Source organism: Virgifigura deserti (genome assembly GCA_003576685.1).
In the GTDB taxonomy this organism is placed as follows: domain Bacteria; phylum Pseudomonadota; class Alphaproteobacteria; order Dongiales; family Dongiaceae; genus Virgifigura; species Virgifigura deserti.
The window spans coordinates 113,252-170,922 of the sequence record QOZR01000009.1; the positions used below are offsets into that span (position 1 = coordinate 113,252).

General features: G+C 65.1%; 49 protein-coding genes, 1 tRNA gene, 2 pseudogenes and 1 riboswitch (2 of these 53 running past the window's edge). Of the genes and pseudogenes, 25 read left to right on the forward strand and 27 right to left on the reverse strand.

Annotated features, from left to right (window positions below; translation table 11 throughout):
- Positions 1-33: the start of a Crp/Fnr family transcriptional regulator gene (locus DT069_RS16330; protein WP_425450299.1), read on the reverse strand. It extends 771 nt beyond the left edge of the window; 33 of the gene's 804 nt are visible here — the first part of the coding sequence; it begins with the start codon at positions 31-33; its stop codon lies beyond the left edge, outside the window.
- Positions 34-747: 714 nt separating this feature from the next.
- Here DT069_RS16330 and DT069_RS16335 point away from each other — a divergent pair.
- On the forward strand, positions 748-1,215 hold the full coding sequence (locus DT069_RS16335) for a hypothetical protein (RefSeq protein ID WP_119461380.1): 468 nt from the start codon (positions 748-750) through the stop codon (positions 1,213-1,215).
- 81 nt (positions 1,216-1,296) lie between these two features.
- Here DT069_RS16335 and DT069_RS16340 read toward each other — a convergent pair whose 3' ends face one another.
- From DT069_RS16340 to DT069_RS16355, 4 genes are all read right to left on the reverse strand, one after another.
- Complete coding sequence (locus DT069_RS16340; RefSeq protein ID WP_119461381.1) at positions 1,297-1,923, reverse strand: response regulator transcription factor; 627 nt, start codon at positions 1,921-1,923, stop codon at positions 1,297-1,299.
- A complete protein-coding gene (locus DT069_RS16345) occupies positions 1,920-3,857 on the reverse strand; it encodes a PAS domain S-box protein (RefSeq protein ID WP_162913242.1) in 1,938 nt (645 codons plus the stop codon). Before DT069_RS16345 ends, DT069_RS16340 begins: the two co-directional genes overlap by 4 nt.
- A 175-nt stretch (positions 3,858-4,032) precedes the next feature.
- Entirely contained in the window at positions 4,033-5,667 is a 1,635-nt protein-coding gene (locus DT069_RS16350) for a bifunctional aminoglycoside phosphotransferase/ATP-binding protein (protein WP_425450300.1), read from the reverse strand.
- Positions 5,668-5,750: 83 nt separating this feature from the next.
- Positions 5,751-7,220, reverse strand: a complete 1,470-nt coding sequence (locus DT069_RS16355) for a hypothetical protein (protein ID WP_119461384.1) — start codon at positions 7,218-7,220, stop codon at positions 5,751-5,753.
- Positions 7,221-7,862: 642 nt separating this feature from the next.
- Here DT069_RS16355 and DT069_RS16360 point away from each other — a divergent pair.
- The 5 genes from DT069_RS16360 (at position 7,863) to DT069_RS16380 (ending at position 17,198) form a co-directional block, all read left to right on the forward strand.
- Complete coding sequence (locus DT069_RS16360; protein WP_119461385.1) at positions 7,863-11,291, forward strand: ankyrin repeat domain-containing protein; 3,429 nt, start codon at positions 7,863-7,865, stop codon at positions 11,289-11,291.
- A 511-nt stretch (positions 11,292-11,802) separates the two neighbouring features.
- A complete protein-coding gene (locus DT069_RS16365; RefSeq protein ID WP_425450301.1) occupies positions 11,803-12,597 on the forward strand; it encodes a PEP-CTERM/exosortase system-associated acyltransferase in 795 nt (264 codons plus the stop codon).
- Positions 12,598-12,618: 21 nt separating this feature from the next.
- Entirely contained in the window at positions 12,619-14,775 is a 2,157-nt protein-coding gene (locus DT069_RS16370) for a ThiF family adenylyltransferase (protein ID WP_119461387.1), read from the forward strand.
- 404 nt (positions 14,776-15,179) lie between these two features.
- Positions 15,180-15,980 carry a THxN family PEP-CTERM protein gene (locus tag DT069_RS16375; protein WP_162913244.1) on the forward strand — a complete coding sequence of 267 codons (801 nt, stop codon included), beginning with the start codon at positions 15,180-15,182 and terminating at the stop codon, positions 15,978-15,980.
- A 411-nt stretch (positions 15,981-16,391) separates the two neighbouring features.
- On the forward strand, positions 16,392-17,198 hold the full coding sequence (locus tag DT069_RS16380) for a THxN family PEP-CTERM protein (RefSeq protein WP_162913245.1): 807 nt from the start codon (positions 16,392-16,394) through the stop codon (positions 17,196-17,198).
- 99 nt (positions 17,199-17,297) lie between these two features.
- Here the strand turns inward: DT069_RS16380 and DT069_RS16385 are convergent, their stop codons facing one another.
- The 3 genes from DT069_RS16385 to DT069_RS16395 all read right to left on the reverse strand — a co-directional run bounded on the left by DT069_RS16385 (position 17,298) and on the right by DT069_RS16395 (position 19,964).
- Positions 17,298-19,235, reverse strand: coding sequence for an asparagine synthase-related protein (locus DT069_RS16385; RefSeq protein ID WP_119461390.1), 1,938 nt, complete (start codon positions 19,233-19,235; stop codon positions 17,298-17,300).
- 299 nt (positions 19,236-19,534) lie between these two features.
- Complete coding sequence (locus DT069_RS16390; RefSeq protein WP_119461391.1) at positions 19,535-19,741, reverse strand: dodecin family protein; 207 nt, start codon at positions 19,739-19,741, stop codon at positions 19,535-19,537.
- Between the two features lie 136 nt (positions 19,742-19,877).
- Positions 19,878-19,964 (reverse strand) — tRNA-Leu (locus DT069_RS16395).
- A 279-nt stretch (positions 19,965-20,243) separates the two neighbouring features.
- Here DT069_RS16395 and DT069_RS16400 point away from each other — a divergent pair.
- The 3 genes from DT069_RS16400 to DT069_RS16410 all read left to right on the forward strand — a co-directional run bounded on the left by DT069_RS16400 (position 20,244) and on the right by DT069_RS16410 (position 22,022).
- A complete protein-coding gene (locus DT069_RS16400) occupies positions 20,244-20,825 on the forward strand; it encodes a YqaA family protein (protein ID WP_119461392.1) in 582 nt (193 codons plus the stop codon).
- 70 nt (positions 20,826-20,895) lie between these two features.
- Positions 20,896-21,405 carry a disulfide bond formation protein B gene (locus tag DT069_RS16405; protein ID WP_425450302.1) on the forward strand — a complete coding sequence of 170 codons (510 nt, stop codon included), beginning with the start codon at positions 20,896-20,898 and terminating at the stop codon, positions 21,403-21,405.
- Positions 21,406-21,407: 2 nt separating this feature from the next.
- Positions 21,408-22,022: a demethoxyubiquinone hydroxylase family protein gene (locus DT069_RS16410; RefSeq protein ID WP_119461393.1), complete on the forward strand. Its 615-nt coding sequence runs from the start codon at positions 21,408-21,410 to the stop codon at positions 22,020-22,022.
- Between the two features lie 9 nt (positions 22,023-22,031).
- Here DT069_RS16410 and DT069_RS16415 read toward each other — a convergent pair whose 3' ends face one another.
- The 3 genes from DT069_RS16415 to DT069_RS16425 all read right to left on the reverse strand — a co-directional run bounded on the left by DT069_RS16415 (position 22,032) and on the right by DT069_RS16425 (position 24,132).
- Positions 22,032-22,595 carry an HNH endonuclease gene (locus tag DT069_RS16415; protein ID WP_119461394.1) on the reverse strand — a complete coding sequence of 188 codons (564 nt, stop codon included), beginning with the start codon at positions 22,593-22,595 and terminating at the stop codon, positions 22,032-22,034.
- 151 nt (positions 22,596-22,746) lie between these two features.
- Positions 22,747-23,418, reverse strand: a complete 672-nt coding sequence (locus DT069_RS16420; protein WP_119461503.1) for an alpha/beta hydrolase — start codon at positions 23,416-23,418, stop codon at positions 22,747-22,749.
- Positions 23,419-23,496: 78 nt separating this feature from the next.
- Positions 23,497-24,132 carry a DNA-3-methyladenine glycosylase family protein gene (locus tag DT069_RS16425; RefSeq protein WP_119461504.1) on the reverse strand — a complete coding sequence of 212 codons (636 nt, stop codon included), beginning with the start codon at positions 24,130-24,132 and terminating at the stop codon, positions 23,497-23,499.
- A gap of 80 nt (positions 24,133-24,212) precedes the next feature.
- Here DT069_RS16425 and gluQRS point away from each other — a divergent pair, with 80 nt between their 5' ends.
- Both gluQRS and DT069_RS16435 read left to right on the forward strand, forming a co-directional pair.
- Positions 24,213-25,061 (forward strand): tRNA glutamyl-Q(34) synthetase GluQRS, encoded by an 849-nt coding sequence (gene gluQRS, locus DT069_RS16430; protein WP_119461395.1) that lies wholly within the window; start codon positions 24,213-24,215, stop codon positions 25,059-25,061.
- Positions 25,062-25,077: 16 nt separating this feature from the next.
- Positions 25,078-25,728 (forward strand): YjbE family putative metal transport protein, encoded by a 651-nt coding sequence (locus tag DT069_RS16435; protein WP_119461396.1) that lies wholly within the window; start codon positions 25,078-25,080, stop codon positions 25,726-25,728.
- A gap of 119 nt (positions 25,729-25,847) precedes the next feature.
- Here DT069_RS16435 and DT069_RS16440 read toward each other — a convergent pair whose 3' ends face one another.
- The 3 genes from DT069_RS16440 to DT069_RS16450 form a co-directional block, all read right to left on the reverse strand.
- Positions 25,848-26,702, reverse strand: a complete 855-nt coding sequence (locus DT069_RS16440; RefSeq protein ID WP_119461397.1) for a DUF4743 domain-containing protein — start codon at positions 26,700-26,702, stop codon at positions 25,848-25,850.
- Positions 26,703-26,716: 14 nt separating this feature from the next.
- A complete protein-coding gene (locus tag DT069_RS16445; RefSeq protein ID WP_119461398.1) occupies positions 26,717-28,177 on the reverse strand; it encodes a helicase HerA-like domain-containing protein in 1,461 nt (486 codons plus the stop codon).
- A gap of 155 nt (positions 28,178-28,332) precedes the next feature.
- Positions 28,333-28,686: a hypothetical protein gene (locus tag DT069_RS16450; RefSeq protein ID WP_425450303.1), complete on the reverse strand. Its 354-nt coding sequence runs from the start codon at positions 28,684-28,686 to the stop codon at positions 28,333-28,335.
- 474 nt (positions 28,687-29,160) lie between these two features.
- Here DT069_RS16450 and DT069_RS25000 point away from each other — a divergent pair, with 474 nt between their 5' ends.
- Positions 29,161-29,265, forward strand: a complete 105-nt coding sequence (locus DT069_RS25000; RefSeq protein ID WP_425450327.1) for a hypothetical protein — start codon at positions 29,161-29,163, stop codon at positions 29,263-29,265.
- Here DT069_RS25000 and DT069_RS16455 read toward each other — a convergent pair.
- Positions 29,229-29,834: pseudogene (locus DT069_RS16455) on the reverse strand (Vgb family protein); the annotation flags it as partial. The gene DT069_RS25000 and the pseudogene DT069_RS16455 sit on opposite strands and share 37 nt — an antisense overlap.
- A 40-nt stretch (positions 29,835-29,874) precedes the next feature.
- Positions 29,875-31,092, reverse strand: a complete 1,218-nt coding sequence (locus tag DT069_RS16460) for a helix-turn-helix domain-containing protein (RefSeq protein WP_119461400.1) — start codon at positions 31,090-31,092, stop codon at positions 29,875-29,877.
- A gap of 129 nt (positions 31,093-31,221) precedes the next feature.
- Here DT069_RS16460 and DT069_RS16465 point away from each other — a divergent pair, with 129 nt between their 5' ends.
- Positions 31,222-31,935: a DUF899 domain-containing protein gene (locus tag DT069_RS16465; protein ID WP_119461401.1), complete on the forward strand. Its 714-nt coding sequence runs from the start codon at positions 31,222-31,224 to the stop codon at positions 31,933-31,935.
- On the forward strand, positions 31,932-32,282 hold the full coding sequence (locus tag DT069_RS16470) for a copper chaperone (RefSeq protein ID WP_425450304.1): 351 nt from the start codon (positions 31,932-31,934) through the stop codon (positions 32,280-32,282). The genes DT069_RS16465 and DT069_RS16470 overlap by 4 nt, the downstream gene beginning before the upstream one ends.
- A 172-nt stretch (positions 32,283-32,454) precedes the next feature.
- Here DT069_RS16470 and DT069_RS16475 read toward each other — a convergent pair whose 3' ends face one another.
- Entirely contained in the window at positions 32,455-33,441 is a 987-nt protein-coding gene (locus DT069_RS16475) for an alpha/beta fold hydrolase (protein ID WP_119461403.1), read from the reverse strand.
- 137 nt (positions 33,442-33,578) lie between these two features.
- Between DT069_RS16475 and DT069_RS16480 the strand changes: the two genes are divergently transcribed.
- Complete coding sequence (locus DT069_RS16480) at positions 33,579-34,184, forward strand: CGNR zinc finger domain-containing protein (protein ID WP_119461404.1); 606 nt, start codon at positions 33,579-33,581, stop codon at positions 34,182-34,184.
- Here DT069_RS16480 and DT069_RS16485 read toward each other — a convergent pair.
- The 6 genes from DT069_RS16485 to DT069_RS16510 form a co-directional block, all read right to left on the reverse strand.
- Complete coding sequence (locus tag DT069_RS16485) at positions 34,166-35,005, reverse strand: ABC transporter permease (RefSeq protein WP_425450305.1); 840 nt, start codon at positions 35,003-35,005, stop codon at positions 34,166-34,168. The genes DT069_RS16480 and DT069_RS16485 overlap by 19 nt on opposite strands.
- On the reverse strand, positions 35,002-35,982 hold the full coding sequence (locus tag DT069_RS16490; protein WP_119461405.1) for an ATP-binding cassette domain-containing protein: 981 nt from the start codon (positions 35,980-35,982) through the stop codon (positions 35,002-35,004). The genes DT069_RS16485 and DT069_RS16490 overlap by 4 nt, the downstream gene beginning before the upstream one ends.
- 140 nt (positions 35,983-36,122) lie before the next feature.
- Entirely contained in the window at positions 36,123-36,536 is a 414-nt protein-coding gene (locus tag DT069_RS16495; protein ID WP_119461406.1) for a hypothetical protein, read from the reverse strand.
- A 144-nt stretch (positions 36,537-36,680) separates the two neighbouring features.
- On the reverse strand, positions 36,681-37,415 hold the full coding sequence (locus DT069_RS16500) for a haloacid dehalogenase type II (RefSeq protein ID WP_119461407.1): 735 nt from the start codon (positions 37,413-37,415) through the stop codon (positions 36,681-36,683).
- A 73-nt stretch (positions 37,416-37,488) separates the two neighbouring features.
- Positions 37,489-37,827, reverse strand: a complete 339-nt coding sequence (locus DT069_RS16505; protein ID WP_119461408.1) for an ArsR/SmtB family transcription factor — start codon at positions 37,825-37,827, stop codon at positions 37,489-37,491.
- Positions 37,814-38,407, reverse strand: a complete 594-nt coding sequence (locus DT069_RS16510; RefSeq protein ID WP_425450306.1) for an SRPBCC family protein — start codon at positions 38,405-38,407, stop codon at positions 37,814-37,816. The genes DT069_RS16505 and DT069_RS16510 overlap by 14 nt, the downstream gene beginning before the upstream one ends.
- Positions 38,408-38,518: 111 nt before the next feature.
- Between DT069_RS16510 and DT069_RS16515 the strand changes: the two genes are divergently transcribed.
- On the forward strand, positions 38,519-39,214 hold the full coding sequence (locus DT069_RS16515) for a retropepsin-like aspartic protease family protein (protein ID WP_162913246.1): 696 nt from the start codon (positions 38,519-38,521) through the stop codon (positions 39,212-39,214).
- 233 nt (positions 39,215-39,447) lie between these two features.
- The gene (locus DT069_RS16520) at positions 39,448-40,086 is read left to right on the forward strand and encodes a PEP-CTERM sorting domain-containing protein (RefSeq protein ID WP_425450307.1); all 639 of its coding nucleotides are present in this window, start codon (positions 39,448-39,450) and stop codon (positions 40,084-40,086) included.
- Between the two features lie 166 nt (positions 40,087-40,252).
- On the opposite strand, the pseudogene DT069_RS16525 reads toward DT069_RS16520, so the two are convergent.
- A pseudogene (locus DT069_RS16525) lies at positions 40,253-42,331 on the reverse strand (methylmalonyl-CoA mutase family protein); the annotation flags it as partial.
- A gap of 359 nt (positions 42,332-42,690) precedes the next feature.
- Here DT069_RS16525 and DT069_RS16530 point away from each other — a divergent pair.
- From DT069_RS16530 to DT069_RS16545, 4 genes are all read left to right on the forward strand, one after another.
- Positions 42,691-43,773, forward strand: a complete 1,083-nt coding sequence (locus tag DT069_RS16530) for a TRAP transporter substrate-binding protein (protein ID WP_119461412.1) — start codon at positions 42,691-42,693, stop codon at positions 43,771-43,773.
- 99 nt (positions 43,774-43,872) lie between these two features.
- A complete protein-coding gene (locus DT069_RS16535) occupies positions 43,873-44,466 on the forward strand; it encodes a TRAP transporter small permease subunit (RefSeq protein WP_425450308.1) in 594 nt (197 codons plus the stop codon).
- Positions 44,459-45,781, forward strand: a complete 1,323-nt coding sequence (locus tag DT069_RS16540) for a TRAP transporter large permease (protein WP_119461413.1) — start codon at positions 44,459-44,461, stop codon at positions 45,779-45,781. The genes DT069_RS16535 and DT069_RS16540 overlap by 8 nt, the downstream gene beginning before the upstream one ends.
- Positions 45,782-45,824: 43 nt before the next feature.
- Complete coding sequence (locus DT069_RS16545) at positions 45,825-47,600, forward strand: gamma-glutamyltransferase family protein (RefSeq protein ID WP_119461414.1); 1,776 nt, start codon at positions 45,825-45,827, stop codon at positions 47,598-47,600.
- Positions 47,601-47,919: 319 nt separating this feature from the next.
- Here the strand turns inward: DT069_RS16545 and DT069_RS25005 are convergent, their stop codons facing one another.
- The 3 genes from DT069_RS25005 to metZ all read right to left on the reverse strand — a co-directional run bounded on the left by DT069_RS25005 (position 47,920) and on the right by metZ (position 51,634).
- Entirely contained in the window at positions 47,920-48,534 is a 615-nt protein-coding gene (locus tag DT069_RS25005) for a hypothetical protein (protein WP_425450309.1), read from the reverse strand.
- Between the two features lie 304 nt (positions 48,535-48,838).
- Positions 48,839-50,428, reverse strand: coding sequence for a gamma-glutamyltransferase family protein (locus tag DT069_RS16555; RefSeq protein ID WP_119461415.1), 1,590 nt, complete (start codon positions 50,426-50,428; stop codon positions 48,839-48,841).
- A gap of 9 nt (positions 50,429-50,437) precedes the next feature.
- On the reverse strand, positions 50,438-51,634 hold the full coding sequence (metZ, locus tag DT069_RS16560) for an O-succinylhomoserine sulfhydrylase (RefSeq protein WP_119461416.1): 1,197 nt from the start codon (positions 51,632-51,634) through the stop codon (positions 50,438-50,440).
- Positions 51,635-51,721: 87 nt separating this feature from the next.
- A riboswitch (SAM riboswitch) is annotated at positions 51,722-51,799 on the reverse strand.
- Between the two features lie 121 nt (positions 51,800-51,920).
- Here metZ and DT069_RS16565 point away from each other — a divergent pair.
- The 4 genes from DT069_RS16565 to ccrA all read left to right on the forward strand — a co-directional run.
- Positions 51,921-52,157 carry a hypothetical protein gene (locus tag DT069_RS16565; RefSeq protein WP_119461417.1) on the forward strand — a complete coding sequence of 79 codons (237 nt, stop codon included), beginning with the start codon at positions 51,921-51,923 and terminating at the stop codon, positions 52,155-52,157.
- Positions 52,158-52,329: 172 nt separating this feature from the next.
- On the forward strand, positions 52,330-53,565 hold the full coding sequence (locus DT069_RS16570) for a PQQ-dependent sugar dehydrogenase (protein WP_119461418.1): 1,236 nt from the start codon (positions 52,330-52,332) through the stop codon (positions 53,563-53,565).
- A gap of 214 nt (positions 53,566-53,779) precedes the next feature.
- Positions 53,780-56,239 (forward strand): spermidine synthase family protein, encoded by a 2,460-nt coding sequence (locus DT069_RS16575; RefSeq protein ID WP_119461419.1) that lies wholly within the window; start codon positions 53,780-53,782, stop codon positions 56,237-56,239.
- 296 nt (positions 56,240-56,535) lie between these two features.
- Positions 56,536-57,671, forward strand: partial view of a crotonyl-CoA carboxylase/reductase gene (ccrA, locus tag DT069_RS16580; RefSeq protein ID WP_119461420.1) — the 5' portion only. Its footprint extends 148 nt past the window's final position; 1,136 of the gene's 1,284 nt are visible here — the first part of the coding sequence; its start codon is at positions 56,536-56,538; the stop codon falls past the right edge of the window.

Genomic DNA, 57,671 nt, shown 5'->3' on the forward strand with positions numbered 1-57,671 from the left:
GAACAGATCGGTGCCTGCCCGCACCACACGCATGTTCTTATAGGAACTGGCGAAATTGATATCCTGTACGCCGAATGGCGCACATGTCTTTTCGTCATGAAGAGCGCAGATACGGCAATGGACGGATGCAGCTCCGCGGCCTCTCGGTCTATTTTCCATGCGCCACCCCTTGGATTGCACCGCAACGAGGTCGCAGGATCAATGGCGATCGTTGCGTACCTCATCGCCGGCTCGACCTGCACTGACTTTTCGCAACATCTTTGTGTGAATTGCCCGCGCGACCACCGACTCTCGTGGGAATGGTAAACAGGCGGACCGCTGCGGCGTATATACGTTTTTATACGTATTCGCTTGAAATCCCATTGTTTTGAATGGGATCTGGCATGGCTGTCAGTAGGTTAGCAATCTTTTCTCATAGAGACTGAGAAGGTCGATAAAGAAAAATTCACAGGTCGGATTCTCGTATCGCGGCAGTCCGGCGCACCCCGAGGCACCGCGAGTCACGCGACGGGACCTCTCAAAGAGGCGGCCCGCAGGAACGATAGGATGGCGGAAACATACCTGTGGGGCGTCTTGATGTCCGCCCGATTGCCGGACAGGCTGCTGGTCTGCGAGAGGAATATGATTAGACTATGAATCGAGACGATGTATCGTCGACTTATGGTTGAACAACAATACTTGAAAAAAACCCGCGACGAGACGAGAAGCGGAGGATTACCTCGGAGACAGGATGTCGAACTGCGACAGTTGCGCCAGAGATATGACGATCTATGCGCCTCGCTCTTGCAAGGCCCGGCCGGCGATCTCGTCAGGGAGACGGAGATCGTCCAGGACCTGCAGAGGCTCAGCGACCGAATCGTTGCGTTGGAAATGCAGGATGGGCCGATGAGCGATCCCGGCGACACGCCTTCCACCGAGTCGGAACACAATCCGCCGGAGGCCGTGGAGGAGATCGCGAGGAACTTCGATCGGATGATCGAGATGATCGAGCGGCAAACGATCCAGGTCGAGCATGTCCTGCGCCGGTGCAACGAGAACCGGGACCAGCTCGAGCGGGTGGAGCGCCGCCTGATCGAGACGACGCCGCTGCTCGAGCGGCAACTGCCGGAACTCCGTGACGCCGTCGACCGGCAGCGGCAGCGGGTGACGGCGCTTACCGTGGCCGTCCAGCGCCTGTCGCAGTGGCTGGTTTCTCATCGAAACGACCGCCCCTAGAGTGCGCTTCACCGATCACGTCGGTTCGATGTGATCGGATCAGGCTCTAAAGACGCCATTCGCCCCGAAGCGCCCGCCGGTTCAGTTGAGCGGGGATTTGTCCGGCTTGGCGTTGAGAGTCATCTGCACGAGTTCGGCGACGGACCGCGCCCGCATCTTCTCCATGACCCGGGCACGGTGAATCTCGACCGTCCGGGCGCTGATCCCAAGACGGGCGGCAATGACCTTGTTCGGATCGCCCGCCACCACACGCTCCAGAACCTCGCGCTCTCGGGCCGTCAGCCGGCTCTGCCGCGCCGCTGCGCCCGTTGCCGCGGCCGATTCGCGCCGCCGTTCCTCGTCGAGCGCAAGCGCGCGCTGCACGGTCGCTAGGAGGCGGTGCTCGTCGAACGGCTTTTCGATAAAGTCCACCGCTCCGGCCTGCACGGCCGCGACCGCCATCGGGATGTCGCCATGCCCGGAAATGATGATGACCGGAATGCCGACTTGGTCCGCGGCGAGCTTCGCCTGCAGTTCCATGCCGCTCATACCGGGCATCCGAACGTCGAGAACGAGGCAGCCCGGGCGAACTGGATCATAGGCGGCCAGAAACTCCGCGGCCGAAGTCTTGGCTTCAACGGTGAAGCCGTTTGATTTGAGCAGCAGCCCCACCGCCTCGCGCACGGCATCGTCATCATCGACCACGAATACCGTCGGTGCTTGCATCATGGGCGCGCCCCCTCCTCGGCCGACGGCAAGGTGAAGCGGAAGACCGCTCCCCCGCCGGGCTTCGATGCAGCCCACAGCTTGCCTCCATGGGCGTTGATGATCGACCGGCAAATCGTCAACCCCACCCCCATCCCGTTCATTTTCGAGGTGACGAACGGCTCGAACAATCGCCTCGCGACGGTAGCGGGAATGCCGGGGCCCGTATCATCGACGGCGACCTCCACGGCATTCTCGCTGTTGAGCGACGTCGAAACCCGTACTTCGCGCTCGCCGGTTGCGGCATCGACGATCGCCTGTACGCTGTTGCGCACGAGATTGAGGACGACCTGCTCGATCTGAATGCGATCGACCATGACCGCCGGCAATTTCGTGTCGAAGTCCGACCGGATCGTCACCCGGTGTCGCCTCGCCTCCACGGCTTGGAGATCGATTGCCGTCAGGACGATTCGATTGATGTCTTGTTCCCTGCGGAGCGACTCGCCCTTTCGCGTGAAATCCTTGACGTGGCGGATGATGTCGCCGGCCCGCTGGGTCTGCGCCACGATCATGCTCATGGCGTGCCGGAGGTCCGCCGGGATGTCATCCGACGACATCAGCATTCTCTGACAGGCCTGGGTATAGCTCATGATCGCGGTCAACGGCTGATTGAGCTCGTGGCCGATCGCGGACGCCATGGCAACCATCGTATTGAGCCGCATGACATGGGCGATCTCCGCCTGCTGCTGCTGAAGCTTCGCTTCCGCCGCCTTCCGACGTGAGATGTCGCGGACGAACCCGGTGAAGGTCCGCCGGTCTCCGAAGCGAACCTCGCTGACCGACAGCTCCATCGCGAAGGTCGTTCCATCTTTGTGCCGGCCGAGAACATCGTGCGAGCCGATCTTCGACCGCTTCAGGCCCCGCTCGACATAGCGTTCGATATAGTGAATGAATCGCTCGCCTTCCGAGGCAGGTAACAGGCGTTTGACGTTGCGGCCGATAATCTCGTCGGCGGCATAGCCGAAAAGATCCTCGGCGGCCGGGTTGAACGACAAGATCGTCCCCCGCTCGTCGATCCGGATGATTCCGTCGGGTGCCGTATCGACGATGCCGCGCAGACGGATCTCGCTTTCATGCAGCGCGGCATAGGCCTGCTTGCGATCCGTGACGTCGAGGCCTTCGAAGATCAGCATAGAGACTTGACTGTCTCCGGGGCCGCTCTCTTCGCGAATCGGCTTGAGCGAAAAGTCGATCGTGACCGGCCGGTGATCGGCGGCAAGAATGTCGATTTCGTCGCGAACCGGCTCACCCGCCGCTGCCACCGCGACGGCCCTGCGCAGCCGCTTGCGCCCCTCCGCCGACGCGATCCGCCACGGCACGGCCCAAATCGGGCGCCCGGACACCTCGGCCATCGTCACTCCGCCCAGCGCCAATGCGGCCTGATTGACCTTCACCACGGCGCCGCCGGCATCGAGCAGACCGACGAAACCGAGGATCTGATCGCAGACCGCCTCGGCGGTTTGCATCATGCCGCCGCCCGTCTTCTCCGCCCGCGTGGAGTCGGTGATGTCGATCCCCGTCGCAACGCAGAACGCCGAACGACCCGCGCCTTCCTCCGCCAAAACGGCGTTGGTCCACCGGATCAGTCGGCGCTCACCGCTTCTGGCGACCCAATGGCTTCTGTATGTGGTCTTCCGCGTTTCGGCCGACAGCCTGTTGAACGCGGTCTCGACGATACCGATCTCGTCGGGCGGCACCAGCACCTGCCACATCACCTTGCCGATGACATCCTTGCCGGCATAACCGGATGCGGATTCACACGCCCGGTTGAATCGCAGAATCCGACCCGCCCGATCGGTCACGATGACCAAGGCGTCGATCGTGTCGAGAAGCGCCGGCAGAAGGTCGGGACCGAGCAACCCTACGCCGTCGGTATCGATTTGCGCAGTTACCCCCATGCCCGCCCTGCAGCCGAGCTTCTTTCTCCGCCTGTCGCAGACCGCAGCGACCCATCCGACAATCAGGTTGGCGGCCCGCTTCGGCAAGGAGAAGACCCGGGGAACGCCGATCGTCTCCCTCCTCTACGCCAGACATTTTTCTGCAACTTTCTGCAACCTACATCGGCCGCCGCTTTCACTCAAGGTCCAGCCCGCTCAGCCGCCTTCGTGCTTCGGCCAGACAGGCTTGAGGATCGGCGGCGGCATCCAACCGGACCCAGTCGAGCCTGCCAAGGTCGAACGTAAGTTGTCGGCGCAGCACGTCGACCGTCGCGTCGGACGCGTCGCGTTCGTGACTGGGCGCCCGGCGAGCAACACTCCGGCGGGCGGCGATGCGCGCCGCCAGCGTTTCGTGCGGCGCCTCGAGCCAGAAGCCGACGAACGGCACGCCGGCGGCCCGCGCAACGGCGGCGATGGCATCGCGCTCCCTCTCGCGCGCCGAAACCGCATCGACGATCACGCCATGGCCGGCGGCGAGTGCCCTGCCCGCTTCGCCGCACAGCGCGGCATAGACCTTCTCCGTCATCTCCGGGCTGTAGGCGGCGTCCGGCAAGGTCGTCGCCATCGGCATCCCGATCAGCCTCTTGCGCAGGACATCGCTGCGCAGCACCCGCGCCCCAGGCGCCGGACCGAGTTCGGGTGCCAGGCCATAGGCGAGCGTCGATTTGCCGGTACCGCTCAACCCGCCGATCGCGACCAGCATCGGCGGTGCGGGTCGCAGCAGTTCCTCCGCCATCGACAGATACGACCGCGCCTCGTCGCCCAGCCTCCGCCCGGCCCCGCCGTCCAACTGTTGGCCGGCCGACTGTTGGCCGGCGGCGGTGGCGGCGATGTGCGCGCGAATGGCGGCGCGCGCCGACAGAAACAGCGGCAGCGTCGCCAATCCTTCCGGCGATTCGTCGCCGACATCGAGATAGCGGTTGAGCACGCCGTTCGCCAAGTCCCCGAGCCGGCGGTAACGGAGGTCCATGAGCAGGAAGGCCAGATCATAAAGGAGGTCGATGCAGGCGAGGGAACGGCTGAACTCGATGCAGTCGAAGAGCGTCGGCCGACCGTCGATCAGGCAGATGTTGCGCAGATGCAGATCGCCATGGCAGTGGCGCACCCGGCCGGTCCGCCGTCTGTCGTCGAGCAGCGCGGACCGATCGTGGAGCATGGCACGGGAGGCGCCGTCGACACGCGCGATGTCGGCCGGATCGAAGATCGTCTCATCGGCGAGCGCGAGGTTCTGGCCATTGCTCGCGAGCACCTCGGCCAGGCCGTCGGAGCCGCCGATGTCGAGGATGGGCGGCGAGTCCGCGTGAAAGCGCGCGATGGTTTCCGCGAGTTCGAGCATAAGGGGCGGGGTCAGGGCGCCCCGCTCCGCCAAGCGATCGAACAGATCTGCCTGATCGAAGCGTCGCATCACCACGACGAAATCGACCGCCGGCCCGTCGCCGTCGAAGGCAAGGGTGCCGCCGGCAGACCGGTTCAGTGACTTGAGCCCCAGATACAACGCGGGGGCTGTCCGCCGGTTGAGGGCCAGTTCCGCCTCGCAGAACCGTCGACGCAATGCGGCGGTCGAATAGTCGAGATAGGAAAATCGGACGGCGCGCTTGAGCTTATAGGCGCGATCCCCCACGAGAAAGACGACGGCACCGTGGGTCTCTATCCGCTCGACCGCCGTGGCATGCCCGCCATAGCTTTCCGGGCGCGACAAGAAGGCGATGGCTTCGCTCTGATCCTCGGCGATCACCCACGATACCCCGTCGTTCGGGCATGGCCGCTCCAAGCGTCGCGCTCAAGTCAACCGAATCTCAGGACGATTGCAAGCCCGCCGGCGCACACCTTGCTTGAGCGGGCCGAACGGACGGCTTAATCACCGGAGTCACCACCACCGGAGTCACTGCCGCCACCGGAATTGCTGCCACCGCCAGAGTCACTGCCGCCACCGGAATCGCTGCCGCCGCCAGAGTCGCTGCCGCCACCGGAATCGCTGCCACCGCCGGAATCGCTGCCGCCGCCGGAATCGCTGCCGCCGCCGGAGTCGCTGCCGCCACCGGAGTCGCTGCCACCGCCGGAATCGCTGCCGCCGCCCGAGTCACTGCCGCCACCGGAATCGCTGCCGCCGCCAGAGTCGCTGCCGCCACCGGAATCGCTGCCGCCGCCAGAGTCGCTGCCGCCACCGGAATCGCTGCCGCCGCCAGAGTCGCTGCCGCCACCGGAATCGCTGCCGCCGCCGGAATCGCTGCCACCGCCGGAATCGCTGCCGCCGCCCGAGTCACTGCCGCCACCGGAATCGCTGCCGCCGCCGGAGTCGCTGCCGCCACCGGAATCGCTGCCACCGCCGGAATCGCTGCCGCCGCCCGAGTCACTGCCGCCGCCGGAATCGCTGCCGCCGCCGGAGTCGCTGCCGCCACCGGAGTCGCTGCCGCCGCCGGAGTCGCTGCCGCCGCCCGAGTCACTGCCGCCACCGGAATCGCTGCCGCCACCGGAATTGCTGCCACCGCCGGAATCGCTGCCGCCGCCGGAGTCACTGCCGCCACCGGAATCGCTGCCGCCGCCAGAGTCACTGCCGCCACCGGAATCGCTGCCGCCACCGGAGTCGCTGCCACCACCGGAATCGCTGCCGCCGCCAGAGTCACTGCCGCCACCGGAATTGCTGCCACCGCCGGAGTCACTGCCACCACCGGAATCGCTGCCGCCGCCGGAGTCGCTGCCGCCGCCGGAGTCACTGCCACCGCCGGAGTCGCTGCCGCCGCCAGAGTCACTGCCACCGCCCGAGTCACTGCCGCCACCGGAGTCACTGCCACCGCCCGAGTCGCTGCCACCGCCCGAGTCACTGCCGCCGCCGGAGTCACTGCCGCCACCGGAATCGCTGCCGCCGCCAGAGTCGCTGCCACCGCCGGAATCGCTGCCGCCACCGGAATCGCTGCCACCGCCGGAGTCGGAATCGCCATCACCAGAGTCACTGCCACTATCGGCATCGCTGGTGCCACCCGTGTCGCTGTCCCCGGTATCTCCGCTTCCACTGTCCGCGGTGTCGCCGCCTTGACTTCCGTCATCACCGGACGAAGGGCCTCCGGCTTCGCCGGCCGTGCCGTCGGCGGCGGTGACGCCGCCGCCATTGGAACCGCCGTCCGAGCCCGGCTCGCCGAGAGCCGTACCGGCCGCCGGCGCCGTCTCCTCGACATAGCGTGCGAAGGCGTCGAGGCACTGCCCGTCCTCCGCGGCCGAGGCCAACTGCGCCGGCTCAAGCAGCCAGCAATCGACCAGCTCGGTCTCAGAGTCGCCGGCACAGCCGGAAAGTGCGGCAAACGCCAGCACCGTCGCCAGGGCGGTCATGCAACCCCGGCGCAGATCAATCCGGCGGAATGAGTCGCGGAATGGCTGGCGGGCTGGCTTAAGAACTGGCGCGCGATGATCTCGCTCGCCGGATGCGATGTGTGACGGAACCTTGCTCATGGGGCCTTCTTATGGGTATCGAACGGCGGGACACCCTATTGACGAGACCTCGCCGCAGTTGTGTAATTTCTGTAGCCGCCCTCCTGCGACGTCGCGGGGCATTGACGCGACGCGGCCGAGTACCGCACCATCTGGAGCAACACCGGGCGGTGTGATTTGGTTCCTTGTCATGGAAGAGGCGCCGGACATGGGCTGGCGCCATGGACGTCCCAAGTGCATCTCGGGGGCATACCGGGGGGCGCCCATATTCTCGAGGCTCTCGCGGGACTGTTCTTTACGAACCGGAGTTCCTAATATAAATGCGGGCGCTTGACCGTAGCGCCGGCTACCGGGCTCGAGACGCGTCACCGCCGAGGGCGCCGGCCAGCGACATGGGCTCCCCCGCTTTTTCGGCATTTTCGATCCGGTAGGGGCGAATATCGAGCCCCATTGGAGTCGCTGTTTGGAGTCTCAGTGCGCCCGTGAATATGGCTGTCGTAGAGTGTTGAGCAATTCCCTCGGCTGATTCTTAGGAACCGGATCATGTTCGCCGCATCGTTTGGTATTAGCGAGAATCCGTTCAAGATCACGCCGAACCTTCGGTACGTGTATCTTGGCGAAAATTTCCGCAATGTTCGCGCTGAGGCGAAGCACGCGCTTTCCAACCGGAACGGGATTGTGCTGCTGACGGCGCGGGCCGGCATCGGAAAATCGATTCTGCTGCGCCTGCTGGCCGAAGACATCGAAGCGGCCGATACGGCAAGCCGGATTCTGTCGTTTTCCTGCAGCCCGGGAGCGACCGTCGATCAGCTGTTCCGCCAAGCCCTCGACAGGTTTGAGGGGCAGTCCGGCGAAGGGCAGTCCGGCTCCGAGGCGTCGCCCGAGTCCGCTGCGGAAACCATCCCGAACTTGCCGCGGGGCGGGGACGATCATCTCCAGCAACTCGTCTCGGATTGCCTCGCGGCGGATCGCCCTTGCATCCTTCTGATCGATGAGGCCCAGAACCTGAGCGATCACGAGCTCGGCCGGTTGTTCCTTCTGGTCGACCGCGTGGATCACCACGGCGGCCGCTTGCGGATGGCGCTGGCAGGTCCGCTGGAGTTCGAGGACAGGTTGGGCCGGGCGCTCCCCGCCGGCTTCGAACGGCATATCATCCTGCGCCGCCGGCTCGAGCCGCTTCCGACCTATGAGGTCGCCACATTCATTTCGGAGCGGCTGGAAGCCGCCGGCTGTCGGCGCGACGGCCTGTTTTCGGCCGAGGCGATCGCGCGCATCGCCCACTACGCGGAGGGCGTGCCGCGCCTGGTGAATACGCTATGCGCCGCCGCCCTGTTCCTCGCCGAGTTCGAATCCCGGGATTCGGTCTCTGCCGATCTCGTGGACGAGGCGGCAAGACATGTCGAGCTGGCGCCCGCACAAGCGGAAGCGGGCGCCCGGGACCACGCGGCGGACGACGCGGACAGCAAGGCTCTTGTTCTGGCGCCGCCGCGTTCGCCCCCGGCGATTTCACCTCCGCCAGAATCCGAACTGCCTTCCTCCGGGTCCAAGCGATTGTCCTTGCCGGCGAGTTTCGATCGCGTCGATCGGCCGCGTGACCCGGACCGTATCGAGGTGCAGTCGGATTGGATGCCGCAGCCCCCATCTAGCAGTAGGTTGGCGGGCAGCAGGTTGGCCGGCGACGAGTTGGCGGCCGAGCGGTGGACGAGCGACGGGCTGGCGGGCGAAGAGCGACTTGCCGATCGGCCGTCCCGCCCCTGGCTGGGGCTGCTGTTCGGCGCATCGGCCGCGGCGGCGGTTTTCGCCACGCTCTTCGTCCTGTTGCAGGAAGCCGACCGTTTCCTGCCGTTCCTCGAGGACTCACCAGAGCTTGCCGCCACCGTGGACGGTCCTCCGACGACGGCAGAGCCGGCCGCCCCATCAGACTCGGTAGGCACGGTAGAGGAGCGCAACGACACCGCACCGGCCAGAACGGCGGCGGCGGAAACGGCGGAGACGGAATTGCCCGCGATATCGGCACAGGACGAGCCGACGCCGCCGCCGGCGCCGGCGATCGACCCGGACACCCTCGCCGAGATCGGGCAGGACGGGGTTCAGGGCCGAGAACCAGCGCAGCCGCCGTCCGACGCCGCGCCGCAACAGGAGCTGGCGGCGAAATCGGCGCCGACCTCGCCCGCAGGCGAAGCCCCTGAAGGCACTCCCTCGGAAGGCACTCCCTCCGAAGGCAAACCCTTAAAGGGCATCGTCGCGGAGGAGGCGCCGAACGGGGCATCGACGCAAGCCACAGCACAGACGGAGCCGGCTCCGGTCCAGCCCGCCGCACCCGAGGCCGACCGCCCCGCCGACCGCACGGCCGTGGCCAAGGCGGCACCGGATCCGGCTTCGGCCGCGCCGCGTGAGCCGAACGAAGGACCGGGTAGCGCCGAGGTATCGAATCCTGCACCACCAGAGGAGACGCAGGAGGAGACACAGGAGCAGAACACGGCGCCGGTGATCGCCGGGGCACCAACGGATCCGGGCACAGACGGACCCGACGATGCGGTGGCGGATGCGCCGCCTCCCGCCACGGACGCGGCAGTGGCTGAGAGCACCGAGCCTCCGTCGCCGGCAACGTCGCGGCTGGAATCCGGGACGGACGAGGCGCGAGCCGAGGCGGAGCCGGTGAGCGAGGAGCCGCCCGCGCCGCTGGCCGCCGAGACCACTGCGACGGAAGCGCCGGCGGCGGAAACGGCCGAGGCGGAAACTTCCGTGGCGGAAACTACTGTGGTGGAAACGCCCACTGTCGAGTCGCCCGACACGCCGCCGGCCGCTGAGGCGGCCGCGATCGATGACCTCCTGGGTCAGGCGCGGCGACAGATTGCCGATCTCGCGCTCACGACACCCGAGGGCGATAATGCCTACGAGACTTATCAGGAGGTTCTCGCGCTCGCCCCGGGTCATGACGCGGCCCTCCAGGGATTCCAGGACATCGCCGGAAAGTATGTCGAGCTTGCGCAAAGCGCGGAGCGCAAGGGCGAGGAGAGTCTGGCGCGCCGCTATTATGCCAAGGCGGCCAAGGTTGCACCGGACTACCCGGCACTGCCCGAGCAACGGACCGCAGCGTTGCCTGAGCCCGCGGCGCCGCCCCCCGAACCACAGCCCGAGCCGCAGCCCGAGCCTCTAGCTACGACGGAATCGCCTGTGGTTGTGGAACCGGCAGCAGGGCCGGCGCCGGATGCGGCGGCATCGGGCGGCACACCGCAGGAAACGCTGGGGCAGCTACTCGCCCAGATCCTCGGCGAGGATACGGCCGGCGCGCCCGCCGAATCATCATCGCCCGCGGCTCCCCCGGCGGAGCCGGTGGCCCCGGCCGATCAAACCGGAGCGGCGGTCGTTGCAGAACAGGCACGCGCTCCGGCGTCCTTCCCAATGCCGCTCTCGGCGCTGGAGGGGACGAAGAATCTGCGCGCGGCGATCGCCGCCGGCGCCGACGTGAACACAACGTTCAACGACAGGCGGACGCCGCTGATCGTCGCCGCGGCGCAACGGCAGACGGAGATGGTCGAACTGCTCCTGGCAAGCGGCGCCGATCCGAACGCCGCGACCAGGGCGCTCGGCACGCCTCTGATGTATGCCGTCTGGAACGGCGATGTCGCGAATGTCGAGGCGCTCCTGCAAGGGGGCGCCGACGTGAACTTGAAGAACATCGACGGCAAGACGGCGCTGATGGCGGCGGCCGCGAACGGCCACGCCCAGATCGTCGACATCCTGCTTCGGTACGGCGCCGCCGTCAATTCGCGCACGCTGAACGGATGGACTCCCCTCATGTATGCCGTTTGGGGGCGCCATGCCGCGGTCGTCGAGCAGCTGCTTGAACGGGGCGCCGACATATCGGCCGTGAACGAAGACGGCGACTCGGCCGCGCGCATCGCCGCCGACCGCGGCCATTTCGAAATCGCGGCCATGCTGCGCTCGCAACAGGCCCGCAACCAATAGCCGCCGACGCGGCAAGAATCGGCCGGTCCCGCGCCTTTCCTGCCTTTTGACCCTTGTACCCGGGGCCCTGGGCCCTACCTCCAGCGCGAACCGAGTTCTGCCCCGGTCCTGCCGGACGGGAGCTCACCCGAAACCGACGCCGTTCTGCGTCGGGCCGTGCGCTGCGGTTCCGTCGCGGGGATAGCGCATCACCCGCAAGATAATCCCGAACACAACTTTGACACTCGCAAATGACGCCCGACGCGGCACACTGCCCGCGAAGTTAGTGGCTCCACCAAAGACAATAACGTGGCTGCGCGGGGGTTCGTTCCAGCCACCCGATGCGGAGACAAGTCGACAAATCGTGACCCGACTGGGTGACGCGAAAAGGAAAACTATTGCCCGTATTTGTCAGAATGTCACGATATACTCAGGGCAGTCTGTATTAACAAATAAAAGAAAGAAAAAGGGCGATAATAAGACCAGAGGCGTCTTCGACTTAGGCAACTTCGCACCAGAGGATGTATCACGCGTGTTTATCAACCAAGGTTCGGCCTCCCTTCATCTCGAAGACACCTCGGCCTTCAGCCCTATCGCCTCGCCTTGCATCGTCAAATCCGAAGCTTTACATCGCCCCTCGCTCGTCGAGGTCTTTCGTGAAGCTTTCGAAGTAGTTCCCGTCGACAGCCCGGCCCTGAGCGAAGAGGTTCATCGCCTCCGCTATCAGATCTATTGCGTCGAGAACGGCTTCGAGGATCCGCGCCAGCATCCCGATGGCCTGGAGCGGGACCGGTTCGATGCGCATTCGGCGCTTTGTCTCCTGATGCATCGGCCGAGCGGGATCTTCATCGGCACCGTCCGCCTCATCCTGCCCTTGGCGCAGACGCCGCGCGAAAGCTTTTCGGTCCAGCAAGCCTGTCACGACCCGATCGTTTCCGACCCGCGTCGGTTTCCCTGCACCAGCACCGGCGAGATTTCCCGCATCTGCATCTCGCGGGAGCGGCGCCGGCAGTGCGACGCGCCTCCCGAGATCATGCAGCACGCCTTCGTGGGGCTGGCTCAGGCCTCGGTCCGGCTGAGCGTGGAGAACGGCATTACCCATTGGCTGGGGCTGATGGAGCCGATCTTCATCAAAAGGGTCGCGCGTCTCGGCATCTATTTTGACAAGATCGGCGATCCCGTCGAATATCACGGCAAGCGTCAGCCGATATCGGCGGATCTTACAGCCATGCTCGCGACGGTGCACAGCCTCCAGCCCGAGGTGTGGGAGGTGATGACCGACGAAGGGCGGCTGTGGCCGCTCGACAGCGCGGCGGCGGTTGCCTGACGGCTGGAAGCGGCAGTTTGAATGGCGGTTGTGCAAGCACAAGAGCAAGCAGCCCGGTCGGGACTCGATCATAAGGCGGCGCCGGAACACGCCGAGCGGAACCCGGCGCCGCGATCCCTCTCGGACCAATATCAGGAACATGAAACGGCCGCCGCCGGCGCGCCGTCCTTCAGCTATGAAGCGGCGTTCGACCGAAATCTAGGCTGGGTAACGGCGTGGGAGCAGCAGGAGCTGCGCGGCAAGAAGGTTGCGATCGCCGGCATGGGCGGCGTCGGCGGGGCGCATCTCCTGACCCTGGCCCGGCTGGGGATCGGCGCGTTTCACATCGCCGACTTCGACCGATTCGATTTCGCGAACTTCAACCGTCAGGTGGGGGCGAATGTCGAAACCGTCGGCCGGCCCAAGGTCGAGGTCATGGCCGAGATGGCGCGCGAGATCAATCCGGACCTGGAGATCGCGACCTTTCCAGCGGGCATCGATGCGAGCAATCTCGACCGCTTTCTCGACGGCGTCGATCTGTATATCGATGGGCTGGACTTTTTCGTTCTCGACGTTCGCGCGAAGGTCTTCGCGGAATGCGCAAAGCGTGGCATTCCGGCGATCACCGCGGCACCGATCGGCATGGGGACGGCGTACCTAATCTTCATGCCGGGCGGCATGAGCTTCGAGGAGTATTTTCGCCTCGAGGGCCAGCCGCAGACGCGCCAATATGTGAACTTCCTCACCGGGCTCGTGCCAAAAGGGTATCACCGAGCATATCTGATGGACCCCTGGCGCATCGATCTCGCCGGTAAACGGGGACCATCGACGGCGATGGCCTGCCAGCTCTGCGCCGGAGTCACGGGAGTTGAGGCGCTGAAGATCCTGCTCGGGCGCGGGCCCGTGCGCGCGGCACCCTACTATCATCATTTCGATGCCTTCCGCGGGAAATGGTCGATCGGCCGCCTGCCGGGGGGCAATCGCCATCCGCTGCAAGCCATCAAGCGGTATCTCGGCTATTATTTCTACGGCCGGCTGTCGCGCGAAGCCCGTCAGGCGGAAGCCGAGCTGGCCGGCTCGGAGGTGGAGCAGATTCTCGAGCTTGCGCGCTGGGCGCCAAGCGGGGACAACCAGCAACCCTGGCGCTTCCAGATTCTCGATTCCGCCCCGGAGAACGGCCAGGAAGCTGATCCGGGAGCTTCCCAGGGAGTCGACCGGGTGATGGTGCGGATTCCCGCCGCAACCGGGACGAACCCCTATGAATATAATGACGGCCAGCCGACGCTGCTGTCCGCCGGCATGCTGCTGGAGACCATGCGGATCGCCGCTTCGGGCTTCCAGCGGTCCTTCGAGTGGGTCTATCACGGCAGCACGGCGAACGGTCATCTGATCGAGGCCCGATTCACGCCGAAGCCACAGCTTCCGCGGGATCCGCTGTTCCCTTACATCAAGATCCGATCCGTCGACCGGCGCCCCTACAAATCGACGCGCCTGACCCGGCAGGCAAAGCAGGCGCTCGATGCCTGCCTCGGCGACTATTCGAGGATCCACTGGCATGAAACCCGCGCGGAGCGGTGGCGGATCGCCAGCATCGGCGCGCTGGCTACCGATATCCGGCTACGGATGCCCGAGGCCTACGACGTCCACCGGTCGATGCTCGACTGGACGCGGCCGCTCAGTCCCGACGGCATTCCAGCGGGCGCCGTGGGGCTGGACAGCCTGACCCTTCGGCTGATGCGCTGGGCGATGCGTGATTGGTCCCGGGTCGATTTCCTGAATCGATATCTCGGCGGCACCGGCATGCCACGCTTCCAGATGGATTTGGCGCCGGGCCTGCAATGCGCCGCGCATTTCACGATCACCTGGAAGTCGCCGCCGCGACCGGACGACCGGATCCCGGCGCTCCTGCGGCTCGGGCAGGATCTCCAGCGCTTCTGGCTGACGGCGACGCAACTCGGCCTGGTAATGCAGCCGAACTTGGCGCCGCTCTGTCTGGCCCATTACGCCCGCAACGGCATTCCGTTCACCCGGGACCCGTCCGTTCGGCGCAAGGCGGACGCGCTCGCGTTCCGGATGAATGCGCTGCTCGAGGAGCGTGACGAGGATCTCGTCTTTCTGGGCCGCTTGGGATGGCCAAAATCCCGCCGGGTGCCGACCCGGTCCGTGCGGCGGCCACTCGCCGAGCTGCTCGAGTCCTGACGATCCGATGCCGGCCAATCTTCCATTTGCCGGCTGACAACCGCCCACGCTCCTGACGGTCCGACGCAGCCGGATCATGGCACTCTGTCGAAATACCTTACAACCATACCGTTTAAGAATCTCCGCTTAAACAACTGATACGTCTATAATTTCCGTGCGAACTCGATGCTGAGTCGGCCTCCCGGTGGAAACGGCGCCTTTTTCGCCCTCCAAAGAGTCGGAATTCTTAACAGACAGGGACGCAAACCCCGTCCGCCACGGCCATTCACCCGACCCTTGCCCGATAAGACTTTGGTTTATAATCATTAACCATAAACGGCACGGGACTTGCGTAGAACGAGTGGGGAAGACTCGAAGGGATGGGCCTAGGAACTGGATTACGACGCGTTCGAACAGGAGACGTTATGAAAAAATGGCAGAAATTCGCCGGCGGGGCCTTGGCTTTCGCCCTGCTCGCCGGCGTAACCGGACAGGCCTCCGCGGGTCCCGTAGTGAATACCTGGAACTACGAGATCAACAACGGCTTCAGTTCGTTTGAGCCGGTCCCCGGAGTCGTCGGACTCGACCCTAATGCCACGCTGGGCACTCCGACACGGCTTGAATGGCCGCTCAGCGGCTCGGACCGGAGTTCGCTTCTCGTCGACAGCACCCAGAGCGGATTCGATCTGGTGACGAACGGCGCGAACGTGGCGGGAGCAACCCTGACCCATAACAACCTGCCCATCGCCACGCGATTCTCGAATGAGTTCCTGCGGTCGGGACGTCTGTCGGTGCAGATCGACCTCGCCTCCGCCGACCCGAATGTGAGCGAGTCGATCACGCTGGATACCTTCTTCGATTTCGCCTTTCTAGAGACGGAAAACCAAGGACCCTGCGGCTTTGGGTCCGCCAGCACCTGTGACGACATCTTCGTTCTGACAGGTAACGGAGACCTGTCGCAGGACTTCACCTATGACGGGCAGACCTACACGCTGGTCTTCGGATCGGAGCAGCTCTCCACCCTCGATCCGGCTGCCTGCCAGCAGCTTGGCCTGGGCGCGAGTTGCGTCGGTTTCCTTACGCCGGAGAATGCCTCAACCGATTTCCAGACGTTCGTTCGGATTATCGGTCCATCGACCGTCCCGGTGCCGGAACCTGGCGTCTTAGCCCTTATCGGCACCGGCCTAGTAATCCTCGGCGCGATGCGGCGTCGGCGCCCGATCTAGAAGCCTATCCTTCGTCTTTCGTCCTTCGGTGAACGGCGGCTCGTTGGAGCCGCCGTTCTTTTTTGTCTATATCCGCTGCGTCGAAAAAATTTACAATCGTTAACGGCCGAAATTAACCTCGCAGAGAACTGATATTATTGGTAAATTTTCATTGAGTTGTATGACGCCACTTTATTTACACCTCTAATGGGCGCACTGACATCGGATCTACCGTCAGTTTTTTTAACATTTATTAACGGCGCGGCGCCGCACCGCCCGGACTGTTCGGAACACGTTAACCAAATCATTGATAAGAAACGAGAAACTGGCGTGGCATGCCGCTTGCAAATCTTCCGGGCGAGGGGTCGGTCGACAGGCGCGGACATTTCTGAGTCGACCGGGGACGGCTTCTTTAGGAACGGAGAGAGTCTAATGGAAAGATGGCAGAAACTGGCTGGTGGTAGCGCCCTTGCTTTCGCGCTAGTTGCCGGCGCCGCAGGGCAAGCCACCGCGGCCCCGATTATCGATACCTGGAACTACACGCTCGACAATGCCTTCACCGAATGGAATCCGGACACGGTCATCGGCAGCGATCCGAACGCGGAGCTCGGCGGAGCGACCCGGCTCGAGTGGCCGGCAAGCTTCGACGGGGAGCGGAGCGCACTGGAAGTCGACAGCGTGGCGAGCGGCACGGTCGACACGAACGGAGCAGCCGCACCTGGCGCCACTCTGACGCACTTCAACTTCCCGATCCCGACGTCGCTGGAAAGCGAGTTCCTCACCGACGGCCGGTTGAGCGTGCAGGCAACCCTGACGCCGAACACGCCGCCTGAGAGCGGGTCGGTCGGTCCGATCACGACCTTCTTCGACTTCCTGTTCAACGAGACGCCGAACGTCGCCGATTGCGGCTTCCCCTCCAGCAGCAACTGCGACGATCTCTTCGTTCTCGCTGCCTCGGGGGATCTCTCGCAGGATTTCACGTTCCTTGACGAGATCTACACTCTGACCTTTGGGTCCGAGGAACTGGCTCCGCTCGATGCCGCGACCTGCAGCCTGGTCGGCCTCGATGCGGGCTGCATCGGCTTCCTGACGACCGAGAACGGCATCACGAACTTCGAAACCTTCATCACCGTCACGGGTCCGACGGGGCCGTCCCCCGTACCCGAGCCGGGCATGCTGATCCTGCTGGGCACCGGCCTCGTGGCTCTTGGCGCGGTTCGGCGCCGCAAGGCCGCCTAATCCAGCCTCTCTCGCTTGCCGAAGCGCGGCGGCTCCCTTTGGGGGCCGCCGTTTTTCTTAGGGCCTGATCGGATCGCGCTCTAGCGTCACGACTTTGCTTCAGATGGCGAACGAGCCCTGTTGCCGCAGCCAGGCGGCATATTCCATGACGAGGAAGAGCCCACGGGTCGCCTGGAGATCCCCCTTCAGCCGGTCGGCAAACCGCGCATCGATGTCGAGGCCCAGCACCCGCTGCGCATCCGGCCGCAGCGCCTCGATCCGCGCCAGCATATGCGCGCGCTGCCGCGTTCCTGCGAGATTGGCCAGGCTCCAGATGTACCGGTCTCGGGACAAGGCGCGGGTCAGCCGGCGCGCGCGCGCTGTGCCGAAGAGCCGATCGACCGCCTCATAGGGCGCCTTCCGCAGAAAGCCGGCGAGCTGATAACGGAGATTGGGCGTGATCGGGCCGGCCTCTTCGGAATGCGGAATACGGGCGAGCGCCGGGTAATATTTCGTCAGGAACTTGCGGAACAGAGACCGACCGTCGAGCCCGACCGGCGGGACCGACAGCCAGATAGCGAACAGGTCGCGATCGTAATAGGGCGCGATCGTGTCGAACCGATCGCCGATCATCGGAAAATGCGAGCCGACATAGCGCCGCTGCTTATGCTCGAAGTCCCAGAGCGTGTAGGCCTGGTGGGGCTGGCAGCCTTCGGGAAGAGACGCCCGAATCTCGTCCCGGACCGCATCCCTCGAAACCGGAACATTGAGCAGCGCCGCGAAATCGATCGGAGAGGCGCCGCCGTTGAATCGCATCACCCCGTCTGCGAGTGTGTCGAGCGTCCGATAATCCTTTGGCGCCAGATGCCGAAGATGGTTTCCCGCAATCGGATCCCCGGCGAAGCCATGCAGCATCGGCGTGCCCGCCGGACGGTCGATCGCGAACAGGTTGGCGATCAGGCTGGTGGCGAGGTCCGCCGTCCCTTCGACCGTCTCCAGGTGGAAGGGCAGCCGCTGGATCGACCCGTCGGCGGGGTATGGAAGAATCTCGAGCGGGAGTCCCAACGTCCGCGCCGTCGCCTTCGCGCTCTGGATCTCGGGATGATAGGACCGGCCGAAGGAATAGGCCTGAACGGGAAGTCCGATCTCGACGGCTACGGCCGCGAGCAGGCGCGAGTCGAAGCCACCGGACAGCGAGAGCGCGGTCGGCCCGGACAGGCCGGCGGTCTTCTCCCGAAGCGAGCGGACGAGCGCCTCCTTGATCCGCTCCAGCGCATCGTCGACGAACAGCGCGGCATCCACCGGCGGAGCCGACAGGCGACGCCCCTGCGTTACCTGGAGCCCCCGCTCCGGGCTCCAGCGATAACACCCGCCCGAAATCGAGCGTTTGACGCGCTGATGCAGCGTACGCTCGCCCATCGGCGCGCGGAACATCATCAGCTGGTAGACCGCCAGCGGGTCCACCGGCGCCGCCAGCTCCGGCGCCGCGCGCAGGATGTCGAGAATGCGTGATGCGATCAGCGTGCCGTGATCCAGCGCCGCGATGTAGAAGGGCTTGAGGCCGATCGGATCGCTCTCGATCCGCAACCCGCGGTCCGTTGCCCCGATCAGGTTGTAGAATTGCGCCTCACGCTCCGCCATCGCATGCCAAGCGGCCCAATCAGTCAACTCCGGGCCGGCCGTTCCCAGGTCCGCCGATCCCAGGCCAGGGCCTCCCGTATCGACCGACAGCTGCCGGCCGGAGGCGATCGTCCCGGGAAAGAGATCGAGGATCACCGAGTCGGCCGCCGCCGCATCGTCGACATCGTGCCTTTCGCGCGCGATCTTGCGGCAGGCGAACACGAACGGTCGGCGTCGGTAAAGCCTATAGCCGAACTGCTCTGCGACCGCGGCGAAGCGCCGCGCCGCATCGCCCTCTCCGGGACCAGCCGCGCCGTGCTCGATCGGGTTGGGAAGATAGAGAAAGAAGGCGTCCGTGGTTTCGACGGATCTCTGCCGTGCCGCCGCACCCATGGTGGATTCCTGCGAAGACGTCACATCGGCATCAGCGGCTTCCATCTATCGATCCAGGTCCAGTGGCCAATTTCGGCAGGCGAGAGTGCCGAACGCAAAAGCCGGCGGAAGAGTTCCCCATCCAGCGGAACCCATCGAAATCGGGCAGCAGACTCCCCAATCGGGCAACAAACTCTTAAAGCCGGCCGAGTATCGTTCTATTGGCCTCTCGCAGAAACAGGCATATCGCAACATCCCGTCTTCCGCCATGCGCGGATCTTCGCACATGGCAGAAGACGGCCAGCGGACCGTTGCCGTCTAGGGTAATGGCTCCAACAGCTGGGAAGCAAATATTGGCGATACGTTCAGGTACCCTCCACCTCGAAGGTGACCTTGGCGTTGATTCGATACTGGGTGATCCGGTCGCCCTCGACCTTCGCTTCCATTTCCTTGATGTAGATCGAGCTTACGCCACGAAGGCTCTTCTGTGCGTCCTTAAGCGCCTGTTGCGCCGCACCGTCCCAGCCATCTGGGGATTCGGCCAGGATCTCGATAACCTTCTTCGTCGACATGGATATCCTCCTTCGCCGGTGATCGGAACTTGGGCTAAACAAACGCTTCCGAAGAGCGGTTCCGGAGGAGAGACGGCTGATTCCGCCAAGCGATCGATGAGGCCGCTCGGAGAGGAGCGTGGATCAGCGCTCTCGTTGGTGCCCCTGGCCGGACTCGAACCAGCACGCTGTTGCCAGCAACAGATTTTGAGTCTGCCGCGTCTACCAATTCCGCCACAGGGGCACCGGGCGGGAGGGCGCCCAGTCCGGGCAGGGCCGGGAGGAGCGCCGCGGCCGGCACTATAGCCAAGAGATGGGGATCTGCAACCGTTGTCGGGGCTCGAAGTGACTGGATCTGCGATGGAAGCTGCCGCCCATCCTTCGACAGGCTCAGGATGAGGAAACCAGACACGCTGCTATCAAGTGCAAGCACCCTCTTCGCCGCATCATCATTCCCGATTGCCGCACGCCGCGGCGGCTGCTACACCGGCGGGCGTCATTGACGGGTCGGGGAACGCGTTTCGTGCTGCAGCGGCTCTATGACTGGACCCTGGGTCTGGCCGCCCATCGCCACGCGCTTCTCGCGCTGGCCGTCATCTCCTTCGCGGAGAGCTCGTTTTTTCCGATTCCGCCGGACATCCTGCTTATTCCGATGGTGCTGGCGGCGCGCGACCGCGCCTGGCTCGTCGCCGGAGTCTGCACCCTGGCCTCGGCGGTTGGCGGCCTCGCCGGCTATGCCATCGGGTTTTTCCTGTTCGAGACGGTCGGCCAGCCGATTCTGGAGCTTTACGGCGCCATGGATGCCTTCGCCGAATTCCAAGTGCGCTACAACGAATGGGGCGCCTGGATCGTCGCCGGCGCCGGCTTCACCCCCTTCCCCTACAAAGTGATCACGATCGCGAGCGGCGTGACCGGGCTTGACCTCGCCACCTTCACCGTCGCCTCGGCGCTGTCGCGCGGCGCGCGGTTCTTCCTCATCGCGGCGCTGCTGTGGTATTTCGGCCCCGCCATTCGTCGTTTCATCGAGGGGAACCTGGCACTGTTAACGACCACCTTCTTCGTCCTGCTCCTCGGCGGCTTCCTCGCCGTGCGCTATGTAATCTGAAACAGCCCCCTCCCGGCCGAAAACGGAAGCGCTACACAGGTCCGACCCGGAAGGCTATATATCAACCACCATGTCGCACCCAACCACGCCCGGCCCGCGCCTCGCCCCGATGCTCGTTCTCGCCGTCAGCATCGGCGCGCTCGCCGTCGCGCTTCTGGCGCAATATGTGGGCGGCCTCGCGCCCTGCGCGCTCTGCCTCTATCAGCGCTACGCTTATGGTGCGGCGATCCTGTTCGCCGTGATCGCTTTCCTGCTGCGCGACCGCCCGGCATTGCTGCGGCTCGTGGTCGGCCTTGCCGGCCTCGCGCTGCTGACCAGCGCCGGCATCGGGGTCTTCCATGTCGGCGTCGAACAGCATTGGTGGGCGGGCAGCAGCGCCTGCGGCGGCGCGCTCGATCCCAACCTCAGCCTGGACGAGCTGCGGGCGCAGATCATGAATGCTCCGGTCGTCCGCTGCGACGAGGTTGCCTGGTCGCTGTTCGGCCTGTCGATGGCGGGCTATAATGCCCTTTACGCGGGCGGTTTCGGCCTTCTGGTGCTCTGGCTGGCGCTCCGGCGCCGGCCGCGCGAGGGGCGATAGCCATGAAACAGCCGTCCCGTCCTGACGAAAGCGCATCTGTTTCTTCCACCCCACCCATCGGCGGGCTGGACCGCCGCCTGCCCGGCGACCTCACTCGCGAGGAGCTGATCGCGCGCATGATCCGCGTCGATCATGCCGGCGAGTACGGGGCCCGGCGAATCTATGAGGGACAGCTCGCGGTGCTCGGCCGCCGTCCTGATGCCGGGTGCGACGCCGCGATTATCCGCGACATGGCGGCGCAGGAGCAGCGGCATCTCGACGCGTTCGAGCGGCAGGTGACGCAGCGCCACGTCCGGCCCACGGCCCTGCAGCCGCTGTGGCATGCGGCGGGATTCGCGCTCGGCGCCGCCACCGCGGCGCTCGGCAGCCGCGCGGCCATGGCCTGCACCGTCGCCGTCGAGGAAGTGATCGATGAGCATTACGCCCGTCAGGCCCAGCGGCTGGGCACGCAAGAGCCGGAACTCAGGCAGATGATCGAGGAGTTCCGCGCCGACGAGCAGGAGCATCGCGACATCGGCCTCGAGCACGGCGCCGAGCAGACGCCGGGCTACGATCTGCTGAAGGGTGCCGTGAAGGCCGGCTCGCGCCTGGCAATCTGGCTGTCCGAGCGGCTTTAGGCCGCCGACTTAGTTCGGATCGAGCTCGGTATCCCAGTACAGGAAGTCGCGCCAGCTCTGGTGCAGGTAGTTGGGCGGAAAGGCGCGGCCGTTCTCCTGGAGCTGATAGGTGCTGGGCTGCACCGGACGCGTCCGCGGATACATCCGCGACTGGTGCGGCAGCCGGTTGCCCTTCAGCAGATTGCAGCTCTGGCAGGCGGTGACGACGTTCTCCCAAGTCGTGCGGCCGCCCTTCGAGCGCGGGATCACATGATCGAAGGTGAGCTCCGGCGCGGGATAGCCGTCGCTGCAATATTGGCAGGAGAAGCGGTCGCGCAGGAACACGTTGAACCGGGTGAAGGCCGGCCGACGCGTCAGCGGGATGAATTCCTTGAGCGAAATAACGCTCGGCAGCCGCATCTCGAAGCTGGGGCTGCGCACCACATGATCATATTGGGAGACGATATTGACGCGGTCGAGAAAGACCGCTTTGACCGCTTCCTGCCAGGGCCATACGGAGAGCGGATAATAGCTCAGCGGCCGGAAGTCGGCATTGAGAACGAGGGCGGGACAACTTTCCGGCGATACTGACAAACTCTCTTCCTGCGTTGCCGAGTCGGACGGGACGCCACCCCCTCCTCAACATATGTATAGGCGATAGCAGTGCTCTCGTCAAAACACAAGATTTGGTAGGTAATCCGGTCCAATCTTCACAGTGCTGTCATATCGGGCACTGGCACCCCTATCAGTCACCCTCCACACCGAAGGCCTTGGCCAGAAAGCGGCCGCCGGAGGTCAAGCCGGCCTCGTCGATGCCGTGCGGCAGGCCGGGACGGGTTTCCGCGGTGACCGGAACGCCTGCCGCCTCCAGAACCTGACGTGCCGCGGCCAGCGCCCGATAGGGCACCACCTGATCGGCGTCGCCGTGGATCAGCAGCACCGGCGGTCGCGCGGTGATCTCGGCGGCGAGACGCTCCGGCGCGACCAGCGCTCCGGAATAGCCGACCACCGCGGCGACCGGCTGCGGACGGCGCAGCGCCACATGCAGCGCCATCATCGCGCCTTGCGAAAACCCGACGAGCGCCAGCCGCGATGCGTCGAGCCCCAGCCGCGCGAGCTCGGCATCGATGAATCCGTCGAGAATGCCCGCCGCCGCCTGCGCGCCGGCCAGCAGCGCCGCCGGATCGCGGTTCTCGAAGCCGAACCATTGGCGGCCGTAAGGTCCCATCTCGCAAGGAAAGGGTGCATGCGGCGACACGAAGGCCGCACCGGGCAGCAAGCGCGCCCAATGCGGCGCGAGGCTGATCAGGTCGTTCCCGTCGGCGCCATAGCCATGCAGCAGAACGACGAGCTGACGCGCCGAGCCGCCATCGGCCGGCGGATGGCCGGGTCCGGAGAGTTCAAGAGGGCCGGGCATCGTCGCTCCCTGCATTCATGATGATGGTGAGACGCCCTTTTATCGAATTCCGCACTCCGGGGCCAGTGCTCTGCGGAGTTACCCGGCCTCCAACGGCGGCTGCCGATAGAGCTGCCAGAGCAGCCGCGCGGCGATGCTGCGCCATGGCCGCCAGGGCTCGGCAAGCACACGGAACTGTGCGGCGCTCGGCCGGGCAGCTAGCCCTTTCAGCCGCTGCGCCGCGATCAGCAAAGCGAGGTCGTCGGCCGGCAGCACATCGGGACGGTTGAGGCAGAACAGCAAATAGACCTCCGCCGTCCAGCGCCCGACGCCCTTTGCCTTCACCAACGCGGCGATCGCCTCCTCGTCCGTCAGGTCGGCGAGCGCGTCGAGATCGAGGCGGCCCTCGACGAGATCTGCCGCCAGAGCGCGGCCATAGGCCATCTTCTGCCGGCTGAGACCGATCGCCTTGAGTGCCGGCTCGTCGAGCGCGAGAAAGCGGTCCGGCGTCAGCGGGTCGGTCGCGGCTTCGAGCCGCGCCCAGATCGCCCGCGCCGAGGCGGTCGAAACCTGCTGTGCGACGATGATGTTGAGCAGCGAGCCGAAGCCGGCCGTTCGCGCCCGCGACGGCAAGGCGCCGACAAGCGGTATCGTGCGAGCGAAGTCGGCGTCGGCCGCCGCCAATTCGTCGAGCGCCCGCTGCAGACGCTTGCCCTTGAATTCCCCTGCCGCCATTCTCACCTGCCAGTTTCCCCCGCATTTCGTCGCGACCGCGGCGCGGTGCGGCATGCCGCCGTTGCGATGTCATCCGGAGCATGATCGCCACCCGCTTCGCCCCCAGCCCTACTGGCTATCTGCATCTCGGTCACGCCTTTTCGGCGCTGACCGGGTGGCATGCTGCGAGGCCGGCCGGCGGACGGTTCCTGCTGCGGATCGAAGACATCGACGCCGGCCGCTGCCGCCCCGAGTTCGAAGAGGCCATCTTCGAGGATCTCGCCTGGCTCGGCCTCGATTGGGAGCGGCCGGTGCGGCGTCAGTCGGATCATATGGCCGACTACGCCGCTGCCCTCGACCGGCTCGACGGCCTGGGCGTCCTCTATCCCTGCTTCTGCACCCGCAAGGCGATTCAGGATGAGGTCGCCGCCGCCGATCGGGCGCCGCACGGGCCCGACGGCCCGCTCTATCCGGGCACCTGCCGCGCCCTTTCGCCGGCCGAGCGGCGGGAGCAGATCGCGAATGGCGGCGCCTATGCCCTGCGGCTTGATGCAGCGCAGGCGGCAAGGCACGTGGGCGCGCTCGCCTGGGAAGAGGCGGAAGTCGGGACCGTGCCGGTCGACCCGCTGCTGCTCGGCGATATCGTTCTGGCGCGCAAGGATATCGCGGCAAGCTATCACTTGGCCGTGACCGTCGACGACCATCTGCAGGGCGTGACCCTGGTGACCCGGGGCCGGGACCTTTTTCACGCCACGCATGTTCAGCGCGTCCTGCAGGCGCTTCTCGACCTGCGGCCACCGGCCTACTGTCATCATCGGCTTCTCACCGCTCGGGATGGCCAGCGCCTCGCCAAGCGGGACAAGGCCGAGACATTGCGCGCGCTGCGTGCGTCCGGCAGGACGCCGGCGGAGGTACGCGCGATGGCGGGCTTCCCCGACTCTCGCCTCTAACCGATATGGCGCTGGAATGATATCCGCCTCCGAACTCTCCGCGCTGCTCCAGGTCATCATGGTCGATCTGGTGCTCGCCGGCGACAACGCGATCGTTGTCGGCATGGTGGCCGCCGGGCTGCCGCCGGCGATGCGGGCGCGCGTGATCATGATCGGCATCGTCGCCGCGACGCTGATGCGCGTCACCTTCGCCCTCATCACCGCGCAACTGCTGCAGATCATCGGGCTGCTTCTGGCCGGCGGGCTTCTGCTCCTCTGGGTCTGCTGGAAACTCTGGCGCGAGATCCAGTCACAGCGGAAGGAACGCGCGGCCGTGGCGAATCTCGACGCCGACGGAACGGCGGAGGCCGGCGGGAACGTCAAGGCGCCACCGAAAAGCTTCCGTCAGGCCGTGGTACAGATCGTCATTGCCGACGTGTCGATGTCGCTCGACAACGTGCTCGCGGTCGCGGGCGCGGCGCGCGAGCACACCTGGGTGCTGATCGTCGGCCTCGCGCTTTCGGTCGCCTTCATGGCGGTCGCAGCGACCTTCATTGCCCGGCTGCTTCAGCGCCATCACTGGATCGCCTATATCGGTCTCGCCGTCATCCTCTACATCGCGGCCTCGATGATCTGGGACGGCACGATCGAGGTGATGGAGGCTGCGGAGGTCAGCGGGCTGATGTGACCATCCGTCAGAGCCTGATCCGATCACATCGAACCGATGTGATCGGTGAATCAGTCTCTAATCATGTGAAGTAGAGGACGATTTACCGATCAGGTTGACCAACCTGATCGGATCGTACTCTAGACACCGCTCGCATGCAGCGCGGCGAGGATTTCCAGGTAGTCCGGGTCCTCGGGCGCGAGGATGCCGTGCCGCACCAGGAAATCGATGTTGACGGGCGCGACGTTGAACTTGAAGTCCTCGGTCTCGGCCATGACCCGCCGGACCTGCTCGATCGGCCAGAGGAAGAATTCGTCGATTTCGCCGTCGGTGTTGCGCGGCGTGAAGTCCGCCGGCAGCCGCAGGTCGTAGTTGAAGATCAGGTCGTCGCGGAGGCCCTCCTCCGTCTCCATCCGATAGGCGAAGACGCCGACCGACTGCGCGGTCCGCATGACGGGTTCCGGCAGGCTTGCCTCCTCGGCCCCCTCCTTGACCAGATTGTCGCGCAAGCTGATGCCGAAGGGCTGACCGCCGGCGACGAGATGGTCGAGCTTGCCCGGCGCGGTCGCCTTGTCCTTCGCCCGGCGGGCAACCCAGAGCCGCAGCCCCTCCTCGGTCTCGACATAGCCGTTCACGTGGATCCCGTAGGTCCGCACGCCGAACGCGGCGACAGCGGCCCGCTCCATCGTCATCAGGGGCTTCTCCGGAAACGCGGTCGAAATCGGGTACTCCTCGCCCCGCCAGCCGTCGAACATCCCCTCCGACCGAAGCCGGTCGAGCACGTCCTGCACCGCCCGGCTGCGTATCTCGAAACTGTCGAGATTCGCCGCCAGCCGCACGGAATCGCCGCCGACCGTGAACACGGCCGGAAAATCCGCGAGGCGCTCGGCGAAGGCATGCTTGACCCAGCCGACCCGCGCGTCATCGATCAGGAACGGGCGAAAATGCGTCATGTCGCGCCGGTTGCAGATCCGGATTCGATCGACGAGGCTCATCCCACGTTTCCTCCTCAGCCTTTCCGTAGCGTGCCCAGAATGGTCCGCGCGATCTCGCGCCCCAGGCGGCTGCCGAGGCTGCGCAGCACGCTTTTCGTCAGGGCCTCGCCGAAACCCTGCCGGCCGAACGACGCCGATCCTCGGCGGCTCTTCTGCTCTTCAGGCTCGCGCTTCGCCGCCTGCTCGGCCCGGGCCTTGAGAATCTCATAAGCCGACTCGCGGTCCGCCGGCTTGTCGTAGCGTCCGGCGAGCGGGCTTTGCGCGATCGCGGCCTGCCGCTCCGCCGGGGTGGCGGGGCCGATCCGCGAGGCCGGCGGCCGGATCAGGGTGCGGTCGACCACGCCCGGAACGCCCTTGGCGTCGAGCGTCGAGACCAGCGCCTCGCCGACGCCGAGCACCGGAATCACGTCGATCGCATCGAAGGCGGGATTGGGTCGGAATGTCTCCGCCGCCGCCCGGACCGCCTTCTGCTCGCGCGGCGTGAAGGCGCGCAACGCGTGCTGGATCCGGTTGCCGAGCTGGCCGAGCACCGTATCCGGTACATCGATCGGGTTCTGGGTGATGAAATAGACTCCGACGCCCTTGGAGCGGATTAGGCGCACCACCTGCTCCACCTTGTCCAGCATCGCCTCCGGCGCGTCGTCGAACAGGAGGTGCGCCTCGTCGAAGAAGAAGACGAGCCGCGGCTTGTCCGGATCGCCGACCTCGGGCAGCTCCTCGAACAGCTCCGACAGCAGCCACAGGAGGAAGGTGGCGTAGAGCCGGGGGCGCTGCATCAGCTCGTCCGCCGCCAACAGGTTGACGATGCCACGACCGTCCGGGGCGGTCTTGATCAGGTCGTTGAGAACGAGCGCCGGCTCGCCGAAGACATGTTCCGCGCCCTGCTGCTCGAGCACCAGAAGGTCGCGCTGGATCGCGCCGACGGACGCCTTGCTGATGTTGCCGTATTCGCTGGTGAGCTCGCCCGCATTCTCGCCGACGAAGTTGAGGATGGCCCGCAGATCCTTGAGGTCGAGCAGCAGCATGCCCTCGTCGTCGGCGAGCTTGAAGGCGATGTTGAGGACGCCCTCCTGCGTGTCGTTGAGATCGAGCAGGCGCGACAGCAGGAGCGGCCCCATCTCGGAGACTGTCGTGCGGATCGGATGGCCCTGTTTGCCGAAGAGATCCCAGAAGACGGTCGGCGGCGCCTCGAATTCGTAGTCCTGCAGGCCGATTGCCGCCGCCCGCTCGAGCAGCTTCGGATTGGCCGCCCCCGGCTGGCTGATCCCCGACAGGTCGCCCTTGATGTCGGCGAGAAAGACGGGGACGCCCTGCCGCGAGAACCCCTCGGCAAGGACCTGCAGCGACACCGTCTTGCCGGTGCCCGTCGCCCCGGCGATCAGCCCGTGCCGGTTGGCACGCTTCAGCAGCAGATGCTGCGGTGCGTCGCCCTTGCCGATGAAAATGCCCGGGGGACTGGCTGGGTCGCTGCTCATAACTGCACCCGCTGCCGGTTTCTGGGGTACCGCCCCCATGCTGCCCATGGGGGGCCGTCTTCGACAAGCGCGAAATTAACCCCATGCAAAGGCGAAAGCGACAGGGCAAATGCCGCGATCGGGGCAGTCCGGCGCCGCCGGCTCCCGTGCGGTCGCTACGCGATGCGGTCGTAGCGGCGCTCGTCGGGCTCCACGGCCTTCACCGTCGTCAGCACGCAGGCGACGGGCATGATCTGCCGCAGGCATTGGGCGATGTATTCGCCCTGCTCCGGCGCCAATCCCGTCATCTGGATGTCGATCTGCAGTTCGTCACCGGCGGCGCCGACCACGGCGCTGTGCCACTTGCTCGGCACCAGATTGCGCTTGGCGAACAGCTCCAGCACCCGGGGCATTACGCCCGGCTCGGCGGCGGCTTGGACGGAGAAGCAGTAGGTCGGCGCAGGCTGGGTGTCAGCGCCGGCGGTTCGCGACGAAAATCGGGAGGGTTGAGACCCGGAAGATTGAGACATGGCACGCAGGCTCCATCGTGAGATCGGCAGGACGAACAGCAAAATCCGGACGCCCAAAGGACGCCCGGCCGCTAATTCGCGTACCGAGGAGGTGATGGAGCCGCGTGCTCATAGAGTGAAAGCTAGCAGTTCGGAATGGCGTAGGTCAATGAAAGGGCCGGGGAAAGGACCGCAGGAAGGACCGGGCCACTAGCCCAATATGTGGAACCTGGCGATCTGTTAACGCCTAACCAGCCAGTATGTTGGGACCTCTCCCCCGACATACTGGCTGGTGCGCTCGGTCGATTTCATCAAAGGAACCGGCGCGCCGCCTTGGCGACGTCGTTCCTCACGCAGTTGACGGTTTGCAGGCGAACCACTGCCGGACGCTTACGCGGGGAACGCCGGTATCGAGTGCGATCTGCCGCCGGTTGATCCAGGCGATGGTCAACTCAGCGGCTTGCCGCCCGCGAGGGGCGCTTCGACTACTTGCTCGTGGAGTCGACGGGGGTCTCGGAGCCGCTGCCCGCCGCGGAGACTCGTTTGGGCCGGCGGACGGCTCTCACCTTCCCGCTCCTTCCGCCTCCGCAGAAGAACTGATCGCCGCCATCGGACTCGAGGCCCGACACGCCCACTCCGGGCGGCATATCGAGCCTCTCCAGGACCTCTCCCGTTCGGGGATCGACTCGCCTCAAATCGCACTCGTCACCTTCCCAGGTGCCGTGCCAGAGCCCGCCGTCGACCCAGGTGACCCCGGTGACGAAGCGGTTGGACTCGATGGTGCGAAGAATCGCCCCTGTTTGTGGATCGATTTGATGGATCTTCCGGTCCCGATACTGCCCCACCCAGAGCGTCCCTTCGGCCCATGCGAGCCCCGAGTCACCGCCGCCCGGCGCCGGGATCGTGGCCAGCACACGGCCGGTCTTCGGATCGATCTTCTGGATGCGATCCTCGGCGATCTGAAACAGGTGCTGGCCGTCGAAGGCTGTTCCTGCATGCGCGGCGACATCGATCGAGCGCAGCGTCTTCCCGCTCGCCGGATCGAGGGCGTTCAGCTTGTCTCCGGCAGCAAACCAGACTCGCTGACCGTCATAGGTGACCCCATGCACGCCGTCGACACCCGGAAAGGGGCCATACTCACGGATAATTTCGGCCGCTGATCGATTCATGCTTCCACCCTAATTGCTTCGATTCATGCTTCCATCCTAGTCACCCGGTAGGGGGAACGGGGAGTAACAAAGTCGTCGGGAATCCCGGCACGGGCGGGGTCATCCAACGACGCGCGCGCCCGCGACCAAACGACTGCACCCTGCCTGCTGCCGCAAGCGAGTCGAGTGCCCGCTGCACGGTGCGCTGGCTGGCGCCAAGCGCGAGCGCCAGGGCCGAGCTTGACCAGGACTCACCATCGGCGAGGAAGGCGAGCACCGCCGCATGCTTCTCTTCGACGGGCGGCGCCAGCACGACGACCTCGCCTGCGCGGCGCGGCACCAGCGCAAATCCTCGCTTCGTCGCGTTCACGTCGGCCAGCGTCCGAAGTTCCGTGCGAAGCCGCCCGACCTCGACCCGCAACCGTGCGCGATGCGATTCATCGGCGAGCTTCGCTCCGAATGCCCGCGCGACGAGCGTGCCCCTCGGCACGTCTCCGGGCCACGCTTCGCCCAGCGCGCTTGCGAGCGCGAACAACACCGGACGCCTTGCGAGCGAGACCACCGTGCCTGCATCACGCACGACATTACGGCACGCGTCCACGACGAGCGCTTTCGATGCCAATAATGCTTCAACCTCCTCGAGCAGGAGGAGTCGCTCCTCGCCACGCGCAATCAGGCGCGCCGCGGGCGTGTTCAGGACGAGGGATGCGCATTCGACCTCCGCCGTCAGCGCAGGGATGCCCGCCTGGCGCGCGGCGCGCTCGGCCCGAGCGAGCGCATTGCGCGCCGCCTTCGTTCGGAGGCGTCGCATCGCGATCCCCGCAACCACCAGCTCGTGGGCGGTCCTCGACGCGGGCGGAAAGGGCGCGGGGTCGAGCTCGGCGAGCATATGCTCGGCCTCGTTGAGGCGCCCGATCAGGAGGAGGCGCCGGACCTCGAGATACCGCGCATGCGCGGCGTTCACCCGATCGCCGCGCTCTTCGAGCGTCGCCCGCGCCGCGTCGAGCGCCTTCGCAGGCCAGCCCAGGTCGCGCGAGACGAGCGCGATCTCGGCCTCGGCGACGACGCAGCGCGCGCGGGCCACGGCCTCTTTCGGACCAAAGGCGCGCGCCGCACGTCGCAGGAGAGCCTTCGCCCGATCGAGATCGCCAAGCTGCGCCATCGCGATGCCTCGAAGCGCGAGCGCAGGTGCGTCGTCGCGCAAGGCGACCCGGTTCAGCGCGCCGAGGGGATCACCTGCGGCCAGCGCACGCGCCGCGGCCGTGATCAGGGAGTCCATCGGAAACGCGCCACACTTGTCACTCCCACCGTTCGATATTCGGCGCCAATCTATCTCACGACCACCAACCAGCAAGTCGTATTGAGAACGGAACGAACGACGAAGGACACCCAAAAGGAGAGAAGAACGATGTCGAGACACATGACCGGGACACGTGAAGAGTGGCTGGCGGCGCGGCTCGATCTGCTCGCGGCGGAGAAGGAGCTTACGCGGCGCAGCGACGAGCTGGCGCAGCGACGGCAGGAACTGCCATGGGTTCGGATCGATAAGGAGTATCAGTTCGAGACCGACGAGGGGAGCGCCTCGCTGACAGACCTCTTCCGAGGGCGCTCGCAGCTCCTCGTCTACCACTTCATGTTCGGCTACGGATTCCGGCTCACCGATGAGCGCCGGGGATGCACCGGATGCTCCCTTATCGCCGATCACTTCGACGGTGTGATCCCTCACTTGAACGGCCGCGACATTACCCTCGTTTGTGCGTCGATCGCCCCGTTGCAGGAGCTCCAGGACTACAAGCGGCAAATGGGCTGGAGATTCCCGTGGGTTTCGTCGCTCGGGAGCGACTTCAACTACGACTTCGGCGTTGCCTTCACCGAGGAGCAGCAGAGAAACGGCGCCGACTACAACTACCGGCATGTCGACAAGGCCGAGCCGCAGAAGGAGGGTATGAGCGTCTTCGCGCTTCAGAACGGCGCTGTCCACCACACCTACTCCACCTACGCCCGTGGCACCGAAGCCTTGATGGGGACTTACCGTTTCCTCGACCTCGCACCGTGGGGCAGGAACGAGGACGGGCTCGAAGAAATTTGGTGGCGCCGCCACGACGAGTACGACAAGCGGTGAGCCAAGTCGCGGGTGTCGTTGGCGCGCTCCAGTTCACAGCGTGGAAGGCACACCACCTTGCCTGCTGCCGGGAGGTGCCGGGCCGCGACCGTAGGTTGCCGGCGGACGCCGGCACGGCCCGGCGCCTTGGCCTGCGCCTTGGCCTCCACTGCGGCTACTGCTGTGCCGGCCTGATAGCGATCCTCCTGGTCATCGGGGTCATGGACCTTCGCGCGATGGCCGTCGTGGCAGCAGCTATCACCGTCGAGCGTCTCGCACCGGCCGGTGAGCGTGTTGCCCGAGCCACCGGGGCCGTCGCCGTCGGAGCAGGGTTGTTTCTGATCGCGCGAGCCGCCGGACTCGGATAGCGCATCCCGCACGGTATTGCGCGCCTGGGACCATCCGCGTCGACGTGCGAGGGCAAACCCTCACGCGGCGGCGACGCGCCAGCTCACCTAAGTTACCGATGACCATCTTGTCGACCGAGGAGCATCGGGCGACACCCCAGAGGTGCCGCCCGAATCGGAATCACGGAAGCGGTCACTTTGCGCGTGCGGGGAGGTGTGTCCCTAGGAAGGTCTTGATGAGAGTTGCGATCTCCGTCGAGTACTCCTCGAGCACGAAGTGGCCTCCATCGAAGACATGCAGCTCCGCTTCCGGCACGTCGCGCTTGTAGGCATTGGCGCCGGCCACCGTAAAGAACGGATCGTTCCTGCCCCAGACGACCAGTGTGGGCGGGCGTCGGTCACGCAGATACGCTTGCCAGTCTTCGTAGCGAGGCGGATTGTTCCGATAGTCATAGAGCAACGCCAGCTGGATTTCGGCGTTGCCCGGCCGGTCGAGCAGAGCCTGATCCAATGTCCAGCTGTCCGGACTCACCCGTTCCGGCCGGCTGGCGCCGTGCAGATATTGAAATTTTGTCGTCTCGATCGTGAGAAGATCGCGCATGGGCTTCTCGGTTTCGGCGTTCCGGTTCTTCCAGAACGCTCTTGCCGGTTCGAAGCCGTCGGAGAGCCCCTCGAGATGCGCGACGGCATTCTGAATTATGAGTGCCTCCACCCGGTCGGGATGTCGGGTCGCCAAGCGGAACCCCACGGGCCCACCGAAATCCTGCATGTAGAGACTGTACCGAGTGAGGCCGAGCTTCTCCGTAAATCGCTCGATCACGTCGGTCAGCCGATCGAAGCTGTAGGTGAACTGTTCGACCGGTGGCGCATCGCTGAAACCGTATCCTGGGTAGTCTGGTGCGACCACGTGATATCTGACCGCCAGTTTCGGGATGAGGTCGCGGAACATATGCGAGGAGGTCGGAAAGCCGTGCAGTAACAGCACGGTCGGTGCGTTTGGCGGCCCCGCTTCCCGGTAGAACAGTTTGAGCCCGTCTACGCCCACTGTCTTGTACGTAACGTCTTCGGAGGCAGCGGCCGAAAGAGACGCAGACGACGAAGCGGCGATCGCGCCGAGTGCGAGAAGCCCCGAGGTGAGCCAGTGCTGACGCAAGTACCGTCTGGATCCAAGTGGCGACATCGGAATCTCCCTTCTTCCTACCCGTCTCACCAACGAGCGCGAGTAACCTTTCAAACTATATATAAACGGTTACATTAGGACGCTAACTTGTCAATGGCCGTTTTAGAGGTTAGTTGAGAGGGCGAAATGGAGGCACAATGACGGTTCCGTTCCCGTTTCTGGGCAATGCCGCTTGGCTCGACTTCGTCAATACGGAGCTCAGCAACGGCGACGACAAAATCGAACTCCTGACAGGCTTCGATGCATTCATGCGATGGGGGCGTGAGGCTAAGCTCATCGACCGAGGTGAAGGTCATGTTCTTGAGAATGCCGCACCCGAGCGATTTCACCCTGACGCAGTCTTTGAGGAGGCGCTTGCCCTGCGCGCCGAACTGCGCAAGGCGGTCGGTGATCTGACGAATGGCCAGACCCCCGGATCACCGTTGCTGGACCAGATAAACAAGCTCCTAGGCGATCACCCGGCCGTGCTCTCGCTCAAGCGAACGGAGGGGACGTGGCAGATCGGATCGAAACCGGTCGTGACCGGGCCGAGAAGCGTCCTCGCGCGGGTCGCCGAGGACTTCGCGCGTTTCATGGCGACGGCCGATCCGATGCTCCTACGGCGATGCGCCAGCGAGCGCTGTCAGATCTATTTCTATGACACGAGCAAAAATCATACGCGGCGCTGGTGCAGCATGGAGTTCTGCGGTAATCGCGCCAAGGTGGCGGGCCACCGCTCTCGCCTTCAGCGCTCGCGGCCGTAGAGATACATCGCCACCGGCGCGCAGATGGCGGTGACGAGGGCGGGCGCCAGGAGCGCGAACCCAATCTCGCCCGCGGTTACCGTGCCGGACATGATGCCGCGAACGGCGGTCACCAGCAGCGCGACCGGATTGACGCCGACGATGGCCTGCAGCCAGCCCGGCATGGTCGCCGGGTCGACGAAGATGTTGGAGGCGAAGGTCAAAGGCATCAGCACCAGCCAGCTCAGGGTCATCACCGTAGAGGGCGTGCGGACCGTCAGGGCCAAGGTGGTGAAGATCCAGCCGATACCGAAAGCGAAGAGATCGAGCAGAAGGATCGACAGGACGATGCCGGAAGCGCCGGTCTCGGCGCGGAAGCCCATGATGAAGCCGACGGCGACGACGATCAGCGACGAAACCGTATAGCGGACGGTGTCGCCGACCATGGCGCCGACGATGGGCGCGGGCTTCCAGATCGGCATCGAGCGGAAGCGGTCGAAGACGCCCTTGGAGATATCGCCGTTAAGCGTGAAGCCGGTATAGATCGACGTGAAGGTCACGGTCTGCACGAGAATGCCCGGCAGCAGGAACTGCAGATATGCGTCGGTCGAGCCGGCAAGCGCACCGCCGAACAAGTAGGTGAACATCACGGTGAACATGATCGGCGTGACGATCACATCGAACAGCTGCTCCGGCATGTGCTTGATCTTGAGCAGCGCCCGCCAACCGAAGGTCAGTGCATTGGCGACGGCACCCGGGCTCGTTGGCGCATGACGCGCGGCCAGAGTCTTACGCAGGGTCTGATCGACGTCGCTCCGCCGCGGGTTGCTGGTCATGTTCATAGCGCGCTCTCCGGAGATTGGTCCGCCGATGCGGCGGCGTGGCCGGTCAGGGCGAAGAAGACTTCGTCCAGGCTCGGCTGCCCGAGCGAGAAGTCGGAAACCGCGATGCCGCTTGCCGAAAGAGCGACCAGGGCCGCCGCCACTCTGTCCGGGTCCGAGACCTGTGCCGCGAGGGCTCTTGGGTCGCCTTCGAGATGCACCAAGGCCCCGAGCCGTTCGGCCAGGAGCTGTCGGGCCGCGTCACGCTGGGCCGGGTCGCTGAGCCTGACGTGGAGAACGCCGCTGCCGATGGACGCCTTGAGCTCGGTGCTCGTGCCCTCGGCGATGACGGAGCCGCGGTCGATGACGGCGATGCGGTCGGCAAGCTGGTCGGCCTCCTCCAGATATTGCGTCGTCAACAGGACCGTCGTGCCGCCCGCGACAAGCATGCGGATGAGCTCCCACACCTGTCCCCGGCTTCGCGGATCGAGGCCGGTCGTCGGCTCGTCCAGAAACAACAGGTCCGGCGTGCTGATGATGCTCGCGGCGATGTCGAGCCGGCGCCGCATGCCGCCCGAGTAGGTCTTCGCCTGGCGACGGCTGGCATCCTCGAGGTCGAACGCATCCAAAAGCTCGCCCGCCCGCGCTTTCGACTGCGACCGCGAGAATCCGAGGAGGCGTGCCAGAAGCACCAGATTCTCATAGCCGGTCAGGTCCTCGTCTATCGACGCGAATTGCCCGGTGAGACTGATCTGGCGGCGAATCTCATCGGGCTCCCGGACCACATCGCGGCCGAGCACGATCGCCTTACCGGCGTCAGGGCGCAGAAGGGTTGCGAGCAGCCGGACCGTGGTGGTCTTACCGGCTCCATTGGGCCCGAGCAGGCCGTAGATGCTGCCCTGACGGACCTGGAGATCGATCCCGTCAACCGCGCGGTTGGTGCCAAAGCATTTGACGAGGCCGGAGGTTTCGATGGCAAGAGGATGATGCTGATGCATGTTCGATACTTTCGAGGCGCTTGCCTTCTTCAGCGAGACGCAGAGGATTTGATCGCCCGTTAGTCGATGACCTGATCGGAGCGGAATGCCGGGAACGGCTTACGGCCTATTGCGCGGCGCCGAAGCCGAAGTGATGGACGTTACGGCTGCTGGCCGTCACATGCGACCAGCCCCACCGGGTTGAACGGCCCGCCCTCGACCAGCATGGCGCGGGCCGACTCGGCATAGGACAGCTGGATGTGTTCGGGCTCGGGCGGGCCCTCGGCCCAGCAGGTGGCGGCGATATCATAGCCCTCCGGCGTCGCCGTCACTTGACTGAAGGTGCATGAGACCTCGCCCGGCGTGCTGAGACCGTCCGGAGTAAAGCTCCAGGCCGCATCGCCGCACATGGCTTCGGTCGCCGCCCACCGGCCGACGAAGAACGGTTGTGCATCGGAAGCCGGCGCGCTTTGCGCGGTCGGCGCGGAGGCACCGCCCTCGGGCCCTTCGCACCCCGCCACCAGCATCAAAGCGGCAACGAGCAGGCTCGACCTCGCCGTGATAAATCTGCACATCGTCTTTCCCTCGGTCGCCTGTCGGGTAACTTCACCCGTTATGCTAAGGCTCGGACGCGACGGTGATATGCCAATAATGTTGAAAAAGTCTTCCAGCAAGGCCCTTTCAGACTGAGCGGGAGTCGCTTTGAGAAGCCTGTCCGATCAGCCCCGCAGCGCTTCCTCATGCGCCTTCACCATCTCGGCCATGCTGGTGAAACGGAAATCGACCTTCGGCTCCGTCGCCGGCCTCATGGTGGCGCCGAAACCGCCCTGCGCGTGGCGGCGATGGATCCAGCAGGCAGCGAGACCAGCCTGCGCCGCCGGCTCATGGTCGTGGAACAGGCTCTCCGCCGTGTGCAGGATCTCGCGCTTTTCCACGCCCAAGCTCCCGAGCTTTTCCAGCATATAGTCGAAATTGCGCGGCGACGGCTTGTAGCTGCCGATGTCCTCCGCGGTATAGATCGCGTCGAACGCCACCTGCAGCTTCGCATTGCTGAAGGCGAAGCTCTCATTGTCGACATTCGAGAGGATGGCGAGCCTGTAATGCTGCTTCAGGTACTGCAGCGCCGCTGCGGAATCCGCGAAGGTCGGCCAGTCCTTGACGGACCGGCCATAGACCTGGGCCTCGTCCCAGCCGACTGTGACGCCCCATTCCTCGGCCAGGCGTTTGTAGACGACGGCCAGGAGATCACTGTAGCGCCGGGTCGGGGTCCAGCGTTGCTGCGCCGATTCGTGGCGGGCATGCGCCTCCAGAATCTCGTCGCGCGAGAGTGGGCGGCCGCGGGAGCCCTCGACCCGGCGAGTCAGCGGCACCAGCGCCTCGACCATCCCGCTCTCCCAGTCGATCAGCGTGCCGTAGCAGTCGAAGGTCAGGACCTTGAAATCGGTGAGCTTCATCGAGACGTCCTCCGTGTCGCCATGACTTGGCAGAGTATCCCACGATTCCGACGGGACGCAGGCGTTTGCTCGATCACCGCTCGACGAAGGCACGAAGTCGCGACAGGGCGTCGTCCCACTGCTCCGAAACCTCATCCAGATACGACCTGACCTCGGCAATCGGCTCGGGCCGGAAGGCGAATCGGCTTTCGCGACCGACTCGACTGCTTCGCACCAACCCCGCATTTTCCAGCACGCGAAGGTGCTTGGTGATGGCCTGCCTCGTGAGCTTCGTATCCGCCGAAAGCTTTGCGATCGATCGTGTTTGCCCATCGCTCAGCTTCGTCAGGAGCGAGAGACGGGTCCGGTCTCCAAGGGCCGCGAAGATCGGTGCGGGATCCAACTTGGAGGCTTGGGCTTTATGGCTCGACATGGGCTTGGATGTTCTTCATCTGCTCCGCCCATCCGTCTTCGTTCATGCGCAAAGCATCCGGCCGCCGATGACTCGGCAGGGCATCGAAGCCGGACTCGATGACGATCAACCGCGTGCCGTTGGGCGTCGGCTCGAGCCGGAATTCAACGAGCGTGGGCGCTTCTCGAGAGTAATCGACGTCGGGATCGACCGCATAGGGATGCCATGTGAAGGCGAAGTATCGCGGAGCCTCCATCTGTTTGATGATCGCCTCCCACTTAACGTGCTCGTAGCCAGGATAGGTGATGTGGCCGCGTGAGATCTCCCCCGGAACGAAGGGCCCGTCCAGCTTCACCCGGAACCATTCGCCGAACTCGTTGTGATCGGTCAGCGCACGCCAAACCCGTTCAATAGAGGCCTTCAATTCGATGCTCTTCTCGATACGATCCGTCATAACGCAACCTCCTGGTTGCAGGTACCATGACAGGAGGAAATGGTAATGGCAACCGGAAAGTTGCTCTTTCACATCGACATCGCATCGGCATATGTGTTCGGACATGCGGTGCAGCGACGAACGCTTCGGGTCGGAGGCGAAGTTCAAACCGAGACATTACCGAAATCGCCCTGCGGCTGCGCCGGAGCGGCATCGCTGCTATAATGCGCACACAATGATCCGCCGCCGCCACCCGATCCGATGTCCGCAGGAGCGCCGATGAGGCGGCCCGGCTGGATTTTGTTCGCCCTGGCGGGCGCGGCGTTCCTTGCCCTCGTCGTCTTTCTCGTTGACCGGTTTCCGGGCGCCCTCGACGATACAACCTCGCAGGCGCGGCTGGTTTATCTGCTGCTGTTGCTGACGGTTCTTGGGGGTAGCGTGTTGCTGCACGCCCGGGCGCGGCCCGGGACGACGCTGCGCCACGCGGCGGTCTGGATCGCGATCGGAATGGGGCTGGTGATCGTCTACAGCTATCGGGACCTGCTGCCCGAACTGCAGAGCCGGCTGATGGGCGAACTCATGCCGCAACGCGGCGTGGCGGTCGGCGACGGGGCGATCAGCTTCCGCGCGCGGGACGACGGCCATTTCCATGCCGAGGCGATGGTCGACGGCGTGGCCGTGCTGTTCCTCGTCGACACCGGAGCCAGCGAGGTCGTGCTGAGCCCCGACGACGCGCGCCGCCTGGGGTTCGACCCGGACCGCCTCGCCTATACGCAGGTCTTCCACACCGCGAACGGAACGGTGCGCGGCGCCCCGGTCCGCCTCGGCGAGATCGTCATCGGCCCGATCCGGCTGGCCAATGTCCGCGCCTCGGTCAACGAGGCGCCGATGCCCCGCTCGCTGCTCGGCATGACCTTTCTCGGACGGCTCAGCGGCTATGAGGTCAGCGGCGGCGAGCTGACGCTGCGGCGCTAGGCCCGCGCTCGGCCTCGAGTGCCGAAACGTCACAATTTCTTACAAGTCTCCCTAGCTGCTTCGGCGGCATCCTCCGATAAATCTTCACAAGTAACTGACACAAAGTCATAAATGTCTGAGCCGGAATTCTTGGCATAATCTTTGCGTGCAGTTCTGTGCGGAGGAAAAACTCTTTTAAAAGGGGAAAGCATACGATGCGATATACCGCCCTACTGGCTGGCGCATTTATAACCATGTTAACCGCGACTCCAGCGTCCGCAACGCTCATCGGCGGAGTGGAGTTCCCGGACGGCACGGCGTCTTTTGCAGACGCCGTCGTCAGTTACGACCCGGTGATCATTGGCGGCGAGCCGACCGATGCGAATCGGGGCACAAGCAATGCCTTGGGAACGCCCGACTATATTTCGGGCGGGGCCTGCGCCGTGCAGGCTGACTGCTCGTTTGTCAGCCTCGGCTCCGGCGGCAGCATCACGCTCGCGTTCATCGACAACAAGCTCACCGGCAGCGGCGACGCCGCATTAGACCTGTGGATCTTCGAGGTCGGACCGGACGTCGAGGACACCTTCGTCGAGATCAGCATGAACGGCTTGGACTGGCTCGATGTCGGCAAGGTCTTTGGCGCAACGGCCGGCATCGACATCGACGCGTTCGGCTTCGGCCCCGATGACCTGTTCGGCTTCGTGCGTCTCACCGACGACCCGAATGCGGATGGGAGGTCGGGCGCCAGCGTAGGGGCCGATATCGACGCTGTGGGCGCGATCACCACAGTTCTGACGCCTTCACAGGTTCCGGAACCGGCGACGCTTGGCCTTCTCGGCGTCGGGCTGGCTTGGCTCGGCCTTTCGTCGCGTCGACGGCGATCCGCCGCTTAGTCGGGCCAAACCTGCGCTTGGCGGGCCCACACGGTCGGTGAACTCAGTTCGCCGACCGTTGGAGTCCTCCAGCTGTCGCGACGCCCCTGGAATGCCGGTCCAACTTCAGAGCAGGCCCGGCAGTGCCAATAAAATACGGAATCCACGCAATGTTGCAGCGTCCGACTCAGGCCGCCTCCTGCGTGCCGCGATCGATCAGCTCGACGATATCCTGCATGATCGCGGTGAGGTCGTAGTCCTTCGGGGTGTAGATCCGGGCGACGCCGGCAGCGGTCAGCCGGCGCTCGTCCTCGGGCGGGATGATGCCGCCGACGACGACCAGGACATCGGCAAGGCCGAGCCCGCGCATCCGCTCCAACACCTCGGTCACCAGCGGGACATGCGAGCCGGAGAGGATCGAGAGGCCGACCACATGCACGCCCTCCTCGAGCGCGGCGTTGACGATCTGCGCCGGAGTGAGGCGAATGCCCTCATACACGACCTCGAGCCCGACGTCGCGGGCGCGCACGGCGACCTGCTCGGCGCCGTTGGAATGGCCGTCGAGGCCGGGCTTGCCGACCAGCATCTTGATCCGCCGGCCGAGGCGGGCCGAGACGCGCTCGACCTCGCTCCGAACCTCAGCGAGCCGTCCTCCCTCGCCCTCCCCGGCCGCCGCCGCGCGGCCGACTCCGGTCGGCGCCCGATACTCGCCGAAGACCTCGCGCAGGGCAGCGCCCCACTCGCCGGTGGTGGCGCCGGCATGGGCGCAGGCGATCGACGGCGTCATGATGTTGCGCCCTTCGGCCGCGGCGGCGCGCAACTCCTGGAGCGCGGCCGCGACGGCGCCCTCGTCGCGGACCGCCCGCCAGGCCTGAAGCGCGGCAACCTGCTCCTGCTCGGCCGCGTCGTCGACGGCGAGGAAGCCCGCCTCGCCGCCGGCGGTCAGCGGCGACGGCGCCGAGTCGATGAACTCGTTGACGCCGACCACGACTTGCGCGCCGGATTCGATCGCAGCCAGACGCCGGCCATTCGATTCGACCAGCTTCTGCTTCATATAGCTGGACTCGACCGCGGCGACCGCCCCGCCCATCGCCTCGATCCGGCCGAGTTCCGCCGTCGCCTCGGCCTTCAGCTCGGCAACCTTCGCGGCGATCACCGTCGAGCCATTGAAGATATCGTCATAGTCGAGAAGATCGGTCTCGTAGGCAACGATCTGCTGCAGGCGCAGACTCCATTGCTGATCCCAGGGCCGCGGCAGGCCCAGCGCCTCGTTCCAGGCCGGAAGCTGCACGGCGCGCGCGCGCGCGTCCTTCGACAGGGTCACCGCCAGCATCTCGAGCAGGATGCGATAGACATTGTTCTCCGGCTGCTGCTCGGTGAGGCCGAGGGAGTTGACCTGCACGCCATAGCGGAAGCGGCGATATTTCGCCTCTGCGATGCCGTAGCGGGTCCGGCAGATCTCGTCCCACAGCTCCGTGAAGGCCCGCATCTTGCAGATCTCGGTGATGAAGCGGAGGCCGGCATTGACGAAGAAGCTGATCCGGCCGACGACTTGCGGGAAATCGGCGGCGGGCACCTGGCCCGAGTCGCGGACCGCGTCGAGCACCGCGATCGCGGTGGCGAGTGCGAAGGCCAGCTCCTGCACCGGCGTCGCCCCGGCCTCCTGCAGGTGATAGGAGCAGACGTTGGTCGGGTTCCATTTCGGGATCTCGCGATAGGTGAAGGCGATCACGTCGGTGATCAGGCGCAGGCTCGGCCCCGGCGGGAAGATGTAGGTGCCGCGCGAGAGATACTCCTTGATGATGTCGTTCTGCACCGTGCCGCAGAGGGCCGAGCGGGCCACGCCCTGCCGCTCCGCCGCAGCGACATAGAGCGCCAGAAGCCAGGGCGCGGTTGCGTTGATCGTCATCGAAGTGTTCATGCGGTCGAGCGGCAACCCCTCGAACAGCGCTTCCATATCGCCGAGATGCGAGACCGGAACGCCGACCTTGCCGACCTCGCCCCGCGCCAGCGGATGGTCGGCGTCATAGCCCGTCTGCGTCGGCAGGTCGAAGGCGACCGAGAGACCGGTCTGCCCGCGCGCCAGATTGGTGCGATAGAGTGCGTTCGAGGCCTTCGCCGAGCTGTGCCCCGAATAGGTGCGAATCAGCCAGGGCGAATCACGGTGCATGGTTTTCGGCTCCTCGCGGGTGGAATGATCGACCATCGGCATCTCCGTAAGAGCTGACCCGGGCAGCTTACGCGCCTTTGATTGTGCAGCGCAATAGACGCGCCCTACAAACCAAGGCCAGCCTTAAATGGTGTCTAATAGCAGTGCAGCATTTATTGGTATGTGGTATGCTTTATGCCATTTCCCTCTTGGATTTCGGAACAACCTTCTGTCTACTACGCTTACGCTCCGTTGCGAACGCTCGGGGCCTGGGGGTTTGCATGCATCAGTTCTCAGGACTTTACGGAACCTAAAGCTCGCGGGACTCAGTTTCTGACGCTTGGGTGCTAGGCATTGGAACCGTCACACGAGGGAATGGCTGCGGCCCGCGCCGAAGCGATCCGGCGCACATCGACAAGAGCAGTAGATCGAGATCAGAGGCGAATCGAGTATCTCGCAAGAGGGAGGAGTTCATCATGAAGAGACGCGATTTTATGGCGGCGGGTCTTGCCGGCGCCGCGGCAACGGTTGCAGCGCCGGCCGTGGTCCGCGCGCAGGAAACCTTCGACTGGAAGATGACCACGACCTGGCCGCCGCAGCTGCCGTTCTATCAGAGCGGTCCGGGCAGCGCCGAGTACTGCGCCAAGCGGATCGAGGAGATGTCCGACGGCCGTCTCCGCATCCAGGTGTTCGCCGCCGGCGAGCTGATTCCGGCCTTCGGCGGGTTCGACGCAGTGTCGGCCGGCACCGTGGAGATGAACCACGGCTGCTCCTACTACTGGGCGGGCAAGCACTTCGCCACCCAGTACTTCACCACGGTGCCGTTCGGGCTCAATTTCCAGGGCATCAACGCCTGGTTCTATCATGGCGGCGGGCTCGAGCTGTGGAACGAGCTCTATGACTCCTTCAACCTCGTGGCGATGCCGGTCGGCAACAGCGGCGTGCAGATGACCGGCTGGTTCCGCAACCCGATCGAATCCGTTCAGGACGTGAATGGCCTGATCATGCGGATTCCCGGACTGGCCGGACAGGTTTACGCCGCGCTCGGCGTGAATGTGAAGCTGCTGCCCGGCGGCGAGATCTTCCCGGCGCTCGAACGCGGGGTGATCGACGCTGCGGAATGGGTCGGCCCCTATCAGGACCGGCGCCTGGGCCTGCACAACGCCGCCAAGTACTACTACACCACTGGCTGGCATGAGCCCTCGACGACGTCGGAGCTGATGATCAACAAGGGCGCCTGGAACAGCCTGCCGAAGGATCTGCAGACGATCATTCAGGCCGCGGCGCGCGACACGAACCTCACCGGCCACACCTGGCTGGAGGCGCACAATGCCGAGGCGCTCAAGGATCTTGTCGACAATGAGGGGGTCACGGCGCAGCCACTCCCCGACGACGTGGTCGAGCAGCTCCGCAAGGTCACGACCGAGGTGATGGCCGCCGAGGCGGACAAGGACCCCTTCACCAAGAAGGTCCACGAGTCGTTCATGAACTTCAAGAAGCAGCACGACGCGTGGGCGGCCGTCAGCGAGGCCGAGTTCCAGCAAGTCAAAACCGCCTGAGAGTGACTCGGGCTCGCCCTTCGGGGCGAGGCACGGTCGTTCCGGCCCGAGTGGCCGGAACGACCGTGACGATTCGGCCAAAGGGCAGCAGTATAGATCATGAACAATATGAACGAGGCATCCGCCAGGGATCATTCCCGTCCTGGCGGCGATGCGGCTGAGGAACGCCACGAGGGTGGGCTGGCGCGCCTGGCGAACGCGCTGGAGACGCTGATCGACTGGCTCGGCCGCGTGGCGGCATGGCTGGGATTCGCGCTGGTTCTCCTCGTCGCGTTCAACGTCATCCTGCGATACCTGTTCAGCGTCGGCCCGGTATCGTTTCAGGAAGCGGAGTGGCACCTGGTCTCGCCGATCGTGATGATCGGCATCGCCTATGCGATGCGTCACGGCGAGCATGTGCGCGTGGATCTTTTTTATGAGCGCTTTCCGCCCCGGATGCGGCATTTCATAGATCTGGTCGTGGCGCTGACGACAGCGGCCATTGCGATCATCATCATCTACATGGCGGTGCCGTGGGTCATGCAGTCCTACAATATCGGCGAGGGCTCTCCGGATCCGGGCGGGCTGCCTTACCGGTTCGCCTTGAAGGCGTTCGTCCCGTTCGGCTTTCTCCTCCTGCTCATCCAGGCGGCTGCGCAGGCGATAAAGGCCGCCATTCCCCTGTTCAGCCGAAGCGAGCGCAGCCATGGATAACGAAATCATCGCGATTCTGCTCGCAGCCGGCTTTCTCGGAATGCTGATGATCGGCTTCCCGGTCGCCATCGCCTTGGCAGCCGCGGGGCTTCTGTTCGGCTATATCGGATTCGGAATGGGCCTGTTCAGTCTGCTGCCGCTGCGTGTCTTTGGCGTGCTGACGAACTACACGCTGATGGCGATCCCGCTGTTCGTCTTCATGGGCGTGATGCTCGAGCGGTCGCGAATAACCGAAGATCTGCTGGACGTCATCGGCTATGCCGCGGGGGGCCTGCGTGGCGGCATGGGGCTGGCCATCATCCTCGTCGGCGTGCTGATGGGCGCCTCGACCGGCATCGTCGGCGCGACGGTCGTGACCCTCGGGCTTCTGACGCTGCCGACCTTCATGCGCCGCGGCTACAGCAACTCGCTCGCCTGCGGCACCATCTGCGCGTCGGGCACGCTCGGACAGATCATCCCCCCCAGCTTGGTGCTAATCCTGCTCGCCGACATCATGGGCGAGTCGGTGGGGACGCTGTTCGCCGCGGCGATGATTCCTGGCCTCGTTCTCGCCGCGATCTATGCCATCTTCATGCTGGGCGTCGGCGCCCTCAGGCCGGACATGGCGCCAGCGATTCCGCTCTCCGAGCGCGAGGGGGTTTCGACCGGGCAGCTTGTTCTCAAGCTCTTCCAAGTCGTTCTGCCGCCCTTCGCCCTGATCTTCGCCGTTCTGGGCTCTATCATCTTCGGCGTCGCCGCGCCGACGGAGGCCGCGTCCATCGGTGCGCTCGGAAGCGCCGTCATCGTCGCCCTGTCGGGCCGACTGAACCGGCAGGTGTTGACGGAGACCGTTCAGAACACCCTGAAGATCACGGCAATGGTCTATTTCATCCTGATCTGCTCGCAGGCCTTCTCGCTCGCCTTCCGCGGCCTGCGCGGCGAGGATCTGGTGCATGACCTGTTCGCCTTCGTGCCGGGCGGGCTCACGGCCGAGATCGTGTTCCTGCTGTTCATCCTGTTCATTCTCGGCTTCTTCCTGGAATGGATCGAGATCTCCTATATCGCCCTGCCGTTGTTCCTGCCGCTGTTCGTGAACTCCGGCGTCGACATGGTGTGGCTGTCGGTCCTCGTCTGTCTGGTCCTGCAGACCTCGTTCCTGACGCCGCCGGTCGGCTGGGCCCTGTTCTTCATCAAGGGCGTCGCGCCGCCGGGCGTCACGACCCGCGACATCTATGTCGGCGTCCTTCCGTTCGTGGCGCTTCAGGTCGTGGCTTTGATCACATTGTTCATGTTCCCGGGCATCGCGACATGGCTGCCGCGCGCCATCGGCTGGTAGCGGCCGGCCGACGGATCGGATCTCGGCGAATAGGGAGACAAGGATGAGCACCCGCGCCTTCCGCGCCGAGCCGAACGACGGCCGAACCTTCTACCCGCGCCTGCGCGGCACCCGCGGGGCCGTCGCCTGCGAGCATTATCTGGCCGCCGATGCCGCCGCCGACATCCTGAAAGGCGGCGGCAACGCGGTCGACGCGGCGGTCGCCGCCGTGCTCGTCGAGGGCCTCGTCAACCCGCAGATGCATACGATCGGCGGCGAATGCCCGATGCTGATCCGCATGGCCGGCGACAGCCGCGTTCACGCGGTCAATGGCAACATGGCGGCGCCTGAGCGGGCCACGGCGCAGGCCTATCGGGAGCGCGGCCTTTCGGACGTGCCGGACCGGGGAATCCTGGCGGCGGGCGTGCCGGCCGCCTTCGGCGCGCTGGTCACCGCGCTGTTGCGCTTCGGCCGTCTTCCCTTTGCCGAGGTCGCCGCGCCGGCCACCGCGCTGGCGCGTGACGGCTTTGCCGCGCATTGCGGCCTGGTCGGCCAGGCCGGCTTCGGCATCCGCGACCTGCAGGACTTGTTCCGGAGCGAGTGGCCCGGCAGTGCCGCCCTCTATCTGCCGGACGGCCGGCTGCCGCAAGAAGGCGACCTCTTCCGCAATCCCGCGCTCGCCGCCATGTTCGATCATCTCGCGACGCTCGAGCGCAAGGCCGGGAGCGGGCGGGCAGAGGGCCTGCAGGCGGTGCTCGACGGCTTCTATCGCGGCGACGTGGCGGCCGAGATCGCGGCGTTTGCGGAAGCGCGGGACGGATTCCTCGCCCGCAGCGACCTGGCCCGGTTCGAAACGCATGTCGAGGAGCCGGTCAGCCTCGATTTCGGCGACGTGACGCTGTTCAAATGCGGCTTCTGGAACCAGGGGCCGGCGCTGCTGCAGACCCTGGCCATTCTCGAGAACCACGACCTCGCCGCGCTGGGCCACAACAGTGCCGACTATCTGCATGTCCTGATCGAGGCGCTGAAGCTGGCCTTCGCCGACCGCGAGCAGTTCTATGGCGACCCGCGCCATGTGGATATCCCGGCCGAGGCGCTGCTGTCGAAGGAGTATGGAGCGCTGCGCGCCGCGCTGATCGATCCGAACCGTGCTGACGCATCGCTGCGGCCGGGCGATCCCCGGGGCATGGGCGCGCTGCTGCCCGCGGCCGACCGGCTCGGCGGCAAGGCCTGGGGACCGGGCACCGTCCATGTCGACGTCATCGATTCCGAGGGGAACATGGTCGCGGCGACGCCGAGCGGCGCCTGGATCAAATCGGCCGAGGTCGTGCCGGCCCTGGGCTTCCCGCTGGGCAACCGCCTGATGACCTTCTATCTGGCCCCGCCACACCACCCCAATCTGGTGGCGCCGTTCAAGCGGCCGCGGACGACGATCAGCCCGTCGCTGGCGTTCAAGGGCGGGCAACCCTGGATGGTCTTCGGCAGCATGGGCGGCGACCAGCAAGACCAGTGGCAGGTCCAGTTCCTGCTCAACCGTGTGGTGTTCGGCATGACGATCCAGGAAGCGATCGAGGCGCCGAAGCTGAGCAGCGAGCATTTCCCCGGCTTCTTCGCACCGCATGACCACTTCCCGAACCGCGTGCGCATCGAGCCGCGTGTCGGCGACGCGGCGCTGCGGGAGCTGACGCGCCGCGGCCACGATGTCGAGGTCGCCATCGACTGGACGGAGGGCTATCTCCTGGCGGCGGAACGCGACCCGGAGACCGGCATGCTCGAAGCCGGTTGCGATCCGCGCGGCACCAAGGCCGAAATCTTCCCCGCCTTCGCCCTCTGCTGGTGATTTCCTAGTCCCTGAACCACCCCGCTTTGAGCCACAACCTCCTCCAGTTTAGCTGAGGGAGCGTTATGCGCGCGCGGCCTGGTCAACCTTGGAGCGGAGATTTCGACGGTGCCGGCCGCAATCATTGCCGCCCTCAGCGGGTCACGGCCGCCATGGATAGGGCTACCGCGAGCGTGAGTACCGCCTTTCGAGCAGACTGACAAGCGTGCTCCGGGCTTCGGTAGCGTGAAGTCGGTTCGCTCTATGGAGAACGGATTGGTCGCGGCAATTACGCGCAGCGGTACATGTGGCGTCAAATCATTAAGCGGCATATCAACGCTTACCCGCTGACCGGAACAACCGAACTTTCAGGCGTTCGATCCTTAACGTTGATGAGGTTGCAGAGCGCTTCGTTATTGCCCCAAACGACTTTCGTTTTGGCCCGTTCAATGGCTTCCTCGCAGGTCATCCAATCCGGCGATTTGCCGAGCAAGTAGTCCATCCGCGCCCAGAAAATCTCATAGATCGCCGTCCCTTGGACGGGGATGGCGCCGGCACCCGGAGCGCCTGTCACTGTCCAGTCCCCGCCCGTCGTCATCATTGGCCCAGCCCCAGAATTGCCAGTCGAGACGGCTACCGACGCAGCGAGTCCGTCGCTCTCGTCCGTCGCCCTCACCAGCCAGGTATCGGTCCCCATGGAGAAAGCAAGCACCATATAAACTGTCCACCGACGTGTAGCGACCATCTGGTCCGCATCCGGGTAGGCGACCTGGAAGTCATCGCCATCGGCGAGCCGGAAGAGTTCCTCTGCGGCGGCAAAAAACTGGTCTTTGGAAACGTCAGTATAGGTCCGCGTGCTGGCTTGGAGCCATTCGTCTCGGCTCATCGTCCGTGGCGATGCGCAGCCCGCGAGCGTGATCAACAGTAGAGCGACAATTGACATCGTGCGAAACATGACTTCCCCCTGCTATATGATCCCGAGAGAATACATCTGTTTCGCTTCCGGTTATAGTTAACCGCGCCATCGGTAGACGCCGACCACCTGATTGCGCCATTCCAGCCCGTCACAGCGGGGCGCGGCCGCATCAATGCCTTTCTTGACATGGAGTATCCAGCCGCCGAAGGCTGCAGAAATCCGCCACCATCCCGCCAGATCTCGTTCAGTCGCGCGGAATCCGGTTCCTGCACCCCGCCACCCCTCAAGGGTGGGGCTCAGGGCTCAAGCCGCAACGATTTCTCAGAATAAGAACGGCAAGCCATCAGAAAGCCGCGACGACTCCATCGCTGCGGGGGTCGGAGGCGCCCTCGATCAGGCCGGAGGGGTGCCGGACCAGCGCGCCAGCATGCCCCATGATCTCGTCAAACGGGCCGACCAGCTCGACGTCATGCCCGACCTTGCGCAGCGCGTCGATGGTTTCCGGCGCGAAGCGGTCCTCGATCCGGAGATTCATCTTCGGCGCGCCCCAGGTCCGGCCGAGCAGCCAGCGCGGCGCGGTGACAGCCGCCTGCAGGTCCTGGCCGTACAAGACATGGCGGGTGAAGATCGCGGCTTGGGTCTGCGGCTGGCCCTCGCCACCCATGGTCCCGTAGGACATGACGCGGCCGTCCTTGAGCCGGGCCAGCGGCGGCTGAATCGTGTGGAAGGGCTTGCGGCCGGGCTTGAGCGCGTTCGGCGCGCCCTCGGCCAGCCGGAAGCTGCTGCCTCGGTTCTGCAGCATGATGCCGGTATCGCGCAGAACGACGCCGGAGCCGAACTCCCAATAAAGGCTTTGGATGAAGCTGACGGCACGGCCTTCCCCGTCGATGGCGCCGAGCCAGACGGTATCGCCGCCGCCGGGCTCCGTGCCCCAGGGAAGCGCCTTCGCCGGGTCGATTCCGGCGGCGGCCTCTGACAAGGCCGCGTCGCTCAGGAAGCGCGCCGGATCGACGGTCATATAGGCCGGGTCGGTCACATGCTCGTCGCGCACGAGGAACGCCCGCTTCGTCGCCTCGACGAGCCCGTGCAGATAGGGGAAGCCCTCGGCCCCGGCGATGCCGAGCCGGTCGAACAGGCCGAGGATCATCAGCGAGGCGAGGCCCTGCGTCGGCGGCGGCAGGTTGTAGACGCTGCCGCAGCTCAGCTCGATCGTCAGCGGCGTGACCTCCCGGCCGCGCTGCGCGGCCAGGTCCGCCTCGGTGAGGGGGCTGCCGACCCGCCCCATCTCAGCCGCCATCTCCCGGGCCAGGGCACCGCGATAGAAATCATCGAGCCCGGCCTTCGCCAAACGCTCCAGCGTGCCAGCGAGCGCCGGCTGCTTGAACAGCGCGCCCACGGCCGGCGGCGCGCCGTCGGAGAGGAAGGTCTCGGCGTAGCCCGGAACATCGGTGAACTCGGCGCGCTTCGCCGCCGTGTTGGCATGCTGGCTCTGCGTGACCGGCACGCCGTGGCGCGCATAATGGATGGCATCCTCGAGCAGGCGGTCCAGCGGCAGCCGGCCGCCCCAGCGCGCGCTCGTCGCCAGCGCCGCCTGCCAGCCTGAAACCGCGCCGGGGACCGTGATCGCGGCGAGCGGCCCGCGCGCGGGGATGGCGTCCAGCCCCTGTCGGCGATAGAGCGCGGCATCGACGCCGCTGCCGGCCGCGCCGCAGGCATCGATGCCGACCGGCGCTTCCCCCGGCGCCGACATCAGCCAGAAGCAATCGCCGCCGAGGCCATTCATATGCGGATAGACGACGGCGATGGTCGCCGCCGCCGCGACCATCGCCTCTATGGCGTTGCCGCCTTCGCGCAGCACGCGAAGGCCGGCCTGCGCGGCGAGATGATGCGGCGCGACCACCATTCCGCGGGTGGCTCTCGGCGTTTGCAGCATGATGTCTCCTTAGATGGCAGCGAGCGCTCGGCTCAAATCCTCTTCCAGATCGGCGACGTCCTCAAGCCCGACCGAAAGCCGGACCAGCCCCTCGCCGATGCCGAGACGCACCCGCTCCTCGGGCGCCAGGCGCTGATGCGTCGTCGTCGCCGGGTGCGTTACCAGACTCTTGGAATCGCCCAGATTGTTGGAGATCGCGATCAGCTTCAGCGCGTTCAGGAACCGGAAGGCGGCCGGCTTGCCGCCGGCGACGTCGAAAGCGAGGAGCGTACCGCCGTCGCTCATCTGGCGGCGGGCGAGGTCGTGCTGCGGATGGCTCGGCAGGCCGGGATAGAGAACGGCCGCCAGCTTCTCCTGCCCGCCCAGGAACGCGGCGAGGCGGCGGGCGCTCTCGCATTGCTCCCGGACGCGCAGATCCATGGTCTCCAGCCCCTTCAGCAGCAGCCAGGCATTCATCGGCGAGAGCGCCGGCCCGGTATGGCGCAGGAAGGGCTGCAGCACGTCCTGGACGAAGGCCTTGTCGCCGAGGATGACTCCGCCGAGACAGCGCCCCTGACCGTCGATATGCTTGGTCGCAGAATAGACGACGATGTCGGCGCCGAACTCCATCGGCCGCTGCAGGAGCGGCGTCGCGAAGACGTTGTCGACCACCACCCGCGCGCCGGCCGCATGAGCGAGCTCCGAAACGGCGGCGAGATCGATAATCCGCAGGCTCGGATTGGCCGGACTCTCCAGGAATACCGCCGTCGTCTTCTTGCTCAAGGCCTGCCGCCACTGGTCGAGATCGCGGCCGTCGACCATCACCGTCTCGACGCCGAAGCGCGGCAGGACCTCCGCCACGATATATTGGCAGGAGCCGAACAGCGCGTCCGACGACACGACGCGGTCGCCGGCCTTGAGCTGGCACATCAGCGCGGCGAACACCGCCGCCATGCCACTGGCCGTGGCGCGGGCCGTCTCGGCGCCCTCGATCAGGGCCATCCGCTCCTCGAACATCGAGAGCGTCGGGTTCGCGTAGCGCGAGTAGATGAAGCGGGTCACCCGGTTGGCGAAGGCGGCCTCCGCCTCCTCGGCCGACTCATAGACATAGCCCGAAGTGAGGTAGAGCGCCTCGCAGGTCTCCGCGAACTGCGAACGCAACTGCCCGCCATGAACGAGGCGGGTGCGGGGACGCCATTGGGCGGGGTTTGAACGATCTTCCGTCATAGTCGGACCTCCTGCGTTCCGAGGCAGGTCGCCACGAAAGCCGGCGCGAAGGAACCGACGAAAAAACCCCGGCCGGTCAGGTCGGGGCATGCTCCGCGCATGACCTTTTAGCGACTTGTTTAACGTGGCTGCAATCCGGCTGACCAAATCACCACGATGACCCGGAAATAGCCCGCGGACGCCCGAGAAGTCAAGACTGCAGAAGCCGATGATTTCAGGCGCCGATGGATCAACTACCCCAGAGCGGCGTTCTCAACTGTAAAGGCGCGCGGTTTCGGAGGCATTCATGCGGAGAGTTCTCGCCAGTCTTGCCCTTCTGTCCTCGGCCGCTCTCGCGGGCTGCGAGATCATGGTCGACCGATACGACTCCGACAGCCCCGCCTTCACCATCGAATATGACGAGGACACGGAGCCGGATATCGAGATCGCCCAGGAATATTGTGCGATCTATGACCGGTCGCCCAGACTGACCCGGACCGAGCAGGTCTATGGCGAACTCGTCGCCGTCTATGACTGCCTCTGATTCCGCTCGAGGTTGCCGAATGAACCATCGTTCCTCGCGCTAAATTCTGACGACGACAATACTAACCTTTGTTCACCGTCGCCTCAGGCTGCATTGCAACCTTTTCCGTGCATCGCTGTTTCAAGTCGACTGTTGCTCTCTTGCCGTTACATCGGTCAGCAGGAGGATGTCGATGTTGCTGAGGACGCGGAATCGCCTGTACCGATCTGTGACCCTTGGTTTCGTGCTTGCCGCGCTTTGCACTTTGATGCTGGCGGCCGCACCGCCAGCCCCGGGCTGGGCGGCAACGGGCAAATCCAAGACGACAGCACGAACCGTTGAGACGGCCACGGGCCCGATCCGCGCAGAACCCGTCGCGACGGGCCTCAAGCGTCCCTGGAGCCTGGTCTTCCTGCCCGACGGCAGCATGCTCGTGGCGGAAGAATCGGGTCAACTCCTGCGCGTCCCGCAGAGCGGGAATATCTCAAAACCTCTCTCCGGTCTGCCCGAGGTCTACACGACGGGCAATGGCGGGCTTTTGGACGTCAGGCTGGATCCCGACTTCGCGTCCAATCGCCGCATCTATTTCGCGTTCGCCGAGCCTGCCGGCGACGGAAGCGGCAAGGCCGGGACCTCGGTCGCACGGGCGGTTCTCCATAAGGACCACATCAGCGACCTCGAGATCATCTTCCGGCAGACGCCGAAGGTGGCCGACGAACGCAATTTCGGCGGGCGGCTCGCTTTCGCGCCCGACGGCACTTTGTTCGTGATGCTGGGCGACCGCTTCGCCCTCGATCTGGTCCAGGATCTGAGCAACACCATCGGCGCTCTCGTGCGCATCAATGCTGACGGCTCTGTGCCGCAGGACAACCCGTTTGTCGGACGCCAAGGGGTTCGGCCGGAGATCTGGTCCTACGGCCACCGCAACATCGAGGGCGGAGCGTTTCATCCGCAAACCCAAGACCTTTGGATCCACGAGTTCGGCCCCTTGGGCGGCGACGAGCTCAACATACCGCGCCCGGGCCTCAACTATGGCTGGCCGCTCGTGAGCTGGGGACGGCATTATTCGGGAGAAGACATCCCCGACCCGCCGACGCGGCCCGAACTCGCCCAGTCGATCTACCACTGGAATCCGGTGATCTCTCCCTCCGGCATGACGTTCTACACCGGCGCGCTCATTCCGGAATGGCAGGGCAACATCTTGATCGGAGGTCTTTCCTCGAACGCCCTCATCCGCCTGACCCTGCGTGGGGACCGCGTCATCGCGGAGGAGCGGATCGAGATGGGTGCCCGGATCCGCGACATCGTCCAAGGCCCGGACGGTGCGCTCTATCTCCTCACCGATCAGCCAAAAGGCGAGATCCTGCGCCTTACGGCCGCCGATAAGCCGAGGGACCAGACGAGCTTCGAAGAGAGCGTCCCGGACTGACAAGCTCGTCTGCGTGGCGTGTCCTCGGTACGCCCGACAATCCGCAGGCTTTTTGCACCTCCGGGCCGGTGCTGTCTGGAACTGGCTTGGCGACCTTCGTGTTGGTGCTGCTGGGGGAAATATTTGCCGTTCGGCAGGGGACGACAAGAGGTCTGCAGCTTAGCCGGGAGGGTGAGCAAGCCTATTCCTAAAGTCTGGATACGAGGAGCCCACGATGAATCGCATAGCGTTCTATGGCGGATTATTCCTCGTCACGGCAGCAACGCTTATGCTGCAGCTTATTCAGACGCGTATACTTTCCGTCGTCGCCTGGTATCATCTGGCGTTTTTCGTCATCAGCATCGCAATGTTCGGACTCACTGCAGGTGCCGTGTGGGTCTACCTGCGGCGCGACCGCTTCACAGAAGCCACTTTATCGCACGACCTCGTCTACTTCACCTCGGCCTTCGCGGTAACGACAGTCCTGTCGTTTGCCGTGCAGTTGACGCTGCTGCCCCTCGCCAAGATGAGTGTGTTGGCGGTTCTTATCTGGGCCGAACTCGCTATCTGCCTGGCCGTGCCGTTCTTCTTCTCCGGCGTGGTCGTCTCCTTGGCGCTCACCCGCAGTCCCTATCCGATTGGACGCGTCTATGGCGTCGACCTCGTCGGCGCGGCGCTCGGTTGTCTCGGCGTTTTGGTCCTGCTCGACACGGTTCGCGGGCCGACCGCCGTCCTGTGGGTCGGCGCCATTGCCGCGCTCGCCGCCGTGCTCTTCTCCTATTCGCGTATCGGCGCGGCGCCGCTGATAAAACCGCCGGTCTCCGCGGTGCTGCGGCGGCCGCTGCCCATCGGGCTGGCGCTGGTTGCCGTTGCGCTCGCCAATGACCTGGCGAGTCCTTGGGGGCTCCACCCTGTATTCGTGAAGGGCAAGGTGGAGCGGCTCGATCAGCGCATATTCGAGGAATGGAATTCCTTTTCGCGGGTGGTCGTTTTCGACACCGGCAATCCGGATCCGCACATGTGGGGACCATCCCCGATCTACATGGCGAGCGACTGGCCGGTCGAGCAGCGGGGCATGAATATCGACGGCGGGGCCGGCACCACCGCCTATCGCGTCGACGGCGATATCGAGGAGGTAGGGTTCTTAAGGTATGACGTGACCAACCTCGCCTATTTCCTATCCGAGCAGAAGCGGGCCGCGGTTATTGGCGTAGGCGGCGGACGAGACCTCCTGAGTGCGCGCCTCTTCGGCATACCCGAGATCACCGGCGTCGAGATCAATCCCGTTCTCCAGCGCCTGCTGACACGGGAGCCGAACTTTGCCGACTTCTCGGGTATCGGCGCGATGGACGGCATCTCGATCGAGGTCGCCGAAGCCCGGAGTTGGTTCGCCCGGAGCGAGGAGACATTCGACATCATTCAGATGTCCCTGGTGGACACCTGGGCGGCGACCGGCGCCGGCGCCTTCTCGCTTAGCGAGAACGGCCTTTACACGGTGGAAGCCTGGCGCACCTTCCTGGAACGGGTTGAGCCGAACGGGGTCTTCACGGTAAGCCGCTGGTACGCACCGGAGAGGATCGAGGAGACCGGCCGCACGGTCAGCCTGGCCATGGCGGCCGCATTCGAGGTCGGCGCAAGCGAGCCCAGGCAGCACATCTTCCTTGCCGGTTCGGATCGCGTCGCCACTCTCGTTCTGTCGCGCGAACCGCTGTCGCCGGGCAAGGTTGAGAACCTGGAAGCCGCCGCCGATGAAATGGGCTACACCGTCCTGATCAGCCCGCAGCAGGAACCGAAGGTGGATGTCCTGCGGGAGATCGTCTCGACCCAAAGCAGACGAGAGCTCGAGCGCTACACCTCGAGCCTGGAGCTCGACTTGACGCCGCCGACGGACGACCGGCCGTTCTTCTTCAATCAGCTGCCTCTCTACGACCCATTGCAGACGATCAGCCTGGCGGCCGAAATCAGAGAGACGGGCGTCGTGAGCGGAAACCTGTTCGCCACGGCGACGCTCCTGATTCTGTTCCTCATCTCTGCGGCCCTGGTGATGGCAACGATCATCATCCCATTGCGTCCGGCGGTTCGGGATGTCGGCAGACGGCTGGCCTGGGGTGGGACCGCCTATTTCTTTCTCATCGGCGTCGGTTTCATGATGGTCGAGATCGGCCTTCTGCAGCGAATGAGCGTGTTTTTGGGGCACCCGATCTATTCGCTCAGCGTCGTGCTGTTCTCGATCATCCTGACGACCGGTATCGGCAGCATGATCTCGGACTGGCTGCCCCTCGACAGCCAGGGGAAACTCGCGATCTGGGCGCTGGTCACCGGAGGCTATCTGTTCGCTTTGCCTTTCTGGATCCCATCCGTCTTGCTCGAGTTCGACGGTGCGATGCTGATCACTCGGGCTGCACTCTGCGTGCTCATGATCGCGCCAGCCGGCCTGCTCATGGGCTTCGGCTTCCCGACCGGCATGCGGCTCATCTCTGTTGTGGACCGCAAGCCAACACCGTGGTTCTGGGGGGTCAATGGTGCGGCTGGCGTACTCGCGGCATCGCTCGCCGTAGCCTCCAGCATCGCGCTCGGGATCGGCACAACCTACATTATCGGTGCGATCTGTTACCTATTGCTCATTCCGGCCGCTCTGACGATCGGCTTTCATGCAAGCGCTGCACGACCCTCCGTCATGTCATCACCGCTCTGAGGAGCAGCTATCATGCCGGCTGCACGCTGACGAAGGCCCAATACGACATCTAGGGGCCGGGGCGATCCGGGCCGCCGCCCCTCGCGCTGCACCGCAGCGTTACTAGGCGCCAAGACCCGACACACTACCCTGCGTCACCGGCTTGTTTCAGACGAAAAGTTTCGCACGCTCACGGTATAGGAAATAAAATTTCTTCCGGATCGGCACTCTGGATATTTACCGTCTTTTGTGCATTGCAATATCCACCACGGCCGGTACACTCGATCCAATCCGACCACGTGGTTGAGGAGAGCCAGATGAGCGAAGCGGCTGAGGTGATCCAACTTCGTCCGGGCCAGCAGACGAAAGACCTCTACGAGATCGGCGAGATTCCGCCGCTCGGCCATGTCCCCCAGCGCATGTATGCCTGGGCCATCCGCCGCGAGCGCCATGGCGAGCCGGAACAGGCGATGCAGGTCGAGGTGGTGCCGACACCGCCGCTCGATGCCTATCAAGTGCTGGTGATGGTGATGGCCGCTGGCGTCAACTACAACGGCGTCTGGGCCGGCCTGGGCAAGCCGATCTCGCCCTTCGACGTGCATAAGGCGCCCTATCACATCGCCGGCTCCGACGCCGCCGGCATCGTCTGGGCCGTCGGCAGCAAGGTGAAGCGCTGGAAGGTCGGCGACGAGGTCATCATTCACTGCAACCAGACCGACGGCGATGACGAGGAGTGCAACGGCGGCGACCCGATGTTCTCGCCGTCGCAGAAGATCTGGGGCTATGAGACGCCGGACGGCTCCTTTGCCCAGTTCACCGCCGTGCAGGCGCAGCAGCTTATGGCGCGGCCGCGGCACCTGACCTGGGAGGAGAGCGGCTGCTACGTGCTGACGCTGGCGACCGCCTACCGCATGCTGTTCGGCCACCGCCCGCACATCCTGCGGCCGGGCCACAACGTACTGGTCTGGGGCGCCTCGGGCGGGCTCGGCTCGATGGCGATCCAGCTGATCGCGACGGCCGGTGCCAATGCGATCGGCGTGATCTCCGACGACGACAAGCGCGACTTCGTGATGTCCCTCGGCGCCAAGGGCGTGATCAACCGGAAGAACTTCACCTGCTGGGGCAGCCTGCCGGACGTCGACGATAGCGCCGGCTATGCCGAATACATGAAGAAGGTCCGCGAATTCGGCAAGGCGATATGGGAGATCACCGGCAAGGGCAACGACGTCGATTTCGTGTTTGAGCATCCGGGTGAGCAGACCTTCCCGGTGAGCTGCTTCGTCGTCAAGCGCGGCGGCATGGTCGTGTTCTGCGCCGGCACAACCGGCTACAACCTGACGATGGATGCGCGCTTCGTCTGGATGCGGCAGAAGCGCATCCAGGGCAGCCATTTCGCCAATCTGCTGCAGGCCAGCCAGGCCAACAACCTCGTCATCGAGCGGCGTATCGACCC

Coding starts and splice junctions, on each gene's coding strand:
- DT069_RS16340 (WP_119461381.1), bottom strand. CDS start 1,923: ATGATGCAAGCACCGACGGTATTCGTGGTCGATGATGACGATGCCGTG.
- DT069_RS16345 (WP_162913242.1), bottom strand. CDS start 3,857: ATGGGGGTAACTGCGCAAATCGATACCGACGGCGTAGGGTTGCTCGGT.
- DT069_RS16355 (WP_119461384.1), bottom strand. CDS start 7,220: ATGACCGCCCTGGCGACGGTGCTGGCGTTTGCCGCACTTTCCGGCTGT.
- DT069_RS16360 (WP_119461385.1), top strand. CDS start 7,863: ATGTTCGCCGCATCGTTTGGTATTAGCGAGAATCCGTTCAAGATCACG.
- DT069_RS16370 (WP_119461387.1), top strand. CDS start 12,619: ATGGCGGTTGTGCAAGCACAAGAGCAAGCAGCCCGGTCGGGACTCGAT.
- DT069_RS16375 (WP_162913244.1), top strand. CDS start 15,180: ATGAAAAAATGGCAGAAATTCGCCGGCGGGGCCTTGGCTTTCGCCCTG.
- DT069_RS16380 (WP_162913245.1), top strand. CDS start 16,392: ATGGAAAGATGGCAGAAACTGGCTGGTGGTAGCGCCCTTGCTTTCGCG.
- DT069_RS16385 (WP_119461390.1), bottom strand. CDS start 19,235: ATGGAAGCCGCTGATGCCGATGTGACGTCTTCGCAGGAATCCACCATG.
- DT069_RS16390 (WP_119461391.1), bottom strand. CDS start 19,741: ATGTCGACGAAGAAGGTTATCGAGATCCTGGCCGAATCCCCAGATGGC.
- DT069_RS16405 (WP_425450302.1), top strand. CDS start 20,896: ATGTCGCACCCAACCACGCCCGGCCCGCGCCTCGCCCCGATGCTCGTT.
- DT069_RS16410 (WP_119461393.1), top strand. CDS start 21,408: ATGAAACAGCCGTCCCGTCCTGACGAAAGCGCATCTGTTTCTTCCACC.
- DT069_RS16420 (WP_119461503.1), bottom strand. CDS start 23,418: ATGCCCGGCCCTCTTGAACTCTCCGGACCCGGCCATCCGCCGGCCGAT.
- DT069_RS16425 (WP_119461504.1), bottom strand. CDS start 24,132: ATGGCGGCAGGGGAATTCAAGGGCAAGCGTCTGCAGCGGGCGCTCGAC.
- gluQRS (WP_119461395.1), top strand. CDS start 24,213: ATGATCGCCACCCGCTTCGCCCCCAGCCCTACTGGCTATCTGCATCTC.
- DT069_RS16435 (WP_119461396.1), top strand. CDS start 25,078: ATGATATCCGCCTCCGAACTCTCCGCGCTGCTCCAGGTCATCATGGTC.
- DT069_RS16440 (WP_119461397.1), bottom strand. CDS start 26,702: ATGAGCCTCGTCGATCGAATCCGGATCTGCAACCGGCGCGACATGACG.
- DT069_RS16445 (WP_119461398.1), bottom strand. CDS start 28,177: ATGAGCAGCGACCCAGCCAGTCCCCCGGGCATTTTCATCGGCAAGGGC.
- DT069_RS16450 (WP_425450303.1), bottom strand. CDS start 28,686: ATGTCTCAATCTTCCGGGTCTCAACCCTCCCGATTTTCGTCGCGAACC.
- DT069_RS16460 (WP_119461400.1), bottom strand. CDS start 31,092: ATGGACTCCCTGATCACGGCCGCGGCGCGTGCGCTGGCCGCAGGTGAT.
- DT069_RS16465 (WP_119461401.1), top strand. CDS start 31,222: ATGTCGAGACACATGACCGGGACACGTGAAGAGTGGCTGGCGGCGCGG.
- DT069_RS16475 (WP_119461403.1), bottom strand. CDS start 33,441: ATGTCGCCACTTGGATCCAGACGGTACTTGCGTCAGCACTGGCTCACC.
- DT069_RS16480 (WP_119461404.1), top strand. CDS start 33,579: ATGACGGTTCCGTTCCCGTTTCTGGGCAATGCCGCTTGGCTCGACTTC.
- DT069_RS16485 (WP_425450305.1), bottom strand. CDS start 35,005: ATGAACATGACCAGCAACCCGCGGCGGAGCGACGTCGATCAGACCCTG.
- DT069_RS16490 (WP_119461405.1), bottom strand. CDS start 35,982: ATGCATCAGCATCATCCTCTTGCCATCGAAACCTCCGGCCTCGTCAAA.
- DT069_RS16495 (WP_119461406.1), bottom strand. CDS start 36,536: ATGTGCAGATTTATCACGGCGAGGTCGAGCCTGCTCGTTGCCGCTTTG.
- DT069_RS16500 (WP_119461407.1), bottom strand. CDS start 37,415: ATGAAGCTCACCGATTTCAAGGTCCTGACCTTCGACTGCTACGGCACG.
- DT069_RS16505 (WP_119461408.1), bottom strand. CDS start 37,827: ATGTCGAGCCATAAAGCCCAAGCCTCCAAGTTGGATCCCGCACCGATC.
- DT069_RS16515 (WP_162913246.1), top strand. CDS start 38,519: ATGAGGCGGCCCGGCTGGATTTTGTTCGCCCTGGCGGGCGCGGCGTTC.
- DT069_RS16520 (WP_425450307.1), top strand. CDS start 39,448: ATGTTAACCGCGACTCCAGCGTCCGCAACGCTCATCGGCGGAGTGGAG.
- DT069_RS16530 (WP_119461412.1), top strand. CDS start 42,691: ATGAAGAGACGCGATTTTATGGCGGCGGGTCTTGCCGGCGCCGCGGCA.
- DT069_RS16535 (WP_425450308.1), top strand. CDS start 43,873: ATGAACAATATGAACGAGGCATCCGCCAGGGATCATTCCCGTCCTGGC.
- DT069_RS16540 (WP_119461413.1), top strand. CDS start 44,459: ATGGATAACGAAATCATCGCGATTCTGCTCGCAGCCGGCTTTCTCGGA.
- DT069_RS16545 (WP_119461414.1), top strand. CDS start 45,825: ATGAGCACCCGCGCCTTCCGCGCCGAGCCGAACGACGGCCGAACCTTC.
- DT069_RS25005 (WP_425450309.1), bottom strand. CDS start 48,534: ATGTTTCGCACGATGTCAATTGTCGCTCTACTGTTGATCACGCTCGCG.
- DT069_RS16555 (WP_119461415.1), bottom strand. CDS start 50,428: ATGCTGCAAACGCCGAGAGCCACCCGCGGAATGGTGGTCGCGCCGCAT.
- metZ (WP_119461416.1), bottom strand. CDS start 51,634: ATGACGGAAGATCGTTCAAACCCCGCCCAATGGCGTCCCCGCACCCGC.
- DT069_RS16565 (WP_119461417.1), top strand. CDS start 51,921: ATGCGGAGAGTTCTCGCCAGTCTTGCCCTTCTGTCCTCGGCCGCTCTC.
- DT069_RS16570 (WP_119461418.1), top strand. CDS start 52,330: ATGTTGCTGAGGACGCGGAATCGCCTGTACCGATCTGTGACCCTTGGT.
- DT069_RS16575 (WP_119461419.1), top strand. CDS start 53,780: ATGAATCGCATAGCGTTCTATGGCGGATTATTCCTCGTCACGGCAGCA.